Here is a 56531-nt window from a genome sequence, read left to right on the forward strand (position 1 = left end):
ACGATGCGGAATTTTCCGGCGAAGGGGACCGCCGGCTTGGCCCGGTAATCGGTCAGCTGCTTGAGCCGGCTGCCCCGTCCCCCGGCCATCACGATGGCAAAGGTTTGGCGCAGGGCGGTGTTCATGTCGAGGCCGAGGTCGGGCTTGGATCCAGGCATGACGCACTCTTTGCCGGGGAGAGCTTGCAATCGACTCTAGGATATTATGCCATGTCTTTAACGCGCGGGGAACAATCGGCGGCGGACGGCGGCGCGGCGGGAATACCCGAGCCATTCGGGGGGGGACGCAACGATCCCCCTGTCTTTTTTGCCCCGCCTGGGCGATAGTGCGGCGGTCATTTCCGGCATGAATGCCATCATGAAGATTTTATTCGTCGTCTCGGAAATCTACCCGGTCGTCAAGACCGGCGGGCTGGGCGACGTCGCCGGCGCCTTGCCGGTCGCCCTCGCCGAGCTGGGCGTGGACGTGCGCGTCATGCTGCCGGCCTATCCGGCGGTGCTCGACGCCGTCGAGGGGTTGGGAGAGCCGGTTTCCCTGGGCGATCCGCTGGGGGCCGGCGAGACCCGCCTGCTTCGCGGCCGGCTTCCGCAAAGCGGGGTCGCCGTCTGGCTGGTCCACTGCCCGGCCCTTTACGACCGGCCGGCCGGCCCTTATCTCGACGCCATCGGTCGGGACTGGCCCGACAACCATCTGCGTTTCGCGCTCCTGGCCCGCGCCGCGGCGACGGCGGCCGAGGCCGGTTCGCTGCTGGGATGGCGCCCCGACGTGGTGCACGCCCACGACTGGCACGCCGGCCTCGCCCCGGCCTACCTCCACCTGCGGGCCGGCCGCCGGCCGGCCACCGTGATGACCGTCCACAACCTGGCCTTTCAGGGGAATTTCCCGGCCGCGGCGTTGGGGCCGGTCGGCCTGCCGCCGGAATGCTTTTCCATCGACGGCGTCGAATTCCACAACCAGGTTTCGTTCCTCAAGGCCGGCATCCGCTACAGCGATCGGGTGACCACGGTGAGCCCCACCTACGCGCGGGAAATCCTCACCCCCACCCTGGGATGCGGCTTCGACGGCATTCTCCGCCAGCGGGGCGCCGATCTCCGCGGCATTCTCAACGGTATCGACTATCGGGCCTGGGACCCGGCCAGCGACCCCCTGATCGAGCGCACCTACGACGCCGGCCACCTGGCCCGCAAGGACGCCAACAAGCGGGCCGTCGCCGACCGGCTGGGATTGGCGGACGCGCCGGCGGCGCCGCTGATCGGCGTGGTCAGCCGCCTGACCGACCAGAAGGGCGTCGACCTCATCCTCGGCGCGATACCCAGCCTGCTGGCCATGGGCGCCAGGCTGGCGGTGGTGGGGTCGGGCGACGCCGTCTTCGAGGAAGGCTTCAGGGATGCCGCCACGGCATATCCCGGCCGGGTCGGCGTGTGGACGGGCTATGACGAGCCCCTGGCCCATCTGGTCCAGGCCGGTTCCGACCTGCTGCTGGTGCCGTCGCGTTTCGAGCCGTGCGGCCTCACCCAGCTTTGCGCGCTGCGCTATGGGACCATACCGGTGGTGCGGCGCACCGGCGGGCTGGCCGACACGGTGAGCGACGCCTCGCGGGGCAAGGAAGGCACCGGCTTCATGTTCGAGGCGGCCACCTCGCTGGCACTCTCCGGCGCCGTTTCCCGGGCCCTGGCGGTCTACCGCAAGCGCCCGGCCTGGCGGGTTCTGCAACGGCGCGCCATGGAACAGGATTTCAGTTGGACCCGCGCCGCCCGCGAGTATCTCGACCTTTACGCCGAAGTGACGAAGGGCCGCGCCCGGCGGCCCGCTTCCGCAAGCCGCAAAAGAAAGTAATCGCCGGCAGGCGTGTCCGGCGAGGCGGGGCGAATCGGGCTCCCGGCCTGCCGCCGGCCCTAAGCCGGCGGCGGCCGCAAATTCCGCAACATCTCCATGGATTGCCAAGGCAACGGGAAGCATTGGCGGCAACAGGCGTGTCTGTATTTAGGCTATGGACAGAAGTTATTTCATTTTTTTGCCGATAAATGTATATGTAATAGAATAAAGTTCCACAATCATAGGGTAGTTTTGTTTTTACTAAAATTTTATTAAAGTTCTATATTTTTGAATTACTGATTCGATGCTCAAAAAGAAAGGCTGTCGGCATCCCCGGCCGGTCTTAAAAAGCCTTCGGCAGTTCACCAGTTATCTTAGGGGGTAGGCGGATTGCGCCTTGTGGTTGCGAGGGAACATATGCCGAGGAAGCGAAAGTCGACACCCATTCTGCCGCAATGGATTTTTCGGGGCGCGCTCGACAATGCCAAGGACGTCATTCTCGTCACCGAGGCGGAGCCGCTGGACGAACCGGGGCCGAAAATCGTCTACGCCAACCAGGCGTTCTACGAGCTGACCGGGTTCACGCCCGAGGAAACCATCGGCAACGATCCCCGCATGCTGCAGGGCGAGGATACCGACCGCGCCACCTTGGATCGCGTCCGGGCCGCGCTGAAGGCGCATGAACCCGTCCGCGTCGAGGTGGTCAACTACACGAAATCCGGCCAATCCTACTGGCTGGACATGATCATCGTGCCCTTGCGCGATCCCCACGGCAAGGTCACGCATTTCGCCGCCATCGAGCGCGACATCACCGCCGTCAAGAGCCTCGAGCGGGATCTCATGCGCCGGCACGAGACGGCGACCGGCGAGGTTCAGCGCCTGGCCAAGGCCAACGACGTCATCGAGGCGTCGCGCCGGCAGCTTTGCGAACTCGACGCCGAAAACAACCGGCTGCTATCGATCATCGGCCACGATCTCAGGAATGCGTTCACCGCCATCATCGGATTCACCTCGCTGCTCGAGGGCCGGCTGCCGGACCTCTCCACGGCCCAGGTCGCCAACGAGGTGACGCGCATTCATCGGGTGGTGAAGGATTCCCACCGGATGTTGGAAAACCTGCTCGCCTATTCGCTGATGCAGCGGGAAACGCCGGAAGCCAAGCTGCAACCGGTTTCCCTCTCCCCCCTGGTCGAGAGGGTCTTGGGCGTCCTCGAAGAGCGGGCCGCGCGCAAGGGAATCATGCTGGAACCGCTGGCTTCCGAACATCTGGTCGTCGCCGACGAACGCATGTTGGAGGTGGTCATCCGCAACCTGGTCGAGAACGCCATCAAATTCTCCCACGCGGGCGGGCGGGTTCGCATCCTGGGCCGCGACGTCGACGGCCGCAGCCGGATCGGCGTCAGCGATTCCGGTATCGGCATGAGCGAGGCCCAGGTCCGCTCGATCCTCGATCACCAACGGGTCAAGCCGCAGCGCGGCACCGCCGAAGAGAAGGGAACCGGCTTCGGCCTGATCCTCTGCGGACAGTTGATTCGCAAGATGGGCGGCCAATTGTCCGTGCGGAGCGAATTGGGAAAAGGCTCCACCTTCGAACTGGTTCTCGATCGCGTCCCTTGAGGTGAATGGCCGAGCCGCCGCCCGTCACGCCGCGCGCAGGTTGGCGAGGAACTTGTCGACCTCGGCGCGCAGCGTTTCCGATTGCTCCGACAGTTCGCCGGCCGCCCGGTTGATCTGCTCGGCTGCCGTGCCGGTCTCGTTGGCCGCCTGGCTGACGCCGCCGATGTTGGAACTGACCTCCTGGGTACCGGCCGACGCCTGCTCGACGTTGCGCGCGATCTCCTGGGTGGCGGCGCCCTGTTCCTCGACCGCCGAGGCCACCCCCGAGTTGACTTCGTTGATCTTGGAGATGGTGCGCGTGATCGATTCGATGGCGCCCACCGCTTCCTGGGTCGCCGCCTGGATGCCGGCGATCTGCGCCCCGATCTCGTCGGTCGCCTTGGCCGTCTGGTTGGCCAGGTTCTTGACCTCGGAAGCGACCACGGCGAAGCCCTTGCCGGCGTCGCCCGCTCTGGCCGCCTCGATGGTGGCGTTCAAGGCCAGCAGGTTGGTCTGCTCGGCGATGTCGGTGATCAGGGCCACCACTTCGCCGATCTTGTTGGCAGCCTGGGCCAGCCCTTGCACCTTGACGTTGGTCTGCTCGGCCTCGCTCACCGCGGCCGAGGCGATCTGGGAAGCCTGCGTCACCTGGCGGCCGATCTCGGCGATCGAGGAGGACAGTTCCTCGGCGGCGGAAGCCACCGTCTCGACGTTGGCCGAGGCCTGCTCCGAGGCCGCGGCCACGGCAGAGGCCTGGCGCGTCGTCTCTTCGGCCGTCGCGCTCATCGCCTCGGAAGAGGACTGCATCTCGGTCGCCGCCGTCGCCACCGACTTCACGGCTTCCGTCGAGGTGGCGTCGAAAGCCTGGCACAATGCCTCGATGCGCTTGGTTCTGGCAGCCCTCTCTTCCTGCTCGCGCCGCTGCTCCTCGGCCAGGCGGTCGGCCTCGATCATGCCTTCCTTGAAGACCTGCACCGCGTTGGCCATCTCGCCCACCTCGTCCTTGCGGCCCACGGCCGGGATCTCCGCCGTCTTGTCGCCGCCGGCGAGCCGCAGCATGGAACGCGTCATGGCGGTGATCGGCTTGGCGATGCTGCGGCCCAGCACGACCTGAATGATCATGAGCACAGTGGTGACGATAAGGAACGCGATGCCCGATCCGACGCGCGACACGTCGGCGGTATGCCGCGCGTCCTCGCCGGCCTTCGCCGCTTCCTTTTGGAACAGCGTTTCCAGGTTGCCGAGGTCGCGCCGGAGCGCGGCGACCTTTTCCTTGATGAGGGCGTCCACCCGCTCCAGTTCCTTGCGGTCGCCCCCCATTTCCACGGCCAACGGCAGATCGACCTGAATGGCCAGCGCCAGGGCGTCGTTCTGTTCGCCGATGCTGGACGCCAACCGCCGCTGCTCCTCCGTGGTGGCTGCCGTCGCCAGCCTGGCCGAGGTCTTGTTCAGGTGCATGATGTCCAGGTTGATTTGGTCCAGGACCTTGGGATTGATCTTGGCCGACACGCTGTTGAACAGGATATCGCCGACGGCGATGTCGACGTTCAATTGCTTGATCAGCATGTCCTTGGCGACAAGGATGTCGGCGTGCCGCTCCTCGCTCTGCCCCGTGGCGTCGACGATCCAGGTGGTGGTCAGCAGGCTCGCCCCGCTGAGCGAAGCCAGAGCCAGCATCGAGAAGAACCCTACCGCATAGATCTTGCGCGTAAGGGTCCAGCGAAACGACAGGCGACGCGGTTTGGCGGATCGGGAGTGGGCGGCGGTCATGCCTGAAGGCTCCTTTGTTTCGTCGCGTGGCGGGAGGGCGAAGACGGCAAGTCCCGTATGAATCCCCCAGGGACTTCACCCCAGCAACGTAACGAATGGTTGTGTCAGGAGTTTTGCATATCCACGGGAAGTTTTTTCAACCGGTAACACCTGTGGCAAATCCGCGGGAGGCGGGACCCGCTTGAAAATCGCCGCCGCCGGACCCAGATTTTTTTCCGCGCCACGCCGGAGGGCGCAGCCCGTTCCCGCGCGGGGGCGGGGCGCCGGACGTCGGAAGCGCAGCGGTTTCCTGTGGATACCTTGGACTGCTTTGCCCGGCCGTGGAGCCGGGTTTCGTATGGATCGCCATCCTATGGAAGGAAGGAAGAATGGCTAAAGGCACCGTCAAGTGGTTCGATACCAAAAAGGGCTATGGGTTCATCGTGCCGGATGACGGCACGGAGGATGCCTTCGTGCACATTTCCGCGCTGGAACGCGCCGGCCTGCCCGGCCTTACCGAGGGCCAGCCGGTGGAATTCGAACTGGCGCGCGGCCGGAACGGCAAAATGGCGGCGCAGAACATCCGCGTCGCCGGCTGAAGGCGATGCCGGCGGCGCCCGCGCGGCGCGGCCCATCGCGATGCCCTCGAAGCTCCCGGCGGCCGGACGGTCCCGGGAGCTTTTGCGTTGCGCCGCTTGTGCCGGCTGCCGGCAAGCCGGTATGATCCCGACCAGCGGTTGATATGCGGAGCCCACGCGGAATGGCGGTTGCAATGGCCAGCGAGAAACGACAGACCCACTACGCGCCCCCGGAGCGGGCCTCCGAGGAGATGCTGCGCCGGCAGGAGCGGCTGGTCTGGGAGGCGCCGTTGCTGGCCGTCACCCTGGACAATCTTCAGGAAATCGTCCTCGTCCTCAATCCCGAACGGCAGATCGTCTTCGCCAACCGGCGGTTCCGGGAGTTCGCCGGGACGGGCGATTCCTCGCGCCTGTGCGGCCTGAGGCCGGGCGAGGCGCTGGGCTGCGTCTATGCCCTGGCCGAGGAAACGCCGGCAGGCTGCGGCACCTCGAAGTTCTGCCGGACCTGCGGTGCGGTGAACGCGATCCTGAACAGCCAATCCGACAGCATGGACGTCCAGGAATGCAGCATCATCCGCCGGGACCACGCGGATGCCCTCAACCTAAGGGTGAGGACCAGCCGCGTGCTGCTGGGCGACGACATCTTCACGCTGTTTGCCGTCGAGAACATCAGCCACGAAAAGCGGCGCGAGGAACTGGAGCGGATCTTCTTCCACGACATCCTCAATACCGCCGGAGCGGTGCGCGGGCTGGCCGACGTTCTTGAACTGGCGCCGCCCGAGAAGCAAAGCGAATTCCGCCACCGCATCTCGCTCGGCGCCACCCGGCTGGTCGACGAAATCAACAGCCACCGGCTGATCGCGGCGGCCGAACGGGACGAACTGGCCTGCATGCCGGTCGCGGTGGCGGCGGCCGATTTCCTGCGCGAGATCCTTTTCCTGTTCGAGGAGCATCCGAGCGCCCGCGGGCGCAACCTCGTGCTGGCCGAGGGCGGCGAGGATTGCGTATTGGAAACCGATCGCGGCCTGCTGTCGCGGGTCATCGTCAACATGGTCCGCAACGCGCTCGAGGCGACGGCGGCCGGCGGTACGGTGAGGGTCGGCTGCGACCGCGAAGCCGGCGGTGTCCGCTTCGCGGTCCATAACGCCGGAGCGATGTCCCGCGACGTCGCACTCCAGGTCTTCCGCCGGTCCTTCTCCACCAAGGGCAAGGGACGCGGCCTCGGCACCTACAGCATGCGCCTGATTGGTGAGCGCTACCTCAAGGGCCGCGTCTTCTTCACGTCCGACGCGGCCGAAGGGACGGCCTTCTTCGCGGTGTTCCCGGCTCGCCTGGACGGCGGGAAGAACCACTAGAGGGGGGCGCGCCATGACACCGGCGGTCACCTTGGCCGAAAAGGCCGGCATCCGCTTCGCCTTGCATCGGTACGAGCACGATCCCGACGCCCCTTCCTACGGCGCCGAGGCGGCGGAGAAACTGAACCTGCCGCCGGAGCGCGTGTTCAAGACCCTGGTCGCCTCCACCATGGTGGCGGGGCGCGACACCCTGGCGGTCGCCGTGGTGCCGGTCGGCGGCCAGCTCGACCTCAAGCGGTTGGCCGCCGCGCTGGGCGGCAAGAAGGCGGCAATGGCCGACGTCGCCGAGGCCCAACGAATCACCGGCTATCTGGTCGGCGGCATCAGTCCGCTCGGCCAGAAGCGGCGGCTGCCCACCGTGCTCGACCACTCGGTCAGCCGCTTTCCGACGGTGTTCGTCAGCGCCGGCCGGCGCGGCCTCGAAATCGAGCTGGCACCGGCCGATTTGCAGCGGCTGACCGGCGCCACCCTGGCGGCCATCGCCGCCGAATAGCGGAACCGCAAGCCGGGAAAGTCAGTCGAGGGGCCGCGCCACCCGGAAGCCGAACAGGTCGAACCGCGAGCCCGTGCCCTCGCCGTCGCGGCTGGCGCTTCGCACATGGTTGGCGTCGAAATACCAGGCGCCGCCGCGCAGCACGCGGTGCCACCAGGCCTTGCTCATCCACACCGATCCATCCGTCGGCGCCCCCTCGTAATTGTCGTGCCAAGCGTCCTCGGTCCATTCCCAGGCGTTGCCGATCATGTCGTGCAGGCCGAACGCGTTGGCCGGATAGCTGCCCACGGGGACGGTGCCGTCCGGACTGTCGTATTTCGCGTTCGCGGGGTCGATCTCGTCTCCCCACGGGTAGCGCGTCAGGCTTCGCCCCCGCGCCGCGTATTCCCATTCCGCTTCGCTCAGCAGCCGATAGGGCCGCCCCGTCCGTTGGCCAAGCCATAGCAAATAGGCCTTGGCGTCATCCCAGCTCACGTTGATCACCGGGCGGCGGTCGCGCCCCCAGCCGGCGTCATCCGGGCTGTATCCATTGCAGCCCTCCGCCGCCACGCACGCATTCCACTCGGCGAACGTCACCTCGAACTTTCCCACCGCGAAGGGCCTGGCGATCACCACCCGATGGACCGGCGCTTCCAGCGGGGGGCCGCTGCCGTCGATGTCGCCCATGATGAACGAGCCCGCCGGGACCACCACCATCTCGGGGCATTCGGGGCAATCCTTGAAAACGGTCCCGGGCCGGCGAGGCCCCTGTGGATCGGTCGTCTCTGCCGGCGCCGCGCCGGCCGAGAGGGCGGCGAGGACGGCGATGGCGGCGAGGGTCGGAAAGCGCTTCATGTCACTCGACCGGCACCGGCACCGTTTCCATCAGGTCGGCGAGCACGTCCGCGGCGGTGCGGCCGCCCAGGCGGCTGCGCGCGCCGGCGACCAGGCGATGAGCCAGCACCGGAACGGCCAGCGCCTTGACGTCATCGGGCAACACGAAGGCGCGGCCGCGCATGGCGGCCAGGGCCTGGACGGCGCGATACAGGCTCTGGGTGGCCCGCGGGCTGGCCCCCAGGCGAATGTCGGGATGCCCGCGGGTGGCGCGCACGAGGGCGACCAGATAGGCGCGCACCGCATCGCCGACCCGGATGTACCGGCAGAGGCCGATGGTCGTGGTCAGCTCCGCGGCCGACATTATCGAGGACAGACTGTCGGCCGGATTGGTCCGCTCGAAGCGCAGGAGAATGCGCTCCTCGTCCTCGGCCGAGGGATAGCCCGGCGTGACGGTCAAAAGAAAGCGGTCGCGCTGGGCTTCGGGCAGGGGAAAGGTTCCCTCCTGTTCGATCGGGTTCTGGGTGGCCAGCACCAGGAACGGGCGGGGCAGCGGCCGGGTTTCCCCGTCGGTGGTGACCTGGCGTTCCTCCATCGCCTCCAGCAGCGAGGCCTGGGTGCGCGGCGTCGCCCGGTTGATCTCGTCGGCGAGCACGATGTTGGCCATGATCGGCCCGGCCAGGAACTGGAAGGCTTCCGTCTGGCGGTTGTAGGTGTTGATCCCGGTGACGTCCGAGGGCAGCAGGTCGGGCGTGAACTGGATGCGCCGGAAGCTGCCGTCGAGCGAACGGGCGATCGCCTTGGCCAACAGGGTTTTGCCGACCCCGGGAACGTCCTCGATCAGCACGTGCCCCTCGGTGAAGAGGGCGACGGCCACCAGCTCGATGGTTTCGCGCTTGCCGACGATCACCTTCTCGACGTTCTCGATCAGGATGTCGGCCGCCTGCCGGATGGATTCGGCGCAAGCGTCGGCGGAGATCTCTCCGCTTCGATCTATGGCGGCCATTCCGATGGCGGCGGACGGTGGGCACATGGGGTCTTCCTTTCTTTTGTTTTTGTCAGCTTTTGGCCCGAGAGGGCTTGGTCCGGCGGACGCGGCGCCAACCGTCGCGAACGGCGGCGAGCTGATCCGACGGGGGAATTGCGGCGCCGTATCGTACCTCAACATAGGCCTCGGTGATCAAGGCAAGATCGGCCCGCAGATGGGGGGCGGCGCTCCCCAGGGTTTCCAGGTATTCGTGGGGCGTCTGCGCCTCTGCCCGGGGCCATCCCTGGTTGGCCATCCGGGCCAGCACCTTGGCATAGATATGGCGCACGGCCCACACCTCCGGAGCTTCGGCCGTTCCGGTCCGGCGCCAGCGGGCAAGCCAGCGGCCCAGGCGGCGGGCGATCTCTTTGAGCATCGCCAGGATGTCCTTGAGATCGTCCCACAAATTGAACGGCGACGGCTCGCGGGCGATGCCGCGGGCCAAGCGGGGCCGGCGGCTCAGCCAACGCAGCAGATCGCTCAGGTTGCGCACGATCAGCAGCACGCCGAGGAGGCTGAGCGAAAGGGCCAGCATGATCTGGCCGATCAGGCGGGTCACCTCGCCGAACTTGTAGGGTTTGTCGACCACCAGCATTTCCGGCCGCACGGCGGCGGGTCGGGATTCCAGGCCAAGCGGCTGGTAAACCGGCATGAGCCGGCCGAGCCACAGGAGCAGCCGGTTGAGCATGTCGCCCAGCCAGAACACCGGCGTCAACAGCCAGTCGATCAGGCCTCGGTCGACCTCGCTTCCCCACAGGGTGCCAAGCAGGAGAACGCCTCCGACGACCGCCGCCGCCAGGATGGGCCAGCCGACGTTGCCCGGCACGCGTTCGGCGAATTTGGAATCGAGCCAGCGGCAGAGCCACAATCCATAGAGCCCCAATCCCAGAAAGGCGAGGGTGCCGGCGATGACGGTGGCGGCGGGCAGTCCGGTCAGCGGATGCAGGAAGGCGACGGCAAGCAGGATCACCGCACCCATCTGCAGGCCGGCCAGGAAGCCGTCGCCGTCAATCTGCCGGGGGGCGAGCAGCCAGCCGCGGGCCATGACGAAGGCCGAGGCGACGACCACCAGAACCACCGGCGCCGATCCCGCGCCGACCAGATGCGCCACCGCGGCGGGCCAGGTCTGGCTGGTGCCCAGGCCGATCGCGCCGAAGGCGCTCGGCCAGACGATGGCCGCCAGGGTGGCGAGCCCGGCGGCGGCGCCCGCGAGGATGCGCAGGGCGAGGCGCCGCAAGGGAGTCGTCGTTATTCGCTCGTCGATGCGGGCGTAGGCGTAGGCAGCCGGATAGAGCCAAAGGCACCAGGCCGCGGCCGGCCGTCCCACGGCGCCGACCACCGCATCGAGGAAGGACAACAGGGTGGCGATCCATGCCGCCTCCATGGCCATGAAGAAGGCGTGGCGAACATCCTGGCGGCGGGTGGATGCGACCAACATCGCCGGCTGTCCCTTCACACCCACGCCAGGTCGGCCGGGCGCCGCACGCGCCGGCAGGTCAGCGCGGTCTCGCCGGTCGGCCGGTCGCCGACCACAAAGACGGTGACCGAAAAGCCGCGCGCATGCAGATCGGCGAGGATGGCCTCGACGCCGGCGCTCAAGGCGCCGGTGATGACGGCGAGCGTGGTCCCCGATGCGATCGTCGGGCGGACGGCATCGATGAGTGTGGCGAATGGGATGGTCTGGGGCCGCACCTTGGCGAGGGTTTCAAGGATGTCGGCCAGGTGATCCAGGCCCGACGCCGGCTGCACCAGGGCCGATGGCCCGTTGCCGGCCAGCCGGGTGTTGGCGCACAGACCGGTGGGGCAGTGCAGCTCGACGGCATGCCAGGCCAGCGAGGCGGCGACGCTGACGGCCAGTTCGAATCCGGGCTCGTCGTGCGTGCCGTCGTCGCCGGTGAATGCCGCCCCGTCCAGCAGGATCAGCATCTGCGTGCTCGAGGTGGGCTCGAAGACCTTGGCTTGCAGTTCGCCGGTCCGGGCGCTGGCCTTCCAGTGGATGTGGCGGAACGGCACCTCGGGCGTGTAGTCGCGCAAGCCGCGGATGCGCACCGGGTCGTGGAACAAGGGGTTGCGGGCGCGCATGTCGCCCAACGGCGACATCGGCGGCAGCCCCAGGTCGGCCAGCGGATAGATCCGCGGGAAGACGGCCAGGTGCTCGACGCCCGGCGTCCGGCGCGAGCGCGCGAACAGGCCGAAAATGTCGGCCGAGGTGACGGTTGCCGGACCGATGGCATAATAGCCGCGCCGCCGGCAACGCAGGGAATAGCGCCACGACGCCCGCTGGTACCACAACAGCGAGGTGTCGACCGAAAGATGCCCGTTCTCCCACGACAGCCCGGGCGCCAGATCCTCGGGGTCCGGGGCGAGGGCGGCCGGCAGCCGTTCCGACGCGTGGACCCACACCAGCGGCAGAAGCTTGCGGTTGTCGAGATGGACGGTGCAATCGACCGTTTCGTCGGGAAAGGCCCGGCGGGCCGTCAGGCGCCGGCCGTAGACAAGCCGGGCGAGCGCCACCCGGCTCCAGGCGCGGGCCAGGAGGCTCAGCGTCAGAACGGTTCCGGCAAGGAAGACGGCGACGTCGAAGCCATACCAGGCGGCCAGCCCGGCAAGGCCCAGCATCGTCAGCATGCCTCCCCTGCCGAAAAGGATGCCGCCCCATTCCCTGGGCGGCGGTTCGGTGGTCGTTGCGTCCATGGCCTGTCCGGGATGCGGGGGCCGGTCGGGGCCCCCTTTGCCGGCGCCATAATTTCACGGGGCGGCCGGCGATGCCAGGGGCTTGCGGCACCATAAGCCGGCCGTCGATGCCCGACAGAAAACAGGAGTTGCCCGCCGCCGGCGATTTTCCGTTGGAAAGTTGAAAGTTTCGGGCGAGTGGACTAGCCTGCAAAAAAAAGGGGAACGGACGTGCGTCAGGCGGGCGGGACGCCAAGTTGAAGAAGAACAAGCCGAGCATCGCCACCCTTCCGACCTCGCGGACCAGTCTGGCCGCCGTGGCTGCGGTCTTTCTCATCGGCGTGATCTGGGGATGGCGGGATTACTCCCTGCTGGATCGCCAGCTCGGCAACGACCTCATCCTGTACGAAACGCAGCGGCGGGCGGCCCTCGAGCGGACCGTCCGCGATACCGTGCGCAACATTCAGTTCCTGCGCACCGCCATGGAAGACGGCCTGCGCACCAAGTTGCATGTGCGGATGACGCAGGCCCGCGCCGTCGCCCGCGGCATTTGTGCGGGCCTGCCGCCGGGCGACTGCCGCGCGAAGGCCGCGGACGTCCGCGAGGCTTTGCGCCAGATCCGCTTCAACGCCGGCCGCAGCTACTTTTTTGCCTTCGACCTGGACGGGATCGGCCAGCTATTCCCCCCGGCCCCGGACCTGGAGGGCGCCCCCATCCCCGGGATCGGCGGCCTGCTGAGGATCGCCCGCACCCAGGGCGAAGGGTTCCTTCGCCATGAGCGGCTGGCCCCGGACGGCGGCGACGAGCGCTTGAGGCTGTCGTTCGTCGAAGTCTTCGATTCCCTGGATTGGGCGATCGGCGTCAGCGCCGACATCGGCGAGATCGAGGCGGGCGTCCAGGCCGAGGCGCTGGCGACCCTTGAGGCCACCGACCTGGGCGACGCCAGCTATCTCTTCGCTGGGACCTGGGACGGCCTTTCGCTGGTCGGTCCGGCCAAGGGCCGCAACATGTGGGAGGTCGAGGACCGGGACGGTTTCATGGTCGTTCAGGGACTGGTCAGGGCCGCCCGCATCGGGGGCGGCTTCGTCGAATACACCATGCCCCCCATCAACGGCGAGAAGGCCTATCCGAAGATCAGCTTCGTCGCCGGCATCCCCGAGTGGCGCTGGTACGTCGGGGCCGGCGACTCGATGGAAGCCATAACCAAGGCGGCGGCCGGCCGACGGGAGGCGGGGCAGCGGCGCATGATCCTGGAGGTGGCAATCGTCGGTCTGATCGCACTGGCCCTGGCGGGGCTCATCCTGCTGCGCGGAGGGATGGCCGGCCGGCGGGCCCGGCAGGATTTCCGGCGATTCCTCGACTTCCTCGACCGCGCCGCGCGCGCCGACGTGGCCCTCGATCCGGACGGCATGGCGTTCGTCGAGTTCGCCGAGGCGGCGCAGGCCACCAATCGCCTGCTCGAGGACAAGAACGCGGCGATGCGCGAGCTGGAGCGCCAGCGGGCCGCCCTCGACAAGGCGAACGAGGAGTTGGAACTGCGCGTTCAGGCGCGCACGCGCGAGCTGGAGGGCGAGGTCATCGAGCGGAAGTACGCCGAGACGGAGCTTCTGCGGACCAACGATTCGCTGGAACAGCGCATCGCGGAGAGCACGCGGCACCTGCGCGAGCAGATCGCGGCGCGCGAACGCATCGAAAGCCAATTCATCCAGGCCCAGAAGATGGAGGCCGTCGGCCAGTTGGCCGGCGGTTTCGCCCACGACTTCAACAACATCCTGACCGTCATCACCAGCACACTGGGGATCTTGAACGCCCTGGTTCCGTCGGGTGACGAGCGCGTCGCCAAGGCGATCGCGCTCGCTGAGGGGGCGACCAAGCGGGCCGGCGACCTCACCCGGCGGATGCTCGTCTTCTCGCGGGAGATGGATACCCGGCCCGAGGCGGTCGATCCGGCCGAGTTGGTGCTGGCCCTCCAACCCCTGATCGAACGGGCATTGCGCGAATCGATCGTCTTTAAGGTGGAATGCGCACCCGACGTCTGGCCGGTCGTCATCGATCCGGTCCTGCTCGAAAACGCGGTGGTGAACATTGCGCTGAACGCCCAGGACGCGATGACCGACGGCGGCCGCTTTTTCCTGTCCATCCGCAATCTGAGCCTCGGCGCCGAGGAAGCCGCGTCCCACCCCGATGCCCATGCCGGGGATTACGTGGAGTTCGCGATGAAAGACACCGGCACGGGGATTCCTCCCGACATCCTCGGGCGGATCTTCGAGCCGTTCTTCTCGACCAAGCCGAAGGGCGCGGGGACCGGCCTTGGGCTGAGCATGGTGCTGGCCTTCGCCCGGCGCTCCGGCGGCTTCGTCAAGGTGATGAGCGAAGAAGGGCGGGGCACCACCTTCCGCATCCTGCTGCCGCGCGGGGACCGGCCGGCCGCCGCCAAGGCGCTGGCGGTATCGGGCAAGCCGGGCCGGCCCTTGGCCGGCCTGCGGATCGTGGTGGCCGAGGACGACCCCCTGGTTCGCGACGTGACGGTGGCCGCGCTGATGACCCAGGGGGTGGACGTGACGGCGGTCTCCGACGGCCCGCGCGCGGTCGCCGCCCTCGAACTGCGCGGCCCTTACGACGTCGTGGTTTCCGACCTGATCATGCCGGGCGGCATGAGCGGGCTGGATCTGCGCGACCTGGTGGCGGTTCGCTGGCCGGCCTGCCGGGTGTTGCTGATGACGGGATACTCCTACAGCGAATTCGCCCGCCGCGGCGTCGACCCCACGACGCTCGCCCTGCTGCGCAAGCCGTTCTCCCGCGACGAACTGGTGGCGGCGATTGTCGCCCTGGAGCCGACCGCCGCAGCCTAGTCCCGCCGGTCCGTGCGGCCTCGCCCGGTTGCCCTGGGCGAGGCCTTTCCTTGTGCGCCGCAAGCGTTCCTGTATATTTCTCTCCACTGGTCCTTCGATTTTAGAAGGTAATTAGAAAAGGGACGCCCATGAGCGAACAGAAGTTCTTCTGCGAGGAAGCGGCCTACCCGTCCGACCTGATGGCGGCCTGGTTGGCCAGCGGCGGTGCTCTCGATGACGCGCACGCGGCCCACAGCCGGCAGCGCGGAGCGGGCCGCGATGACGGGCTGGCAGCCGGGACTCCGACGACGGGCGGGCCGGAGTGTCCTGGCGTCTGGATCAACGACGGGCTGCAGGCGCACCGTTACACCACCTACGGCGACTGCGTCGGCGACGAACTGCAGGGCCGGGGCGGCCTCTAATCGCTTGCGACGACCGTTGAATTCGGCCGCGAAACACGCGGTCCTTGAATCGCCAAGCCCCGCCCGGTCCGCCGGGCGGGGCTTCGTTCGAGCGGGGCGCAACCGCCGTCAGAAGCTGGGCGGCGAGCAGGCGCTGATCAGCTCGCACTCGACATCGCCGATGTTACGGAAACGGTGCGGCAGCGTGCTGTCGAAGTAGTAGGCGTCGCCGGTTTCCAGCACCCGCACCTGGTCGCCCACCGTCAGTTCGATGCGCCCCTTGATGACGACGCCGCCTTCTTCCGATTTGTGGCGCAGCGGGATCTTGCCGGTGTCGGCGCCGGGGGCGAAGCGTTCGTGCAGAATCTGCAACGCCTTGTCGGCCAGGTGGGCGGCAACCTGGCGATAGGAGATATCGTCGCGTCCGATCTCGATCAATTCGGCGGCCCGGAAGAATGCCTGGGGCCGCTCGGTCGCCAGTTCCATGGCGAAGAATTCGGCGACGCTGATCGGGATGCCGTCGAGGATGCGCTTCAAGTTGCCGATCGAGGGGTTGAGCCGCCCGGATTCGACCAGCGAGATGGTGGCGTTGCTGACCTGGGCGCGCTTGGCCAACTCGCGCTGCGAGAGTTGATGGCGCTCGCGAAGCTGGCGCAGGCGGCCGGCGACGTCGATATCCATGGCGGTCCCGACTGTTTATCTGTTTAGGATACTAAACGGAACGGAAACGGAAGCCAAGGAATACAGGGGTTTAGCAATCCGCAAGATAATGGCTTGTTCAATCTCCCGAACAGCTTAATGTGCCGTCGACTCGCCCTTCCAGGAGATTTCCGATGTCCGCCGCCAAGACCGTCGCCATCCCCAACGACATGAGCGCCTTTTGGATGCCGTTCACCGCGAACCGGCAGTTCAAGGCGGCGCCGCGCCTGCTGGTGGCTGCCGAGGGCATGTACTATCGCAGCCACGACGGCCGCCAGGTGCTGGATGGCATGTCGGGCCTGTGGTGCGTCAACGCCGGCCACGGCAGGCCCCGCATCGTCAAGGCGGTGCAGGAGCAGGTGGCCGAGATGGATTTCGCGCCGCCCTTCCAGATGGGTCATCCCAAGGCCTTCCGGTTCGCCTCCCGCCTGATCGAACTGATGCCCGACGGGATCGGCCACGTGTTCTTCTCCAATTCCGGCTCCGAGGCGGTGGAAACCGCGCTCAAGATCGCGCTGGCCTATCACCGCCAACGGGGCGAGGGAGCGCGCACCCGCCTGATCGGCCGCGAGCGCGGCTATCACGGCGTCAATTTCGGCGGCACCTCGGTCGGCGGCATGGGGCTCAACCGCGCCGCTTTCGGCAACCTGGTGGCCGGCGTCGATCATCTGCGCCACACCCACGACCTGGCCCGCAACGCGTTCTCCTGCGGCCTGCCCGAACACGGCGCCGAGCTGGCCGACGACCTCGAACGGCTGGTCCAACTGCATGGCGCCTCGACCATCGCCGCCGTCATCGTCGAGCCGATGGCCGGCTCGACCGGCGTTCTGCTGCCGCCCAAGGGGTATCTCAAGCGCCTGCGCGACATCTGCACCCGCCACGGCATCCTCTTGATCTTCGACGAGGTGATCACCGGTTTCGGCCGCCTGGGCGCGCCCACCGCCTCGGAAGTGTTCGGCGTCACCCCCGACATCCTGACCATGGCCAAGGGCCTCACCAACGGCACCGTGCCGATGGCCGCCACCTTCGTCAGCGACACCATCTACGACGCCTTCATGACCGGCCCCGAAAGTGCCGTCGATCTGTTCCACGGTTATACCTACTCGGCCCACCCGCTGGCGGTGGCGGCCGGGCTGGCGACGCTGGACACCTATGCCGAGGAGGGCCTGCTGACGCGGGCCGCCGAACTGGCGTCCTATTGGCAGGACGCCATCCACACCCTGAAGGGTTTGCCGCACGTCATCGACATCCGCAATTTCGGCCTGGTCGGCGCCATCGAACTGGAAAGCCGCGCCGACGGTCCCGGCAAGCGGGCCTATGCCGCCTTCGTCGCGGCCTACGAAAAGGGCCTGCTGGCCCGCATGGCCGGCGATGTGCTGGTCTTCGCGCCGCCGTTGATCATCTCGAAGGCCGAAATCGACCGCCTGTTCGCCATTGTCGGCGAGGTTCTCGGGACCCTGGATTAAACCCGTCCTGGAGATTTCGGGGACACCATACTTAATTCGCGAAAAGACATTGCCACTCGTGCGCAGCGAGTGGTGAGATGGTGTCCTCGAAATCCGGTTGCGCTTCTTCCGCTTTCAACTTCTGCAACTTATGGTACCATCCATCCGGCTTGTCGCGGTGGTGTGGGGGAGGTGTCTTCGCCGCCGCGGGAAGGAAAACCGGGAGCGCCGAAAGAATCGCGGCACCCGGCAAGGAATAACAAACGGGTGATGGGGGCGTTTTGGTTTTCCTTCCTTGCGGGCGGACGATCGGGGCCGCCATGGTGTTGGCGCTGGGCGCCGCAAGCCAAGCCGAAGCGGCCGGGTTCTACATCAAGGAGATGAGCGTTACCGGTCTCGGCCGGGCTTTCGCCGGGGCGCCGGCGGCGGCCGACGACGCCTCGACCGTGTGGTTCAATCCGGCCGGCATGAACAGCCTGGAGCAGAACGAGGCGGCGGCCAACCTCCACATCATCTCGCCGAAGGCCGAATTGACCGATACCGGCAGCCGGAAATCCAACGGCGCGGTCTTCGTGCCGCTGAACGACCCCAACACCTATCAGCCCTATGAGCCGACGCCGGTTCCCAACCTGTTCGGCGTCCTGCGCGACGTCGATCGCGGGCTCAGCCTGGGCGTGGGGGTCACAGCCCCCTTCGGCCTGGCCAACGACTATCCGGAAACCTGGTTCGGACGCTTCGATTCCATCAAGACCGAACTGACGACCGTCAATTACAGCTTGGTTGCCGCCTTCGATATCAACAAGCACATCACCATCGGCGCCGGCATCGACTACCAGACTGTCGACGTCGTCCTGACCAGCATGAAGAACCAAATCGGCGTGGGCGAACTGCATTCCAAGCTGGAGGGCGACGACGGCACCTTCGGGTTCAACGTCGGTCTGTTGGCGAAGATCACGCCCGATACCCAGGTCGGGCTGACCTATCGTACCGGCTTCACCCACGATGTCGAAGGGACCGCCACCGTCCGCTCCGCGTCGTCGTCGGGCGCGATCCTAAGCCAGTACGCGGCGCAGGCCGACCTTGGCCTGCCGGCGCTGGCCTCTTTCGGGGTCAAGCACCGCCTCAACGACCAGATCACGATTCTGGGTGACGTCAGCTACTACAAGTGGTCGGCCTTCGACGCCATCAAGGTCTATCGGGTCTCCGACGGGGTGCTTCGGGAAGACATCATCCAAAACTACCAGGACACGGTTTCCCTGGGCCTGGGCATGGACTACGCGCTCAGCGACGCCGTGACCCTGCGGGCCGGCATCCAGTACGACCCGACGCCGACCCGCGATGGTTACCGCACCTCGCGCACGCCCGACGGCGACCGCACCTGGATCAGCGGCGGCCTGACCTATCGCTTCTCGGACAGTATTCTGGTGGACGTGGCGCTGACCTATATCCACATCGTCGAATCCACCATCAACGTCGACCGGTCGGCTTCGGCAGGCACCGCGACGACGGCCATCGTCAATGCCGATATCGAGGGCTCCGTCGCCATCGGCGCCATCGGCCTGCGCTATCAGTTCTAACGGTTGGCCTGCTTGAGCGTGATGGCGCCCAGCGTTGTCAGCGTCGTCAGCGACCCGGTGGCCGGACCCTTGATCAACGACCACACCGCGGCCTTCTCGGTGAACAGGTCCTCGGCCGACAGGCAATCGACCGGCAGCACGATCTTGAATTTGCGCTGGGCCGCCCCGGCCGCCGTGTGCAGGACGGCGCCCTGCGCCGCCGTGCCGCAGGCGATGACGGTGTCGATGCCGCGATCCTTCAGGATCTTCTCCAACTCGGTGCCGAGGAACTTGTCGACGCTGGCCTTCACCACCGGCTCGCCCGAATTGATGGGCTTGACCGGCGGCAGGATGGTGTCGACCGAGCCGGCGCCGGTGGTGCTGTAGACGACCGGCATGCCGGCGTCGCGCGCCTTGAGCAGAAAGGCGGCGATGGGGGCCACGGTATCCAGGCAGCGCGGCCGGCGTTCGGCGTTGCAGGTGCGCTGCTCGATGTCGAGAATCAAGAGCGCGGTCGTGTGCGCGGCAAGGGTGGGGGCCGCCAGTTTGGGCGTTTCGGGCGACGGCACGGCGTTCCATTCCTCGATGACGGTGCCGGCCGCCGCCGGAGAGGCGGCCAGCGCCAGAACGGCGCCGGCGGCCAAAGCGCGGGCCCGAATGTTCCGCACGACCATATCGGTTTCTCCTTTCCTGTCTTGAGCGGTCCGGCGGTTCGTTCGCCGAACGTGGCGCGATTACGGAACGGCCGCATATCGCGCTTTGATTGTGAGGTGAACAAGCGCCACCCGCCAAACGAAACGGACGCACCGCCGCCGGTCAACCCAGGCGCACCGCCACGCACAGCCTGATCATACCATGGCCGAACAGTTTTTTCTTGCAACCGTCGAAGGGAAGACCCATGTCGGCTTTTGCTCTTTTCGCGAGTTGGTCGATGGACTCGACGACCCGCGAGTTGTTGCCAAGCCTATCAGGCGCGAAGGGCAATGGCCGCCACGGGCGGCCCCAAACCAAGAAGAAGTCCATAACAGGGGGGGCGGACCTCGCAGAGGTCACGGCTCTCGAAGGCAGGAGGAGCGTCGACAAGCCGAACGACGCAACGTGACCACGTGGAGGTTTCGCATGTTGAAGAAAAGTCTGATTTCGGTCGTCGCTGTTAGCGCTATCTTCATGGCCGGCGCCGCCAGCGCCGACACCGCCGGCAAGCGTATCGCCCTGTCCAACAACTACGCCGGCAACTCCTGGCGACAGGCCATGCTCAAAAGCTGGGACAAGGTGACCGGCAAGGCCGTGGCCGACGGCATCGTCAAGGAGGCGCCGGCCTTCACCACCGCCGAGAACCAGGCCACCGAGCAGGCCGCCCAGATCCAGAACCTGATTCTCCAGGGCTACGACGCCATCGTGCTCAACGCCGCGTCGCCGACGGCGCTCAACGGCGCCGTCAAGGAGGCCTGCAGCGCCGGCGTCACCGTGGTTTCCTTCGACGGCGTGGTGACCGAGCCGTGCGCCTGGCGGATCGCCGTCGACTTCGCGAAGATGGGCGAGGTCCAGCTCGACTATCTGGCCAAACGCATGGCCGGCGGCGGCAACCTGCTGGAGATCCGCGGCCTGGCCGGCGTCTTCGTCGACGACGAGATCCACAAGGGCATCGCGGCCGGGGTCAAGAAGTACCCGCAGTTCAAGATCGTCGGTTCCGTGCACGGCGATTGGGCCCAGACCGTCGCCCAGAAGAACGTCGCCGGCGTGCTGCCCAGCCTGCCCAAGGTGGATGCGGTGGTGACCCAGGGTGGCGACGGCTACGGCGCCGCCCAGGCCTTCAAGGCCGCGAGCCGGCCGACGCCTTTGATCGTCATGGGCAACCGCCACGACGAACTGACGTGGTGGAAGCAGCAGAAGGACGCCAGCAAGTATGAAACCATGTCGGTTTCCATCGCTCCCGGGGTGTCGACCCTGGCCTTCTGGGTCGCCCAGCAGATCCTCGACGGCAAGCAGGTGCCCAAGGACATGATCGTGCCGTTCCTGCGCATCGACCAGGAGAACCTGGAGCAGAACCTGGCCAATACCGAACCGGGCGGCGTCGCCAACGTCGAATATTCGCAGGCCGACGCCCTCAAGGTCATCGCCTCCGCCAAATAGTCGGCCCGTCAACCCGTGCCATCCGGCCGCGCCCGTCGCGGCCGGATGCGGAGGCAAAGTCCCCTTCATGCAAGCGACCAGCCAACGGCTCATCCGTCTTAAGGACGTGGCGAAGAGCTTCGGCCCCGTCCATGCCCTGGCCGGCGTCGACCTTGCCGTCGATGCCGGCGAATGCCTGGGGCTGGTCGGGCACAACGGCGCCGGCAAGTCGACGCTGATGAACGTGCTGGCCGGCACGCTCGCGGCCGACGCCGGAGAGATCGTCGTCCACGGCGAAAGGCGAACGCCCTACGACGTCGGGCTGGCGCACCGGCTGGGCATCCGCTGCGTCTTCCAGGAACTGTCGCTGTGTCCCAACCTGACGGTCGCCGAGAACGCCAGGATCATCCATCCCGGGCTCAGCGGCTGGGGCTGGCGCAGGCGCGCGGCCGGCCTGATCGTCGCCAAGCTGGACGAGATCTTCCCCGGGCACGGCGTTCGCGCCGACGACATCGTCGGCGACCTGTCCATCGGGCGCCGCCAGATGGTCGAGATCGCCCGCGCCTTCACCGTCTCCGAGGTGCCGGTCCATCTCGTCATCCTGGACGAACCGACCTCCTCGCTCGATTCCGTCTCGGCCGAGCAGCTTCTCTCCTTCGTGCGCAAGGCGGTGGCGGCAGGGCAGGGCTGCATCCTGATTTCCCATCTGCTGGGCGAGGTGCTGGACTGCGCCGACCGCATTGTCGTCATGCGCGACGCCAGGGTGGTGGCCTCGCGCCCGGCCCGCGAGATGACGCGCGACAGCCTGGTCGCCGCCATGGGCGAGGTCGGAGGCGCGCGCGCGATGGCCGACCGCCCAAGCACGGTGCACAGGCGCGATGCCGCGCCCATCCGCGTGCGGGCCCGGCCCCGGCGGGGCGGCCGCCACGAACTGGTGGCGCACGAGGGCGAGGTCATCGGCCTGGCCGGGCTGGCCGGGCACGGCCAGACGGACGCCCTGATCCAGATCTACCGGGGCAGCCGGCGGCGCGTGGCCGACACCGTCGTCGTCGGCCCCGTCGCCCTGGTTCCCGGCGACCGCCAGACCGACGGCATCTTCCATCTGTGGTCGATCGGCCAGAATATCGGCATCCGTTCGCTCGCTCGCATGAGCCGTCGCGGCCTGATCGATCCGGCCCAGGAAAGGCGGCTCGCCGAGGAATGGCGGCGGCGCATCAACATCCGCACGCCGGACATGGCCAACAACATCCTGTCGCTCTCCGGCGGCAACCAGCAGAAGGCGCTTTTCGCCCGGGCGCTGGGTTCGGATGCCGAGATCGTGCTGATGGACGATCCGACGCGCGGCGTCGACGTCGGCACCAAGCTGGAAATCTACGACATGATCCGCGACGAGGCGGCCAAGGGCCGCACCTTCCTCTGGTACACCACCGAGATGGAGGAACTGGCCAACTGCGACCACGTCTACGTCTTCCGCAACGGCCGCATCGTCGCCGACCTCGCCAAGGACCAGTTGAGCGAGGAGAAGGTCCTGCAGTCGTCGTTCGAGGAGACCGCCTGAGCATGCTCGCCACGCTGACCAGCCGCCGCTTCCTGCGCAGCGCGCTCCCGGCCGTTTCGCTGGTCATGATCCTGCTGCCGATCTTCTACATGCAGCCCCGGACCATGAGCTATTTCGGCCTCAACCTGCTGCTCAACCTGGCCATCCCCATCGCGCTCGCCACCATGGCCCAGATGTTCGTGCTCACCGTCAACGACCTCGATCTTTCGATCGGCAGCTACGTCAGCCTGGTCGCCTGCATCGGCGCCACCTGGCTGCAGCAGACGCCATTGCTTGGTGTCGCCGCGCTGTTGGCCTGCATCGTCGTCTATGGGCTGCTCGGTGCTCTCGTGCATGTGCGCAACCTGCCCTCCATCGTGGTGACGCTCGGCATGTCGTTCGTCTGGCTGGGGCTGGCCGTGTTGCTGCTGCCGACGCCGGGCGGACAGGCGCCGGGCTGGATTCGCGCCATCATGACCTTGAAGACGCCGATGGTGCCGTTTCCCTTCCTGGCCGCAATCCTCATCGGCGTCCTCGTCCATTTCGGGCTGATGCGCTCATCCTACGGTGCCGTGCTGCGCGGCGCCGGGGGCAATCCGCGAGCCGTGGAGCGCGCCGGTTGGTCGGTGCTGCGCACCAAGGTGACCATGTACGTGCTGGCCGGCGTTTTCGGCATGCTGTCGGGGCTCTCGCTGGTCGGGCTGACCACCTCGGCCGACGCCAACATCGCGCTGCGCTATACCCTGCTGTCGATCGCCGGGGTTATCCTGGGCGGCGGCGAGTTCGTCGGCGGCCGGGTATCGCCGATCGGCGCCGTGCTGGGCACCGTGACCCTGGTGCTGGCCGGCTCGTTCCTGTCCTTCATGCGCATTTCGCCCGACTGGCAGATCGGCGCCCAGGGCGCCATCCTGATCGTCGTGCTGGCCTTGCGCGCGCTGATCAACCGGCGGGAGGGGGCGGCATGAACGGGCTCGCCAAGGGGGTGCCGCGGGCGCTGCTCGAAAAGGCCTGGCTGGGATCGTTCCTGGCGGCGGCGGCGGTGTGGGCGGCGGCGATGATCTATTCCGGCGGCCAGGGCGGCGGCCAGATGCTGGGGGCGGCGCTTTCCTTCTCCACCTTCTTCGTCATCGTCGGCATCGGCCAGATGCTCATCATCGCCACCGGGCCGGGCAACGTCGACCTGTCGATTCCCGGCACCATCGCGCTGACCGGCGCCATCGCCATGAAGGTGATGGCCGGCGAGGATTCCCTGATCGCCGTCGGCCTGGCGGCCTCGCTCGCCGCCGGCGCGGCGGTCGGCGCCGCCAACTACGGTCTGATCCGCGTGCTGCGCATCCCGCCGATCATCGCCACGCTGTCCTCCAACCTGCTGGTGCAGTCGATGGCCATCGCCTACGGCCGGGGCCTGCGCGTCAAACCGCCGCCGGCCTTCGCCGACTTCACCACCGCCACCGTCATGGGCGTGCCGGTGCTGGCCCTCTGCGCCGTCGCATTTGCCGCCGTCATGGCGGTGGTGCTGGCCCGCACGGTGTTCGGCCGCTCGGTGCTGGCCATCGGCCAGAACATGCGGGCGGCCTGGTTGGCCGGCGTCGCCGTCGATCGCACCCGCTTGCTGACCTATACGCTCAGCGGCCTGTTCGCCGGCCTGTGCGGGGCTCTGCTGGCCGGCTTTTCCGGGGGCTCCTCGCTCGACATGGGGATGGAGTACCTGCTGGCCTCCATCGCCGTGGTGGTCATCGGCGGCACCTCGGTCGCCGGCGGCAAGGCCAACGTCCCCGGAATCTGGGGTGCGTCGCTGTTTCTGTTCCTGCTGCTCACCATGCTCAACACCTTCGGCGCCGGCGCCGGGGTGCGCCTCGTCATGACGGGGCTTATCATCATCGCCGTCATCACCATGGCGGGCGGCGACAAGCCGGCCCGCTGACGGACGGAGGAAAGGAGGCCCCATCATGCCGCTCGGCCAGGAATTCGAATTCATCGACCCGCGCTTCCGCGACCTGACGGTCCCCATCGCCTGGGTCGAGCGGCTGTTCGACGGCTGCCGCTGGGCCGAAGGTCCGGTATGGTTTGCCGACGGCGGCTACGTGGTGTGGAGCGACGCCCCCAACAACCGCATGCTGCGCTGGATTCCCGAGCGCGGCGTCGACGTTTTCCGCGCCGCCTCCAACTTCGCCAACGGCAACACGCGCGATCGCGAGGGCCGGCTGGTCAGCTGCGAGCACGGCACCCGCCGGGTCACCCGCACCGAATCCGACGGCACCATCACCGTCATCGCCGAGCGCTACAAGGGCCGCCGCCTCAATTCGCCCAACGACGTCGTGGTCAAGTCCGACGGCACCGTGTGGTTCAGCGATCCCAACTACGGGATCATGAGCAACTACGAGGGCTTCAAGGCGGACATGGAGCAGGACGGTTGCTACGTCTTCAGGGCCGATCCGGCGCGCGGCACGCTCGACGTGGTGGCCGACGATTTCGTCAAACCCAACGGGCTGGCCTTCTCGCCCGACGAAAGCCTGCTCTACATCGCCGATTCCGGCGCCTCGCACGATCCCGACGGGCCGCACCACATCCGCGTCTTCAGGGTCGGCAAGACGGGCAAGCTCAGCGGCGGGCGCGTCTTCGCCGAGGTCAGCCCCGGCCTGCCCGACGGTTTCAGGCTCGATACCGACGGCAACCTGTGGACCAGCGCCGGCGACGGCGTCCACTGTTACGCGCCGGACGGCGCCCTGCTGGGCAAGATCCACATTCCCGAAACGACCGCCAACGTCGCCTTCGGCGGCCCCCGGCGCAATCGCCTGTTCATCGCCGCCACCACCTCGCTCTATGCCGTCTTCGTCGGCGTCACCGGCGCCCAGCGGCCGTAGGCGAGGCGGTCAGGGCGTGTGGAAGAGGGTGCTGGTCTCGGCCAGGCCCATCAGCACGAACTGCACGGCCAAGGCGGCGATCAGGATGCCGACGATGCGCGAGACCACGTGCACGCCGGTGATGCCCAGCACCCGCTGCACCTGTCCGGCCACCATCAGCAACCCGAAGGTAATGCCCAGGTTGGCGGTCAGCGCGCCGACCACTACGGCCATGTGAACGACGTCGCCGTGCGCCTCGGCCATCAAGAGGATGACCGCGCTGATGGCGCCGGGCCCGACGATAAGGGGCGTGGCCAGCGGAAACACCGAGATGTCGGGCCGCCCGGCCGCCTCGTGGTCTTCCTCGCGGGTGGTCGAGGTGCCGCCCGACGGGCGGGCGAACACCATGTCGACGGCGATCATGAACAGCAACAGGCCGCCGGCGATGCGCAGCGCCGGCAGCGAGATGCCGAACAGCGCCAGCACCGTCTTGCCGAACAGCACGAAGATGAGAAGCAGGACGCTGGCCACCAGGATGCCCTTGATGACGGTGGCCCGCCGCTCGGCGGCGCCATAGCCGGCGGTCAGCGCTGCGAAAGCGATGGCCACGTCGAGCGGACCGATGGTGGCGAAGAAGGTGGTGAAGGCGATCAGCGCGGTTTCGAACATGGAACACCCCGGCGGCCGGCGGCCGGCCGGTCCGAGCGGATCTTACCGGCCGGGGGCGGCGAAGGAAACCCTTCCGTCCCCGCGTGCGCGCCCGCCTACCCGCCCGGGGGGCGGGCCGGCCTGGCTGGATCGCGCGCGGTCAGCGACCGGCGGAGGGGCAACTCCACATGGAAGGTGGTGCCCTTTTCAGGGACGCTTTCGAAATGGATGGCGCCGTCAAGGGCGTCGACGATGGCCTTGGTGATGGCGAGGCCCAGCCCGGTTCCCTTCGGGCGGCTGGTGCCCTGGGCCTGGGTGAATTTCTGAAAAACGTGGGGACGGAAGTCGTCGGGGATGCCCGCGCCGCTGTCGCTGATGCTGTAGCGGACGGTATCTTGGGTGCGGCCGAGATGCGCCCGCACGGTGGCGCCGGGGGGCGAAAACTTGACGGCGTTGGACATCAGGTTGCCGAGGGCCTGGCGGAGCCGCCGGGGATCGCAGGTGATGACGGGAGACGCCTCGATGGCGGTTTCGATGGTCACCTGGCGATCGGCGGCGAAAGTCCGCAGATCCTTGCAGGTCTCGGTCAGCAGGGGGCCGGTTTCGACCGGTTCGAAGGAAAAGGCCAGCTTGCCGGCCTCAAGCTTCTGCATGTCGAGGATGTCGTCGATAAGCTGGCTCAGGACGATGGCGTTGCGATGGCCGATGGTCACCGCCTGGGTGGCCTTTTCGGGCAGGGCGCCCAGGACGCCGGCGTGCAGCATGCCGAGCGCGCCGCGGATGGAGGTCAGCGGCGTGCGCAGCTCATGCGTGACGACGGAGACGAATTCGTCCTTCACCATCATGAGCTTGGCTTGTTCCGCCGCCTCCTTCATGGCCGCTTGCAGCGCGATGCGCAGCTCCATCTCGTCGATGGTAAGGCGGGCCATGTCCTCCAGCAGCTGGTGGTGGCTCGGGGAAAGCGCGCGGGGCCGGCGGTCGATGACGCACAGCGTGCCCAGGTTGAAGCCGTCGGGCGTGCGCAGCGGGGCGCCGGCGTAGAAGCGAAACGCGGAGCTGCCGCTCACCAGGGGATTGGCCGAGAAGCGGACATCCTGGGTGGCGTCTTCGACGACCAGGACCTGGTCGGAGAGGATGGCATGGGCGCAGAAGGCGAGATCGCGGGGGACCTCGGCGAGGTCGATGCCTCGCCGCGCTTTCATCCACTGGCGGTCGCGGTCGATCAGGGAAACCGCGGCGATGGGCGCGCCCATCGTTTCGGCGACGATGCGCGTGATGCGTTCGAACGGCTCTTCGGGCGGGGTGTCCAGGATGTTGTAGGCGTGAAGCTTTTGAAGCCGGGACTCTTCGTTCCCGGGGCGTGGTGCGGTGCGCATGGCTCTACGGACGGTGCGAAACCGTCTTCCCAGTCTGCACCTCCCCCAGCGCGAGGTAATGCCATGTCGCGATTCGGGTCAATCGAAATCTGTCGGCGGCCCCGGCGGTCAGTCGTTCAGCCCAGCGAGCCGAGACGGGCCGGTTTCGTGCCGGAGGCGTGGGCGGCCTGGGCGAGAAACAGCTCGGCGGCGGCGAGCGCATCGGCCAGCGCGTTGTGGGCGCGGTAGCGCGGCAGGCCATAGCGGGCGCGCGTAGGCCCCAGGCGCAGATCGCCGTCCCCCGTCTCGCGGCCCTCGATGATGAGCGCGCGCCGCTCCAGCGCCAGGGTGCAGATGAAGGGGGCGGTCAGCGGCCGGCCGTACAGGCGCCGGCAGGCGGCGCTCAGGAACTGGCGCTCGATACGGGCGTGGTGGGCGATCGCCACCCGCCCGGCCAGGGCGGCGAGCAGGCGGGGCAGCATCTCGGCCAGGGGCGGCGCCGCCGCCAGGGCGCCGTCGAGGAGGCCGTGGATGACCGCCGTTTTGTCCGGTACCCGGCCCAGCGGGCGGACCAGGTGGTAGGCGGCCCCGGCCAGCCGGACCCGGCCTCCGGCAATCGGCACATAGCCGATGCTGAGGATTTCGTCGGTTTCGGGGTCAAGCCCGGTGGTTTCCAGGTCGATGGCCAGCAGGTCCGCCCGATCGTAGGGGGTGGCGGGGGCGGGGACGTCGTGGCCGTAGTAGTCGCGCAACGGCCCCGGCGGAGCGCGCCAGGCCAGCCAGCGGCGGCCGAGGGAAAAGGCGGAGAGGGGACGCATGCTCAAATCGCCCGGCCGGATCAGAACCGGGCCGTCTGATAGGTGTCGGCCAGCACCGCCTGGGTCGATTTGACGACCGCGAAGGCGTCCTTCAAATGGGTCCGCTCGAAGCTGGAAAGGTCGCCGGGTTCGAGGAAGTTGTTGGCCTCCTGGCCCTGGCGGATCATGCGCGCCTGATGGCGGATGCGCATCAGGCTGATGAATTCGAAGGCGTCGCGCAGGTCGGCGGCGCTGTCGGCGCTCAGCGCCCCGGCCTGATGCGCCGCCTCGAGCCGTTCGCGGGTGTTGACCGCGGGCACGCCGGCGGCCAGCGCGAAGACGCGGGCGATATCGACGATGGGGCCGATGCCGGTGTGCTTGAGGTCGAGCATGCGGTCGTGCTGGCCGCCGCGGATGAGCACGAGGTTGCGGAAGAATCCGAGCGGCGGGTGATGTTGCACGGCGTTGCTGGCCATGTAGCCCTGGAAGATGCGGTTCCGGCGCGTGTGTTCCAGGATCGTCGGCTGCAGGGCTTCCATAAGCGATGCCTCGCCGTGGACCTGCCGCAGATCGAAGAAGACGCTGGAAAACAGCAGGGCCTTCGGTTCCGGCTGCTCGATCCATTGCAGGAAGTAGCGCGTCCAGCGGGCCAGCGGCTGGCGCCATTCGTCGGTCATCGCCATCATGCCGCCCGGGCAGTAGACATAGCCGCAGGCGGCCAGCCCGTCGCAGACGAAGTGGCTGAGATCGTGGAAATAGGCGCCGTGCTTCGTGGCGTCGTAGGCATCGTCGAGCACCAGGACGTTGTCCTGGTCGGAGCGCGCGGTCTGCTCGTGGCGCCCCTGCGAGCCGGCCGCCAGCCAGGCGTATGGCACCGGCGGCGGGCCCAGCCGGCGCTCGGCCAGTTGGATGAGGCGCACGGTCGCCGCATCGGTCAGGGTCGAGACGACGTGGCCGATGTGGTGCGCCGTGGCGCCCGATTCGGCCAGGTGGAGGACCAGTTCCGGCAGGTGGGCCAGAACCCGGGCGAGGCCCTCCGGCGAGGTCTGCTTGTGGACGTCGCCGGCCAGGAAGATGGTCGAGGTGGTCTGCGTCTCGACGAGGTTGGTGGTGGTGATGCAGCCGGCGATGGCGCCGTCGCGCACCACCGGCAGATGGTGGACGTTGTTGCGGGCCATGGTCAGCAGGGCGTCGAAGCCGTAGTCGTCGGCCCCGATGCAGATGGGATCGCGCGTCATCACGCGCCTCAGCGGGGTGTCGGCGTCGAGGCCCTCGGCGGCCACCCGGATGCGCAGGTCGCGATCGGTGAAGATGCCGTCGAGCCGGCCCTCCTCGGTGACCAACAGGCAGGAAACCCGCTCGTCGCGCATCCGGATCGCCGCTTCGCGGACCGAGGCCGTGGGGCCGATGGTGACCGGCGGGCGGGACAGCATGTCGCCGACCCTGACGCCGAGCAGGTTGATTTCCCGCCGGCTGTCGGAAAGGTCCAGCGAAGCCTTCAGGCGGCCGCCGCCCATCGGCGCGAAATAGTAGTCGACTTGGCGGTGGGTCTGGCGCAGGCGCTCGAAGGCCGCGGCCGGCAGCAGATAGAGCAGGCTGTCCTCGATGGCGACGCTGCGGTTGATGGCGGTGCCGCCACGCAGCAGGCTGCGCACGCCGCAGAAATCGCCCTCGCCGAGGCGGGCCAGAAGCTGGCCGTCGGCGTCGTGGGTTTCGATGGCGCCCGAGCGGACGATGTGGAGGAACTCTACCTTGTCGCCAGGTTCGATCAGGCGGTTGCCCTTGCGGGCGTAGCGGATATCGATGGTCCGCACGACGTCGTGCAGCTTGGCGGCGGGCAGCAGGTCGAACGGGTGGTGGGCGGCGAGGAAGTCGCGGATCTCGGCGAGTTCGGCGTCCATGGCGTCGTCCCCTGCGTTACCGATCGGCGGTCATGCCGGCTGCACGGCGCCCAGCGCACGCAACTCGGCGACCACCGCCGGGCCGTCGATCTGCTGTTCGAACTCATGGGCCAGTCCGACCATCAGGAATTGAACGCCGGCCACCGCCGCCGGCTTGTCCGGCTTGCGCAGGCGTTCGTGAATCGGCAGGGCGTCGAAAATCCGCCCGCCCGCCGTTTCGGCGATCTCGCGGATCGCCTTCGCCGGCGCCGCCTGGTGCTCCTGCAGGCGAACGCGCAGGGCCTCGGTGTCGGCCGCCCAGCCGTGCGGCCGGTTGGCGGGCGCCGGCTGAGCGGCCAGGATGTCGCCGTGCAGGCGGAGGAGGCCGCGGGCCAGTTCCTCCGGGTGGTTTTCGGCGAGCGGCCGCAGATGGGCCTCTGCTACCAACACGAGATCGGCAAGCACGGCGGCATAGCCTTCCCAGATGGCGGCATCGTAGGCGTCGGCGAACATCTTTTCCCTGATCAGCTCGTAGATCGGCAGGCTCGTCTTGACCAGACAATAACCGACGATTGTTTTCTGGCTGACCAGGGAAGCGTTACGGTCGAGGAAGGCCGCCAGCGAAGCTGCGGACGCCACCTTTTTTACACGTTTCTGCCGAAGCAACCCCTTGAACATGCTTTTCTTTACCTCATGTACAACCGGCACACCCGTGGCGGTTGACGGATATTGCATGTGAAATATGATAATGATAGTCTCTAATGCAAATAACTATAATTACCGACAATGGGGCAACTTCACGAGGCGGGGCAACCGCTAACTTCCGCTTCAGTCGACGGCACGGCCACGAATGATTATGCCGCCGTCGACGGGGGATCTGTAGCTGGAATTTCCAGGAAAGCTATACAACCACAGATACATGGAGCAGGCGGTATGACAGACGCAAGTCAGATCAGTCCAGAGAAGCGTGCGGAGCACTGGAGGCGAACGTCGCGGCTGATGTGGAACCTGATGTTTTGGTGGTTCGTTTTCAGTTTCGGCGTTCACATTTTTGCCGTTCAGCTGAACGGGATCACCTTTTTGGGCTTTCCCCTGGGCTTCTACATGGCCGCGCAGGGTTCGTTGATCGCGTTCGTCGTCCTCTGTTTCTGGAACGCCAAGTCCCAGAACCGGTTGGACGAGGAATACGGCGTGGCCGAGGATTGAGGGGGGCAGCACCGTGGCTATCAGCTCTACGATTGACAGTAAGAAGGGCGGGTTTCTCGGGAACCTGGGGAAAATCTACGGCGGCTACGCGGGGGCCTTCATCGGCTTTACCCTCGTTCTGGCCGTCCTCGAACAGATGGGACTGGGTAGCAAGATCATCGGCTACGCCTTCATGTTCCTGACCATCGCGGTGTACGCCTACATCGGCTTCCTGTCGCGGACGATGGAACTGTCGGAGTACTACGTGGCAGGGCGCGCCGTTCCCGCCCTTTACAACGGCATGGCGACCGGCGCCGACTGGATGAGCGCGGCATCATTCATCTCGATGGCCGGCGGCCTTTACCTCGGCGGGTACAGCGGTCTCGGCTACGTCCTCGGGTGGACGGGCGGCTACGTTCTGGTGGCCGTTCTGCTCGCCCCCTATCTGCGCAAGTTCGGACAGTTCACCGTGCCGGACTTCCTGGGCGTGCGTTACGAAGGCAACACGGCCCGCTTCATCGGCGTCGTCGTGCTGTTCTCGGCGTCGTTCACCTACATCGTCGCCCAAACCTACGGCATCGGCATCATCACCTCGCGGTTCCTGGGCATTCCCTTCGAGATCGCCATCTTCGCCGGCCTCCTCGGCATCCTGGTGTGCTCGATGCTGGGCGGCATGCGGGCGGTGACCTGGACCCAGGTGGCCCAGTACATCATTCTCATCATTGCCTATCTGGTGCCGGTGGTCTGGCTGTCGACCAAGCTCTACGGCATTCCGATACCGGAACTGACCTATGGCCAGGCACTGACCCAGATTGCCGAGCTCGAGAAGCAACTGGGCATCGTCAAGCCGCACGCCGCCGCCTTTGTCGACGCGGCGGGGCAGTTCAGCTGGAGCGAGTTCAACAACTTCTGGTCGCTGGTCCTCTGCCTGATGGTCGGCACCGCCTCGCTGCCGCACATCCTGATGCGCTACTTCACCACGCCCAACGTGCGCGAAGCGCGCCTGTCGGTGGCCTGGAGCATCTTCTTCATCTTCCTGCTGTACTTCACGGCGCCGGCCTATGCGGCGTTCGCCAAGCTGGAAGTCTACTCCAACGTCATCGGGCAGCCCATCGCCAGCCTGCCGGCCTGGGTGCAGAACTGGTCGCAGGTCGGTGGCCTGTTGACGTTGAAGGACGCCAACGCCGACGGCATCCTCCAGCTTCAGGAATTGGTCATCAACCAGGACATCATCGTCCTCTCGATGCCCGAAATCGCCGGTCTGCCCTACGTGATCTCGGGGCTGGTGGCGGCGGGCGGCCTCGCCGCCGCGTTGTCCACCGCCGACGGTCTGCTGCTGGCCATCGCCAACGCGCTCAGCCATGACATCTATTACAAGATGCTCAATCCGAAGGCGAGCACGGCCCGCCGTCTGATCGTCGCCCGCGTGCTGCTTGTCGGCGTCGCCCTCCTGGCGGCGGCCGTGGCCGGCACCCGGCCGTCCGGCATCATCCAGATGGTGGCCTGGGCGTTCTCGCTGGCGGCGGCGGGGCTGTTCGCTCCGCTGGTGCTGGGGATCTGGTGGAAACGGACGTCCTCGACCGGCGCCATCCTCGGCATGCTGTCCGGCTTCGGCGTCTGCCTCTACTACCTCATCGCCACGCGGTACTTCGACATGCCCCTGTGGTTCGGCATCCGCAACATCTCGAGCGCGTTGTTCGGTTTGCCGGTGGCGTTCATCGTGACCTGGCTGGTCAGCCTGGTCACCCCGGCGCCGTCCCGCCAGATGCAGGAGTTCGTCGATTCGATCCGCACCCCACGCGGCGACGTCGCATGGGCTGGCAAAGTGCACGAATGATTGTGCTAAACTGGTAATCCCTGGGGGCGGAGCCTTCGCGGGCTCCGCCCCTTCCTTCGCAAGCAGGAATGGGCGTTTCATGTCGGGTCAGGACATCTGGTGGACGTACTGGTACTTCCACCTGCCGAACTACGTTTTTTCGGTTCTCTTTTACACGCTTTTCGGGCGCTTTCTCCTCGGCCTCTTCCTGCCGGCCAATTCGCCCAACTACATCTACCGCTGGTTTTGCCGACTGACCGGCTGGTTCATGCGGCCGGTCGACTTCATCACCCCGCGCGCCATACCCCGTGGGTTGCTGGCGCCGGTGGCGGCATTCTGGGTGGTGGCGTTGCGCATCGTCTTCTTCATGCTGATGTTCGCGGCCGGGCTGACGCCGCGAATGGCCGGCGCCTTCTGATCGCGGCCGCCCCATGATCAGCCGTCAATTCCTGTTCGTCCTCGTCATCGGCCTGTGCATCGTGAACGGCCTGTTCTCGCCTTACCTGCAGGTTGCGGTGCCGGTCACCACGGTGCTGCTGCCGGAATTGTTCCCGAAGACCGTCCACTGGGTTTTGATGTTCTCCTCGATCCTGGTGTCGACGGCGACGCTGCTGGGTTCCGGGGTGCCGGCCGCCCTCTGGGAAAGGCTCGCCGAGGGCGATGTCCAAAGCCGGGTTTCGATGTGGATCTGGCTGGCCGGCGCGGCGCTGCTGACCTTTCCCGCGGCGCAGGTTTTCCTGCGCCCCTAGCGGCGCTTCCCGGCCGATTTTTCCAGGGGCCGGGGCCGATCCCCGTTTGACGTGGCCGGCCGGAGCGCTAATATCCGCCCGTCTCCAAGCCGGTGGCGCCCGCTGCCGCCGGCCGCCGCCCATCCCCACGAGGACCGCTCCGCATGACCCGCCTCCAGGCCAACATGGTGCTGCTTGTCACCGCCGTCGTCTGGGGGACGACGTTCGCCGTCCAGCAACTGGCGATGGCGCACATCGGGCCGATGATCTACACCGGCGCCCGTTTCCTGCTGGGCGCGCTGATGGTCCTGCCGTTGGCCCTGGTCCAGGGCCGGCGGCTGAAACGCGCCGCGGATTGGCGGCTGGCGCCGTCCGACCGCCTCGGGCTCCTCGTCCTCGGGGTCTGCCTTTTCGTGGGCGCCCTGCTTCAGCAGATCGGCATCACCTATACCACGGTTTCGAACGCCGGCTTCCTGACGGCCCTCTACGTTCCGCTGACGCCGTTGATGGCGCTCGTCTTCCTGCGCCAGGTGCCGCATTGGGTGGTCTGGCCCGCCGCCGCTGGCTGCACGATGGGCGCCTACATCCTGGCGGGCGGCGACATCACGGCGATAGGAACAGGCGACCTGTGGGTGATCGCCGGGGCCTTCTTCTGGGCCATCCACGTGCTGCTGGTCGGCGCCCTGGCCCGGCGCACCGGCGCGCCCTTCGTCGTCGCCTGCGCCCAGTTTTTCGTCTGCGCCGCCCTCGGCCTCGTCTGGGGCGCGGCCAGCGAGCCGGCAAGCCTGACAGCCCTGATCGCCGCCGCCCCCTACATCGCCTATGGCGGGGTGATGTCGGTCGGCATCGGCTTCACCCTTCAGGTGGTCGGCCAGGCGCACACGCCGGCGCCGGACGCCGCCATCATCCTGTCGTCGGAGACGGTGTTCGCGGCGCTGACCGGCATGGCCTTCCTGGGCGAGCGGCTGGGCGCCCTCGAACTGTTCGGTTGCGCATTGATTCTGGCCGGCGTCCTGATGGTGGAACTGCTGCCGGCCCGCCTTCCTTCCCGTCGCCCCGGGCAGGCTTCCGTCGGGCATTGACATGCTCTTTTCGAAGGAGGATGGTCGGCCCCCACGGCCTCGCAGAAAAGCCGACGGAGAGAACGTGATGACAGTGAATTCCGCCCCCATTTCCAGTGTGCTCGTCATCGGTTTCGGGGTGTTGGGGCGAGGGATCGCCCGCCTGTTCGCCGGGGCCGGCATGTCCGTTTCGGCCTTCGACCCGCACGTCAAGGACGACGGCGCCCTTCCGGCCGGCATCCGCCTGGTGCGCGCGCTTCCCAAGGAGGCTCCGGATCTGGTGGTGGAGGCCATCGTCGAGGTGCTCGACGCCAAGATCGCCGTCTTCAGGGACCTCGAGGCGGCCTACGGCGCGGGGCCGATCATCGCCAGCAACACGTCGGGCCTGCCGCTCCAGGAGATGGCCGACGCGCTCAAGCATCCCGAGCGCTTCATCGGCATGCACTTCTTCACGCCGGCCGACGTCACGCCGCTGGTCGAGGTGGTGCGCGTGGCCGAGACCGGGGACGAGGTGATCGAGCGGGCGGTCGGCGCCCTGGAAGCCGCCGGGCGCGAGGCCATCGTGCTTTCGAAGCCGGTCATCGGCTATCTGTGGAATCGCCTGCAGCACGCCATGCTGCACGAGGCCTATCACCTGGTCGAGAACGGCATCGTCAAGCCCGAGGACATCGACAAGGTGGCCAAGAAGCTGCTGGGGCCGCGCTTCTGCGTGACCGGCCTGCTGGAGGGCAAGGACATCTTCAATCTGGAGCCGCACATCCTGGCCCAGAAGTCCATCGTGCCGCACCTCAACCTCGCCAAGTCGCCCTGCGCCATTCTGGAACGCAAGTTGGAGCGCAAGGAATTCGGCATCCGCACCGGCAAGGGCTTCTACGACTGGCAGGGCCGGGACGCCGCCGAGGTGGCCGCCGCCGCCGGGCGCAAGCTTAGGCGCCTGGGCGAGTTCCTGGAGAACGACCTGGAAAAGGGCGAACCCGACCTCTCGCCGATGGCCTCGCTGCCGTTGGATTGACCGGCCGGCGGCTTTCCGCCGGAATCGAATGGGATCACAGCCATGAATCATGTTTTCCACCGCTATCCCAAGCACGACCTTCCGTTCGCCGTCGGCGGCGAAGGGCCGTACCTGATCGACGCCCAGGGCAGGCGCTACATCGACGCCAGCGGCGGCGCCGCGGTGTCGTGCCTGGGCCACGGCCATCCCAAGGTGATCGCCGCCATCAAGGACCAGGTCGACCGTCTGGCCTACGCCCACACCTCGTTCTTCACCACCGAGGCGACGGAGCGGCTGGCCGACATGTTGATCGAGGCGGCGCCCAAGGGCATCGAGCGGGTCTATTACGTCTCGGGCGGCTCCGAGGCGGTGGAAACGGCGCTGAAGCTGGCCCGCCAGTATTTCCTGGAAATCGGCCAGCCGCAGCGGCGCTATTTCGTCGGCCGGCTGCAGAGCTACCACGGCAACACCCTGGGCGCCCTGGCGGTGGGCGGCAACATGTGGCGGCGCAAGCAGTTCGAACCGATCCTCATCGAAGGCCACCATATTTCGCCGTGCTATGCCTATCGCGGCCGGCGGGACGACGAGAGCGAGGCGGAATACGGTCTCAGGGTGGCCAACGAGCTGGAGGCCAAGATCCTCGAACTCGGCAAGGATGCCGTGATCGGTTTCATCGCCGAGCCGGTGGTCGGCGCCACCATGGGCAGCGTCCCGTCCGTTCCCGGCTATTTCAAGCGCATCCGCGAGATCTGCGACAAGTACGGGGTCCTGCTGATCCTCGACGAGGTGATGTGCGGCATGGGCCGCACCGGCACGCTGTTCGCCTGCGAGCAGGACGGCATCGCCCCCGACATCGTCGCCATCGCCAAGGGCCTGGGCGCCGGCTACCAGCCGATCGGCGCCACCCTGGCCTCACGGCAGGTCTTCGAGGCCATCGTCAACGGCTCGGGCTTCTTCCAGCACGGCTTCACCTACGTCGGCCACGCCACCGCCTGCGCGGCGGCGCTGGCGGTGCAGACGGCGATCCGCGAGGACAACCTGCTGGCCAACGTCAAGGCCCGCGGCGCCGAGCTCGACCAGGGCCTCAACGAGCGTTTCGGCAACCATCCGTACGTCGGCGACATCCGCGGACGCGGGCTCTTCCAGTCGATCGAGATGGTCGCCGACCGCGCGAGCAAGAAGCCCTTCGATCCGGCGCTCAAGATCAACGCCAGGATCAAGAAGGCGGCGATGGCCAACGGCCTGTGCTGCTATCCGATGGGGGGCTGCATCGACGGCCAGTACGGCGACCACGTGCTGCTGGCGCCGCCCTACATCATCGACAGCGAGGTGGTTGGGCAGATCGTCGAGCGGCTGGCCCGCGCCGTCGATTCCGCGCTCAAGGAAGCCGGCGTCGCCTGACCGTCAGCCGCCGGGCCCCAGCGCCCGGTCCAGGTTGAAGGCGGCGCTGATGAGGGCCAGGTGGGTGAAGGCCTGCGGGAAATTGCCCAGGGCCTCGCCGCGATGGCCGGTCTCCTCGGCGTAGAGCCCGACGTGGTTGGTGAAACCCAGCATGCGTTCGAACATCAGGCGGGCGTCGTCCAACCGCTCGCGCCGGAAGCGGCCGGCCCGGGTCAACGCTTCGACCAGCCAGAAGGTGCAGATGTTGAAGGTGCCCTCGTCGCCGGGCAGGCCGTCGATGCCCCCCGTGACGTTGTAGCGATAGACCAGGCTGTTTGACAGCAGCCCGCCCTTCTCGGGCGGCTCAAGGACGGCGTCCAGCGTCTTCAGCATCCGGGGGTCGGTGGGCGACAGGAAGAACACCAGGGGCATCATCAGGTTGGCGGCATCGAGCGCCGTGCTGCCGTAGTGCTGGACGAAGGCCTGGCGGTCGCGGTTCCAGCCCTTGCTCATGATGTCCTGGTAGATCTCGTCGCGCACCTTGAGCCAGCGCTCGCGCGGGGCCGGGAACGAGCGCTTGTCGGCCAGGCGCAGGCCGCGGTCCAGGGCCACCCAGCACATCAGCTTGGAATAGACGAAATCCCGTGCGCCGCCGCGCACTTCCCAGATGCCGTCGTCCTGGCGGCGCCAGTTCTCGCACACCCAGTCGATCAGGGGGCCGAGGACCTTCCAGAAATCGTAGGAGATGGGCGTTCCGTACTTGTTGAACAGATAGACCGCGTCCATCAGTTCGCCGTAGATGTCGAGCTGAAGCTGGTTATAGGCATCGTTTCCGACGCGGACGGGTTTCGAGCCGCAGTAGCCGTCGAGGTGGGCCAGCGTTTCCTCGTTCAGGGCGGCGCGCCCGTCGATCCCGTACATGATCTGCAGCGGCCCGTTTTCGGTGGCCATCTTGTTCAGGCAGTAGCGTTGCAGGAAGTTCATGAACTGCTCGGCCTCGCCGGTGAACCCGAGGCGCAGAAACGCGTAGATGGTGAAGGCCGAGTCGCGGATCCAGGTGAACCGATAATCCCAGTTGCGCTGTCCCAGGATGCCTTCCGGCAGGCTGCTGGTCGGCGCGGCGACGATGGCGCCCGTCGGCTCGTAGGTCAGCAGTTTCAGCGCCAGGGCGGACCGGTAAACCATCTCGCGCCAGCGGCCCCGGTACTGGCACTTGGAAATCCACGACCGCCAGTAGTTGACGGTGTGACGAAACAGCTCCTCGGCCTCTTCGTTGGACAGCGACATGTCGGAAACGTTGTCGGGACGCAGGTCGGAAAGCGCGAAGGCGGCGGTTTCGCCTTCGGCCAGGTCGATGTCGGCAACGACCGCGCTTCCCTCCGCTTTCAGCGCCACTTCGGTATCGAGACCGAGCGTGAGGTTCTTCGACCGGAAGACGGCGCCGTCTTCATTGAAATCGATGACGTGATCGTCGCGGGCGAAGTTGAAGGCGGGCCGGCATTCCATCCTCAGCCGGATGCGGCCGCGCACGGCCGTGACGCGGCGAATCAGCCGTTGGTGCCGGTACTTGTCGCCCAGCCCGGGGGCACCGGAGATCGGCATGAAATCCACCATTTCGGCGGCGCCTTCGGCAAACAGGAATCGCGTCACCAGGACATTGGTGTCCGGCCAATAGAACTGCTTGCAGGTGACGCCATGGTTGATGGGCGAGATGCGGAAGTAGCCGCCTTTCTCGTCGTCGAGCAGACTGCCGAATACCGCAGGCGAATCGAATCGCGGGATGCACATCCAGTCGATGGTGCCATCGATGGCGACCAGCGCGACGCTGTGCATGTTGCCGATCATCGCGTGGTTCTCTATGGGCGTGTATGCCATGGGCGGGGTCCTTTCTTCAGCGGCCGGAACGCTCAGCCGTTGTCGATGAAGCCGGGATAGAGGGTCATTCCGCCGTCGACATAGAGGGTGGCTCCGGTGACGTAGTCGGACTCGTCGGACGCCAGCCACACCGCGGCCTTGCCGATGTCGTCCGGCTCGCCGAGGCGGCCGTAGGGGGCGAGGGCAAGCAGCCGCGCCATGGCCTCGGGGGTTTCCCAGGCCGCGCGGTTGATGGCGGTCTTGATGGCGCCGGGCGAGATGGCATTGACCCGGACCCGATGGAACGCCAGTTCCTGGGCGACGCTTTTCATCATCATGTTGAGGCCGCCCTTGGACGCGGCATAGTTGACGTGGCCGGCCCACGGGATGACGTCGTGAACCGACGAGATGCAGATGATCTTGCCGGCCGCCGTCGACACCTCGGGGCGGGCGCCCTGCTTGAGGAAAAGGCGGGCCGCCTCGCGGGCGCACAGAAATTGGCCGGTAAGGTTGACGCCGATGACGGTGTCCCAGTCCGCGAGCGTCATGTCGACCAGGGCGGCGTCGCGCTGCACGCCGGCATTGCCGACCAGGATGTCGAGGCCGCCCCAGGCGTCGACGGCGGCGGCGAACAGCGATCGCACCTGGTCCTCGCGGCTGACGTCGGCCCGTACGGCCAGCGCCTTGCCGCCCGCCGCGGCGATGTCTCCGACGACTTGGCCGGCCCGCTCCTCGCCGCCGATGAAATTGACGATCACCCTGGCGCCGGCCGCGGCCAGGGCGCGGGCGACGGCGGCACCGATTCCGGAACTGGCGCCGGTGACGATGGCCCGCTGTCCGTCGAGGAGCCGTTCCGCTGAAGCCGTCATGCCAGACCCTTCCCGCTGTTGGTGTGGCGCTCCCCATGGTTGATTTAGGGTCGGAAAGGCCCCGTGCCAGGGCAAAAATGGCTAAAACGGGCCGAAAAGGCCGCCGATCGGTCTATCGGGCGGCACCGGATGCCGGCCCGTCCGGGTTGTCGACGAACGACGACCAGGCGAACCAGAAGGCCACGTGGCCGGCCATACGGGCCAGTCCGACGCCGCCGGGGCCGACAAGGGCGTCTTCCGTCACCCGCCATTCGGCGCCGTCGGCGGCCAGGCGGTCGGGCGCCGGGCCGGGCGCGAAGGTCCGGCCGTCGCGGCGATAGGCGCGCACGGTGCCGGTGATCGCGTTGCCGATCAGCACGACGTCGGTGAAGCCGACGCGGTCGTTGATTACCGGCCGGCTCCGGAATTCCTCCAGCGGCCAGGCCTTGGCGCCGCCGGCCGTGCGGATGCCGAAGACCCTGTCTTTCGGCGCGTGCGTCGCATCCGGCGCCAGGGCGGGGAACATCAGGTCGGGGCTGTTGAAATAGTGGCCGTAAGGGGCGTCGGGGGTGTAGTCGCGCACGTGGCCGGTGTCCAGCGACAGTACCCGGGTGCCCGGATGGCCGGCCAGCCAGTCGCGCCAACTGGTGATGACGACGGGCAGCATCTTGAGGGCGATACCCGAACCGGCCAGCGGCCCCGACACCGGGCGGCCGGTGAACTGGTTCCACAGGCTGTCGGTGGCGAGGTCGTACATCAGTTTGTTGGAGCGGTAGAGCAGGCCCGAGGAGCCGAACGTCAGCGGCTTGTCCCGGCCGTTGACCCGGCCATCGAACAGGATGCCGGAACCGCACAGCGTACAATAGGCCAGCGACACCGGCACGCCGCCGACGACGTCGTTCAGCATCTCGTGCCAGTCGAGGATGCGCAGCGGATAGGCCCGGGCGTCGCCGTCGATCTCGACGCCGAATACCGCCTCGCCGGGGGTCAAGTATGCCGCCTCGCCGGGGCCGACGAGCTTGGGGTTTGTCAGGGCGGGGATGCCGTCGGCCGCCGCGACGCCGCCCCAGACCACCTCCTCCAGGCGGATCTCGGCCGTCGGCGTCAACGGCAGGAAGCGGGAGAAGTCGGGATCGATGGTCAGAAGAAGGTCGAGTTTGAGGCGCCGGAAACTGGGGTGGGGAACGATTTCGGGATGCATTTCCTGCCACAGCATCCAGTCGAACCAGCTTCGCGCGCCCGTCTCGCCGGTGATCGCCGCCAGGGCGTCAGCGATGGGCTGGGCCGCCGGGCGGTTGTAGCGGAGGGCCAGGATAAGGGCGGCGGCAACGCCGGCGTCGTCCTGCCGGCGCAGGTCGGCCAGGGCGGGCATCAGGGTATCGGCAGGAAGGCCGAGCAGGTGGCCCAGCACCACCGTCCGGCTCTGCTCATAGATGGCGTCATCGGAGGCCGCACGGGCCGGGCCCGTCGTCGCCATCGCCAGCAGCGTCATCACGGCTCCGATCCTCCACCGTCGCCCGATCATGGCTTTCGTCCTCTCGGTCGCTGGAGGACAGGTGGGCATCGTCGAGGGGTTGGGAAGGACGCCTCGCGGCCTTGTGAGCAGGCGTGAAGATCAGGCGTCAGCCCCAGGGGCCGGTCCGCCGGCCGAGCCGCTCCCAGGGACCGCGCCGTCTCCGGACCACAGGCTCGACGTTCACCCCCAGGCCGCCGGCCATCTCGCGCAGCCGCCGGACGCGATTGGCGGTGCTGGGATGGGTGGAAAACAGGCTGTCGCCATGGCCGCCCGACAGCGGGTTGACGATGAACATGTGGGCCGTCGCCGGATTGCGCTCGGCGGTGTGGTTGGGGCTGCCCCGGACAGTCTCCTCCAGGTGCTGGAGGGCCGAGGCCAGCCACAACGGCTGGCCGCTGATCTCGGCGCCGGCGCGGTCGGCCTCGTACTCGCGGGAGCGCGAGATGGCCATCTGCACCAGCATGGCGGCCAGCGGCGCGACGATGACCACCAGCAGCACGCCGACGATGCCCAGCGGATTGTTGCGGCTGTCGCGGCTGCCGCCGAAGAAGAAGGCGAACTGCGCCAGCATGCCGATGGCGCCGGCCAGCGTGGCGGTGACCGTCATGATCAGGGTGTCGCGGTTGCGCACGTGGGCCAGTTCGTGGGCCATGACGCCGGCCACTTCCTCGCGGCTCATGCGGGCCAGCAGGCCGGTGGTCGCCGCCACCGCCGCGTTGGCCGGATTGCGGCCGGTGGCGAAGGCGTTCGGCTGGTCGTTGTCGATGACATAGACCTTGGGCATCGGCAATCCGGCGCGGCGCGACAGGTCGGCCACCGTATCGTAAAACGCCGGCGCCTCGTTGCGGCTGACCTGGCGGGCGCCGTACATGCGGAGCACCATCTTGTCGGAATTCCAGTAGGCGAAGGCGTTCATGCCCAACGCCAGCAGGAAGGCGAACGCCATGCCGGTCTCGCCGCCGATCAGATAGCCGGCGCCCACGAACAGGCCGGTCATCCCGGCCAGCAGGATGGCGGTCTTCGCGTAGTTCATCGTCGCCTCATACCCGTGTGGTCTGTCCGCTATAGAGATATCCCGACGGGCCGGCCGCGCAATCCCCCCGGGCCGCGACGCCGGTCGCGGCCGGTCGATGCAGGAAAGGAAGACGGGGGCCGTCGCCTCAGTTGAGGGTTGCCGTGCGGCGGAGATAGCTCTTGAGAGCGGTCAACTGCTGGCCGTCGAGGCGCACCGCGAAGACGGCCGGCGGATCGAGCGGGTTGACGTGTTTGCCGTCGACCAGCATCTCGTAATAGAGATGGTGCCCGGTGGCCACGCCGGTGCGTCCGACATAGCCGATGACCTGGCCCTGCTTGACCTTCTTGCCGGCGTACAGGCCGCGGGCGAAGCCCGACAGGTGGGAGTAGGTGGTTTCGACGTTGGCCCGGTGACGGACGCGGATGATCTTGCCGTAGTTTCCCCGCCAGCCGACATCGACGACGACGCCCTCGGCGCTTGCCGCGACGGGCGTTCCCTTGGGCGCCCGGAAGTCGACGCCGTTGTGGAATCGCCGGTCCTTGAACACCGGATGAACGCGCCATCCGAAAGGCGAGGTCACTTCCGCCCGCTTCAACGGCAGCACGAAGTCGATGACCGCCTCGCCGGGGGCCGGCTGAACGAAGGCGGTGGCCGTGTCGTCGTCGAGCCGGTAGCGATAGATCCGATGCACCTTCTGGCCGTCGTCGACTTCGATGTAGCGGAGTTCGTCGACCTCGCCGGAAGTGTCGGCCGACTGGGCCTGGTAAACCACCCGGAAACGCGCCGATGACGAGGGCGGGGCGGGCATATCGGGATCGTTCGTCAAGGCGAGCAGCGTCTCGTCGACGAGCGGAAGCGGCAGGTTGGCGGCGAGCAGCGAACTGTGGAGGCTCGCCCCGACCATGCCCGAAACCTGGCGGATGGACGTCTGACCCGTCGTCGAGGTGCCGGCTCGGCGTTCGGGCGCCGGCCCGGGGACATAGACGGTGAGATCCTCGGCGGCACCCGTTTCGATATGCAAGGAGCTGATGACGGCCTGCCGGCCCTGGGTTTGCAGGACCACCCGGACGGCGGCCCCCGGTTGCAGGTCCATGGGGTCGAACAGATCGCCGAGCGCGGTCAGGGCCGCCGCCTTGCTGGCCGCGCCGACACCGGCCTGCTCGAGCATGGAGGCAAGGCTGTCGCCCTCGCCGACGGTCAGGTTTACCGCACGTACGTCGTCGGTGGCCGACGGCGCATGGGCCAACAGCTGCTTTGCGGAGGGTTGCGACAGGGGGGCGGTGGACGGAAGCGGAGGGGAAAAATCGGGTTCACCGGCCTGGACGGCACCGATCGCCGCGATCGACGCGAGCCCCACGAGGAGGAGGCCTTTCACGCTTCGCCAGCGCGGGGCGTCGATGCCTGTGAATTTCACGCGGTTCCCCCGCCTCGCTTCTTGATGCACCTGATGCTTGATACCCGATGCCGGCGGCCGGCACAACCGTCAATCCTGCCGTTGCGAATCGCTCGCGGCCGGACCCAAAACGCGCCAGACGGGTAAAAGGTTCCCGAAGAAAAGGGCGGCGGCTAGGACCCCACCTTAAGGGTCGCAACCAGGCCGCGCAGGGCGGCGATGACGCTCAGGGGCGTGATGCGCCCGGTACGCGGGTTTTCGGCGGACGGCACGTTCTCGATGGTCATGGTGAAGCGTGCGCTGTCGGCGTCGACCTCGATGGTGTGGGTGTTGCGGCTGACCCCGGGATCGGCCCAGATTTCAAGGCGGGTGCGGTCCGCGCCGATGCCGGCCAGGCCCAGGGCGGCGGCGACGTTGACGTTGGCGGGAAATCCCTTCGCCCCCTCGCGGGCCGTGCCCGCGAACACCCGCAGCGGCGCCGTCAGTCCGTCGAGCGAGATGCCGTGCTCCGCCAGGTAGGGGGCGCCGGCGAGCCCGGCCGGCGGCTTGCGGGTGACCATGGTGATCGCGTGGATGGTGCCTTCCGCCGCCGCCCGCACGGCGTCGAGGCCCAGCAGCGCCCCGGTCGGCACGACGATGCGGGCGCCGCTTTCCGTTGCCGCCTCGATGAGGTCGGGGCGCGACAGCAGGGCGCCGACGCTGGCCGGCACCAGGATGCAACCGGCCCGGATGGCCGCCTCGGCGATCTCGGCGAAGACGGCCGCCGGCGCGCATTCGACGATCACATCGGCGCGCTCCGCCAGATCGGCCGGCGCCACCACCGGAACGGTGCGGCGGAAACCGGTCATGCGGATGGCGGCCCGGGCGGCGTCCCGTGCCGATACGGCGGCCAGCGACAGCCCCGGGATGCCCTCGTCAAGCCGCCGGGCCACCGCCAGGCCGATGGCGCCAAGCCCGCCGATGGCGACGGTCAGGGGAGGGCGGGGTGTTCGCGCCATGAGGCTTCTCCGTGGGGTCTCGGTTGGGAAGGGGCGCTCATCCTAGCGCAAAACTCTCCCCGCGCCATACCCGGGGTCCGGTGGCGGTTCCCGCGCGCAAAGGGTGGTTCCCCCACTGGTCAAGGCGATTGCTTTGGGATAGGGTCCCGGCCGTGTCACGCTATGCCACCCTTGCTGCGCCGTTCCTGCGCCTGCTCGATGCCGAAACCGGGCATCGGCTGGCCATCCGCGCGCTGAGTTGCGGGCTGGTGCCGGCGGCGCCGGCCTTCGACGATGCCGTGTTGCGCCAATCGCTGTGGGGCCTCGACTTCGCCAACCCGCTGGGCTCGGCGGCCGGCTTCGACAAGAACGCCGAGGCGGTGGCGGCGACCCTGGCGTTGGGCTTCGGCTTCGCCGAGGTGGGCACGGTGACGCCGCGCCCGCAGCCCGGTAACCCCAAGCCCCGCCTGTTCCGCCTGGTCGAGGACGAGGCGGTGATCAACCGCATGGGCTTCAACAACCAGGGGCTGGAGGCGGTGCTGGGCCGCCTCAAGGCCGGCCGGCCGGCCGGCATCGTGGCGGTCAACCTGGGCCGCAACAAGGACAGCACCGACGCTGTCGCCGATTATGTCGAGGGGGTGCGCCGGGCCGCGCCGCTGGCCTCCTTCCTGGTCATCAACGTGTCCTCGCCCAACACCCCCGGCCTGCGCAGCCTGCAACGCCGCCAGGATCTTGCCGATCTGCTGGGTGCCGCGCGGGCGGCGCGCGACGAGGGGGTGGGCCGCCGGCCGCCGCTCCTGGTCAAGATCGCGCCCGACCTGACCGAGGACGAACTGGCCGACATCGCCGCCGTCGCGCTCGATACGGGTATCGACGGCATCGTCGCCACCAACACGACCATCGGCCGCCCGGCCTCGCTCAAAGGCTCCTACGCCGGCGAGACGGGCGGGCTCAGCGGCCGGCCGCTGTTTTCGCTTTCCACGCAGGTCCTGGGGACCGTCTATCGGCTGACCGGCGGCCGGCTGCCCCTCATCGGCGTCGGCGGCGTCGCCACCGGGGCCGACGCCTACGCCAAGATCCGTGCCGGCGCCTCGCTGGTGCAGTTCTATACCGCGATGGTCTATGGCGGCCCCGGCATCGTCGATACCATCCGCCGCGACCTGGCCGCCCTCATCCGGCGGGACGGCTTCGGCGGCGTCGCCGAGGCCATCGGCGCCGACCACCGCTGACGCCTTCCCTCAGTCGTCCTCGCCGCTGCCGGCCTTGCCGCCGGATGCCGCCGAACCGCCGCCCGTCCAGCGGCGGCTGCCGAACAGCTTGAGCGCCAGCGGGGCCAGCACCAGAAGGAAACCTAGCCGCACCAGGTGATGGGTGGCGACAAAGGCCGGGTCGATGTGCAATGCCACCGTGATGACGTTCATTTCGGCGACCCCGCCGGGCGCGAAGGCCAGGATCAACGCCTCGAAGGACAGCCCGGTGAGGCCGTGCAGGACTGCGGCCATCAAGACGGCCACGGCGATCATCAAAAGCGCCATGATCGTCGCCGTGCGCATCACCGAGGCGATCTCGCGCAGCCGCGTGCCGAGAAAGCGGCAGCCGACATTGGCCCCGATGACCACCTGGGCCAGGGCCACCATTTCGCCGGACGGCCGGGCGTCCGACAGGCCGACGGCATGCATCAGCGCGCTGACGGCCATCGGCCCGATCAGGGCCGGCAGCGGCAGGCGGGCCAACCGGGCCAGGAAATAGCCGACCACGGCCGAGGCGGCGAGCATGACGGCGCCGCCCGCCGACAGGTCGGTGATCCGTCCGAAGGCGGCGGTGCCGGCGGGGACGTAGTCGTGAAAGAAGCGGAACCAGAAGGGGATGGTTACCACCGTGATGACGATGCGCACGCTGTGCATCAGCGAGATGACCCGCTCGTCGCCGCCCATGGAACCGCCCAGCAGCACCATCTCGGTGAAGCCGCCCGGGGCCGCCGAGCAGAAGGCGGTGGCGGGGTCGTAGCGGCCGAACCGGCGCAGCAGCCAGCCGAGGCCGATGATCATCACCGTGCTGTAGACCAGAATCGCCGTGATGCTGGGCAACCATTGGCTCGCCTGGGCCAGGATCTCCGGCGTGAAGGCGCTGCCGACCATCAGGCCGATCACCGCGATCAGGACGTCGCGCAGCCGGCCGGGCGCGCGCAGCGGGGCCCCGGCCAGGGCCGCCGTGATGGTGACGCACATGGCCCCCATCATCCACGGCAGCGGCATTTCCAGCAGAAGGAACGCGTAGCCGCCGGCTCCTCCCAGCGCCAGGGTAAGGGCGATCGCCAGGGCCCGGCGCGGCCATCCCTGGGCTGGCGGTTTGGCGGCGGGAGTGGGGGCGCCGCTCACGGGACGAATTGTTCCTTGATGATGCGTTCCTCGAGGTTGTGTTCGGGATCGAACAGCAGGGTGGGTGAAACGGTTCCGTTGACCGCGACGCTGACCCGGGCGACGTCGCGCACCTCGTTGAAGTCGGCGCCGGCCCGCACCCGCCGCCGGTCGGCGTCGAGCACGTCGAAGGTGACGCGGGCATTCTGCGGCAGCAGGGCGCCGCGCCAATGGCGCGGCCTGAAGGCGCTGATCGGGGTCAAGGCCAGCAGTTCGGCGCCGAGCGGCAGGATGGGGCCATGCACGGCGTTGTTGTAGGCGGTGCTGCCGGCCGGCGTCGCCACCAGGACGCCGTCGCAGATCATTTCCTCCATCCGCATCACGCCGTCCACGTGGATCGAGATCTTGGCGGCGAAGCCGGTATCGCGCAGCAGCGACACCTCGTTGATGGCCAGGGCCTCATGATGCCGGCCGTGGATGTCCTCGACCGTCATGTGAAGCGGCCGCAGGTTGATCGGCTCCGCCCGGGCGAGGCGTTCCATCAGGCCGTCGTCGGTGTAGCCGTTCATGAGGAACCCGACCGAGCCGCGGTTCATGCCGAAGATGGGCGTGCCCTTTTCCATGAAGGCATGGAGCGTCTGCAGCATGAAGCCGTCGCCGCCCAGCGCCACGATGACACTGGCCTCTTCGGGCGGAACGTGGGCATAACGGGCTTTGAGCCGGGCCTCGGCGGCCTGGGCTTCATCGTGCATTGCCGCCGTGATCGCGATGGTGTTGAATTTCATGACCGATGCCCGGTTTCCTCTTGCTTGGCGGCGTCGGCGGCCAGTATAGCCGAGGAATTGGAGGAAACCATGGGCGGAAAGCGGATTTTCGCGGGATGAGAGCGGCTGCCGTCACCACCGAATCGCAGGCCCTGCCGCCGGCGTTCCTGGCTGTCGATTTCGAGACGGCGACCCACGCGCCGGAAAGCGCCTGCGCCATCGGCCTGGCCTACGTCGAAAACGGCCGGGTCGTGCACGCCGAAAGCCACCTGATCCGCCCCGCCTCGCAGGAGTTTCGCTTCACCTGGGTGCACGGCATCACCTGGGCGGACGTCGCCGACGCCCCCGACTTCGCGGCGCTGTGGCCCGATCTGCGCCCGTGGTTCGACCGGGTCGACTTTGTGGCCGCCCACAACGCCCGCTTCGACCGCTGGGTGCTCGACGTCTGCTGCATGGCCTATGGCTTCGCGACGCCGCGGCTGCCCTGGGTGTGCACGGTCGAATTGGCGCGATCGCTATGGCGTCTCAAGCCGGCCAAGCTGCCCGACGTCTGCCGCCATCTGGCCATCCCGCTGGACCACCACCAGGCGGGATCGGACGCGCGGGCCTGCGCCGAGATCGTCATCGCCGCCGAACAGGACGGCTGGACCTTCTAAAGCCCGGCGGCGGCGCTGCCATAATAGAAAGACCGGCGGGGGTGGGCCCCGCCGGCTTCGATACGGCCATGCTCCAAACTCTGCAACGAGGGAGGCATGGTCACCCTCCGTACAGAAATGAAACGGCCTCCGTTTCATCCTACGGACCCAGTATGCCCGCCGAGGTCCGGCCGATCAGTGACCGGCGTCACACGCACAGAAATCAGCCGCCGGTGACGCTCATGTGGCGCTCGACGGCCGGGCGCTTGGTGGCGGGATCGATGATGAAGTCGTGGCCTTTGGGCTTGCGGGCGATGGCGGCGTCGATGGCGGTAAGCAGGGCCTCGTCGCCCTCGCTGGCGCGCAGGGGGGTGCGCAGGTCGGCGGCGTCGTCCTGGCCCAGGCACATGTAAAGGGTGCCGGTGCAGGTCAGGCGCACGCGGTTGCACCCTTCGCAGAAATTGTGGGTCATCGGCGTGATGAAGCCCAGCCGCCGGCCGGTTTCGGCGATGGCGACGTAGCGGGCCGGGCCGCCGGTGGTCATCGGCAGGTCGGTCAGCGTCCAGCGCCGTTCCAGCCGGGCGCGCAGCTCGGACAGCGGCAGATAATGGTCGGTGCGGTCGCCCTCGATCTCGCCCAGCGGCATGGTTTCGATGAGGGTCAGATCGAGGCCGCGCTCCCCGCACCAGATGATGAGGTCGTCGATCTCGCCCTCGTTGACGCCCTTGAGCGCCACCGCGTTGATCTTGACGGCAAGCCCGGCGGCCTTGGCGGCGGCGACGCCCTCCAGCACCTCTTGCAAGCGGCCGCCGCGGGTCAGCGCGGCGAAGCGCCCGGCGTTGAGCGTGTCCAAGGACACGTTGACCCGCTCGACGCCGCAGGCCGCCAAATCGCCCGCGTATTTGGCAAGCTGGGTGCCGTTGGTGGTCAGCGTCAGTTCGTCGAGCGTCCCTTTTTCCAAGTGGCGGCCGAGGGATCGGAACAGCGTCATGACGCCGCGCCGCACCAGCGGCTCGCCGCCGGTGATGCGCAGCTTGCGCACGCCGCGCGCCACGAAGGCCGAACACACGCGGTCCAACTCTTCCAGCGATAGCAATTCCTGTCGGGGCAGGAACTCCATGTGCTCGGCCATGCAATAGCTGCAGCGCAGGTTGCACCGGTCGGTGACGGAAACCCGCAGATAAGTGATCTTGCGCCCGAAGGGGTCGATCATGGGTATTCCCAACTTTGCGGCCCCGCTGCCTTGGCGGAAGCTGCCTTGCTGAAAGATAGTCAGCCGCGGGCGCCGCGTCTCCCTCAATTTTCCTGGGGTTTTGTCCGGGAACGCACGCAGTATAATGCAGGAATAAACAGGTTGCGGGGCGCCATGGCCGAATTGATGAACACGCACGAGGTCGCCGAGTATCTCCGCCTCAAGGAGCGCAAGATCTACGACCTGGTCCGCGAGAAGCGGATTCCCTGCACGCGGGTCACCGGCAAGTGGCTGTTCCCCAAGCGGCTGATCGACGCCTGGCTGGCCGAGGGGACCGAGGTTCCCAAGGAGATCGGGCGCCACGCCCGGCCGGCTCCGCCGGTGATCGCCGGCAGCCACGATCCGCTGCTGGAGTGGTGCGTGCGCGAATCCGGCTGCGATCTGGCACTCCTGGCCGGCGGCAGCCTCGACGGCCTGCGCCGCTTCGCCGAAGGCGAGGCGATGGTGTGCGCGCTGCATGTGTTCGACCCTGCCAGCGGCGAATACAACCTGCCGGTGGTCGAGGCGCTGGGCGCCGACGGCGTGCTCATCGAATGGGCCAGGCGCGAGCAGGGGCTGGTGGTGGCGCCGGGAAACCCGCTTTCCATCCGCGCCATCGCCGACCTGGCGCGCCCCGGCGTGCGCGTCGTCCTGCGCCAGCAGGGGGCGGGCAGCCGCATCCTCCTCGAACACCTGCTGGAACGGGCCGGGGTCGCGCTGGAGGCACTGAACGTCCTCGACCAGCCGGCCCGCAGCGAAACCGACCTCGGCCAGGTGATTTCGGAAGGCCGGGCCGACGCCGGCCTGGCGGTGGCCGCCGCCGCCCATGCCTTCCGCCTGGATTTCGTGCCCCTGTGGCAGGAACGCTGCGATCTTCTGATCCGCCGGCGCGACTATTTCGAGGCGCCGGTCCAGGCGCTGCTGGCCTTCGCCCGCACGCCGGCTTTCACCCGCCGCGCCGCCGAAATGAGCGGCTACGACGTCGCCGCCACCGGCCGCATCGTTTGGAACGCTCCCTGAGGCCGATTGGCCTGCCGGGGAGATTCGGCCTCCCATCGGCTTGTCCACCGCATTCCCTGCGGGATGATCCGTTATTCCTGCTTTCCATCTTGATGCGGAAACCCTCGACGAATCATGATACGTCGTCCGCAGGGGGATTCCTGAAAGCCCCCCTTTTGGCTTGAGCGTCCGGTGAATACCGCTTGAATTGGGACGTTCGGCGCGTATGCCCCTCCGACCCGAAAGGTCCGCAGATCCTTCATGTCCAAAGGCAAAGACAGCGGGAGTTCAAAGACGGAAGGCGGCCGGCCGGCCTCGCGGGTCAGCATGCATCAGATCGAGGTGTTTCGGGCGCTGATGGTGGCCAAGACCGTGACGGCTGCGGCCGAGATCGTGCACATCTCCCAGCCGGCCCTCAGCCGGATCATCAAGCGCATGGAGGACCGCGTCGGTTTCCGTCTGTTCGACCGGGTGAAGGGCCGTTTGGTGCCCACGCCGGAAGCGATGGAACTGTACGCCGACGTCGAGATCATTCACAAAAAAATCGACGACCTCAATTTCTCGATCCACCGCCTCGCCACCGGCGAAGACGTCGCCTTTCGCTTCGGGGCATCGCCGAGCCTCGGGAACTCCGTCGTCCCGCGTGCCTTGCGCCAACTGCGCGAGCGCTATCCCCGCCTCGTGGTTCATGTCGACATCGTCGCCCTGAACGAACTCGTCGACTACCTCATGTTGCGGAAGGGTGAATTTGTCCTGACCGTGTTCCCCATCAAGCATCCGATGGTCCGCAATCAGAAGATCGGAGTGGGCCGCATGATCTGCGCCTTTGCGAGGGACCATCGCCTCGCCCGTCAGGAAACGATCTCCGCCCGGGACCTGGCCGATGAGGAAATCATCGGATTCGACGTCGATTCGGCACATGGACGCATGGTCCACGCCATCGCGCAAGCCGCCGGCGTGTCGTTTCGCTTCACCACGTTCGTACGGTTCGCCGAAACGGCGCTCATTCTGGCCGAACAGGGATTGGGCGTGGCGTTGATCGACGAGTTCACGGCGATGGGTGCGCACCGATCGATCGGCGCCACCCGCCTTTTGGCCGACCCCTTCACGCTGACCCTGTACGCCAATACCAGCCTACACCACCCCCTGTCGGCGCACGGAACGGAGTTCCTGCGCATCCTGAAAAGAGAGATTCCCCAGTCGCTATAGTGCGTCGACACGGAATCCCGCCCCCCTTGCGGGCGCGGGTCGGGTTCGCTCGATACCATTACATCATGGCATAGATTTCCGAGGAAACGGACTTGGACATCATGTTCATTTGGGGGGAATCGTACGGCCTGCGGTTGGCGGCGGACTCGATGTCCTGCCCGGCGACTCTCTGAGAAAGTCCGTTTTGTCCAGTCCTGCCGGAGGATATTCATGAAGGCCTTGGTCAAGCCCTCGATGCTGAACGGCATTGCCACGATCCGGGGCAACAAGTCGAACACCATTCGCGCAGTGTTCCTAGCCACCCTGGCGAAGGGACGGTCGGTTGTCCACAATCCTTCGACCGGCAACGACAGTCTCGCCGCCGTCGACGTCTGTCGGAACTTTGGCGCGGAAATCACCTGTGTGGGCGACGCGTGGACCATCGATGGCGTGGGGAGCGCGCCGCGGGTTCCCGACGATATCCTCGATACGCGGAATTCCGGAACGACCTTGGGGTTCACCCTGGCCACCGCCAGCCTCGTCAACGGGTTCTCCTTTATCACCGGCGATCATCAGATTCGCCGCCGGCCTTACGGTGCTCTGTTCGGTTCTCTTGCCGACCTGGGGGCGCTTGTCGTTTCGTCCCGTGGCCACGGTTTGGCGCCGGTTGCCGTGCGCGGCCGTCTGCGGGGCGGCAAGTGTCAGACCTCTGGTTTCAACTCCCAGTGGATCAGCCCGTTGCTGGTGGCCGGACCGGTCACCGACATGGGCGTCGAGATCACAGTCACCGACGAGCCCCTCGAACGCGGATATGTCGACATCACCATCGGCTGGCTCCAGCGCCAGGGGGTGGAGGTCAAGAACGACGGGTATCGTCGCTACCGGATCGAGGGCGGCCAAAGCTATCGGCCCTTCGACGAGGCCATTCCCGGATGTTGGACGTCGGCTGGCTACCCGCTCGTGGCGGCGGCGATCACGGACTCCGACGCCGTTCTTCACGGACTCGACATCGATGATTTCCAGAGGGACAAGAGCATTCTCGATGCCCTGCGCATGGCCGGGGCGGATATCGATACGGCGAATGCCGACGGCGGCATCCGGGTCCGGGGCGGCAGGGAGCTTACCGGGTTCGAGATCGACTGCACCGATTGTCCCGACAATCTGCCCGCCCTCGTGGTCCTGGGAACGCAGGCCAGCGGGAAGACGGTCTTGCGCAACATTCATCATGCGCGTGTCAAGGAAACCGATCGACCGGCCGTCATGGTCGAGGAACTGTCGAAAATGGGCGCGCGGTTCGAGATGACGGAAGACGCCTTGACGATCTATCGGAGCGACCTGACCGGAGCGGCGGTCGACGGCCACAACGATCATCGCATCGTCATGGCTTGTGCCGCGGCCGCACTCGCCGCCAAGGGGGAAACGGAAATCTCCGATGCCGAGTGGACTGCCATCAGCTTCCCGGACTTTTTCCCCCTGATGACGTCCCTGGGGGCGGACATGACGCTCCCCCCGGCAGCCGACTAAGGACGCTTGGCCTGCGGCGAGGCACAGCCTTCAATGCATTACACGACGTAATGATATCGGTAGAAAAAATCATTGGACGTCATGGATTTTGGAACCGTACCTATGGGAAAGCTCGAAATCTCCAAGAGTGACGGAATGGGAGGCAAACGATGAATTTCGGAACGACCGCGGTAAAGGGACGGAGTCTTGTCGTCGGGACTCTGATGGCTTTTGGCCTGGCGACGACGGGCTTTGCCGCCGACTCCTACCCAAAGAGCGACATCAAGGCCGTGATTCCCTTCGGGGCCGGAGGGGGGACCGACACCCTCGCCAGGGCCATCGTGAACCTAGCCGAAAAGGAACTGGGCCAGGCGGTCATCGTCCAGAACAAGCCGGGGGCCACGGGGGCCGTTGCCACCGAATTTGTCCGCCAGCAACCGGCCGATGGCTACACCATCCTGATCGCCGCCGAAAACCAGAACCTCTATCGCACGACCGGACTCTCGAAACTGAGTTTTGACGATTTCGAGCCCGTCATCCTGCTTGGCGAGGCTTATCCCGTCGTGGTCACCCTGCCTGGCGCCAAATGGAAGTCGATTTCCGAAATGCTGGACGAAGTCGGCAAAAATCCCAAGTCGATCAAAGTGATGAATACCGGCCCGGTCGGCATTTCCGGGGTCGTCACCGCAATGTTGGGCAAGGATTTCACCCTCGTCCCCTACAGGGGCGAGGGACCCGGCCTCGCCGGCCTTCTGGGCGGACACGTCGACATCGGGATCGTCAGCATCGGTGCCGTGATCCAGCACGTGGAAATCGGAAATTTGAAGGTTCTCTCGGTCATCTCGGACAAGCGGCTCAAGGCTTATCCCGACTGGCCGGCGCTGGGCGAGGAGCGGCCAGAGTACAAGAAGTATCTTCCCTGGGGCCCTTATTATGGCGTCTATGCCAAGAAGGGAACGCCCCAGCCTGTCCTCGCGAAGTTGCAGGACTCTTTCAAGAAGGCGTGGAGTTCCGACACGTACCAGAAGTTCCTCGATGAGCGCCGCATCGTCCCGTTGGGCTTGATGGGCGAGGCCGCCGTGGCCTACCAGAAGAAGTGGGAATCCGTCACCACGTGGCTGTTGTTCGAGGCCAACGCGGCGAGCGACCCGGCCGCGTTCGGCATTCCCCGGTTGTAGACGGTCTGCGGAATGGGGAGGGGCGCCCAGGTGGCGCCTCTGCCCATTTCTCGGGGGCGAGGATCAAGAAAAAGGTGGGCTCCAGGGAACGAGGGGGCGCACAAGAAGGAGGATGGTCATGTTTGTTCTGGGAAAGCTGAGAAAAATTTCCTTGAGCGCCCTGTTCCTCGTGACCGGGGCCTTCCTCCTCTACTCTTCGCTGTCGATCGACATGAAGGGGGCCGATTTTGTCGTCTCTCCGCGCGTCGTTCCCTTCGGGCTTTCGCTGGTCATGACGATGATTGCGGCGTGGAGCCTGGTTCTCGATATCGTGAAGACGCGGGTGTCGCAGAGCCCTATCGATATCCAAGTCATCAAGACGCTTCTTGGATTTCTGATGATCGTCTTTGCCTACGTTTTCCTGATCAGATCCATCAATTTCCACGTCTTGACGTTCTTTTTCCTGATTGCGGCGTTCTGTTACCTTGGTGCCCGTTCACCCGTCGGGGTGGTCGGCGGGGCCGCTTCCCTGGTCGCCGCCGAGTTCCTGATATTCCAGTACGGCTTCAAGGTTTCGTTTCCATAGGCGCATCACGCTTCGAAAGAATGAAGTCGTAACGAAGAGGCTGTTGGGAACACGGATATCGATATGGATATGTTGGCGAATTTCGCTCTGCCGCTCATGGACCTCGATCTGTTTTTCCTCGTCGGCGTCGGGACGTTCGCCGGCATCTACGTCGGGGCCATTCCGGGCCTGTCGGTGACGATGGCGACCGCCCTTCTCTTGTCCGTTACCTATTCGTGGGACATGCTCGACGCCCTGGCACTGATCATGGGCGTATATGTCGGGGGGGTCTATGGTGGCTCCCGATCGGCGATGCTGCTGAACATTCCGGGCGCGCCGGCATCCGTCGCCACCACCTTCGATGGCTATCCAATGTCGAAGCTTGGCGAGGCCGGATTGGGAATCGGCCTGGCGACGACCATGTCTTTCGTCGGGGGATTGGTCGGCGTTTTCTTTCTGGTGTTTTTCACGCCGCTCATTGCCGGCTTTGCCCTGAAGTTCGATCATCGGGACTACTTGCTGCTGGCGCTCATGGGATTGCTTTTGATCGGGACGCTCAGCCGGGGGGGCTTCCGGCAGTCCATTTTCATTGCCTTTCTGGGGGTGATTATCGGTTTGGTGGGGTTGGATCCCATCACGGCGTCGCCGCGCTTTACCTTTGGGACGCTGGCCCTGTCCCAGGGTATCAACATCGTCGTCGCGATCCTCGGGCTGTTCGGTTTCTCCGAGGTTCTGCTTCAGCTTTCGGAATTGCGCCTGGCGACCCCGGTTGCCCAGGTCGGAAGGACGGTTCCCGAGAGAAAACTGATCTTAAGGCTGCTGCCCTTGTGCCTGCGGACATCTGTGATTGGCGTGTTCATCGGGGCCCTGCCCGGGGTCGGCGGAGAGATCGCCGCCCTTCTGGGATACGATCACGCCAAGCGGACGGTGAAAAATCCGTCCCGGCCGTTCGGGGAGGGCGCCTATGAAGGGGTGGCCGCGCCGGAATCGGCCAACAATGCGGCCATCGGCGGAGCCTTGATTCCGATGCTGACCCTAGGGATCCCGGGAGATGCCGTGACTGCCGTCATCATCGGGGCCCTGGTGATCCACGGATTGAATCCGGGACCGACTCTGATGATCAACACGCCCGAGTTGTTCTATGTCGTGGCGGGGTCGGTTTTCC

At 67.0% G+C, this 56531-nt stretch carries 51 protein-coding genes (1 of these 51 running past the window's edge); 29 read left to right on the forward strand and 22 right to left on the reverse strand.

From position 1 onward, the window contains the following. Window positions 1-158, reverse strand: a 158-nt coding sequence (locus ODR01_RS09850) for a sugar phosphate nucleotidyltransferase (RefSeq protein ID WP_316977776.1), incomplete at its 3' end; no start/stop codon positions are given. Window positions 159-357: 199 nt separating this feature from the next. On the opposite strand from ODR01_RS09850, the gene glgA reads away from it, so the two are divergent. Continuing rightward, a complete protein-coding gene (glgA, locus tag ODR01_RS09855; protein WP_316977473.1) occupies window positions 358-1836 on the forward strand; it encodes a glycogen synthase GlgA in 1479 nt (492 codons plus the stop codon). Between the two features lie 396 nt (window positions 1837-2232). Beyond that, window positions 2233-3432, forward strand: coding sequence for an ATP-binding protein (locus ODR01_RS09860; protein ID WP_316977474.1), 1200 nt, complete (start codon window positions 2233-2235; stop codon window positions 3430-3432). A gap of 24 nt (window positions 3433-3456) precedes the next feature. On the opposite strand, the gene ODR01_RS09865 is transcribed toward ODR01_RS09860, so the two are convergent. Then, the gene (locus ODR01_RS09865) at window positions 3457-5181 is read right to left on the reverse strand and encodes a methyl-accepting chemotaxis protein (protein WP_316977475.1); all 1725 of its coding nucleotides are present in this window, start codon (window positions 5179-5181) and stop codon (window positions 3457-3459) included. Between the two features lie 368 nt (window positions 5182-5549). Here ODR01_RS09865 and ODR01_RS09870 point away from each other — a divergent pair, with 368 nt between their 5' ends. The 3 genes from ODR01_RS09870 to ybaK all read left to right on the forward strand — a co-directional run bounded on the left by ODR01_RS09870 (window position 5550) and on the right by ybaK (window position 7586). After that, the gene (locus tag ODR01_RS09870) at window positions 5550-5759 is read left to right on the forward strand and encodes a cold-shock protein (protein WP_316977476.1); all 210 of its coding nucleotides are present in this window, start codon (window positions 5550-5552) and stop codon (window positions 5757-5759) included. A 161-nt stretch (window positions 5760-5920) separates the two neighbouring features. After that, on the forward strand, window positions 5921-7093 hold the full coding sequence (locus tag ODR01_RS09875; RefSeq protein ID WP_316977477.1) for a sensor histidine kinase: 1173 nt from the start codon (window positions 5921-5923) through the stop codon (window positions 7091-7093). Between the two features lie 13 nt (window positions 7094-7106). Beyond that, the gene (gene ybaK / locus ODR01_RS09880; protein WP_316977478.1) at window positions 7107-7586 is read left to right on the forward strand and encodes a Cys-tRNA(Pro) deacylase; all 480 of its coding nucleotides are present in this window, start codon (window positions 7107-7109) and stop codon (window positions 7584-7586) included. Window positions 7587-7607: 21 nt separating this feature from the next. Here ybaK and ODR01_RS09885 read toward each other — a convergent pair whose 3' ends face one another. The 4 genes from ODR01_RS09885 to ODR01_RS09900 are packed head-to-tail and all read right to left on the reverse strand — an operon-like array spanning window position 7608 to window position 12120. Next, a complete protein-coding gene (locus tag ODR01_RS09885; RefSeq protein WP_316977479.1) occupies window positions 7608-8420 on the reverse strand; it encodes a formylglycine-generating enzyme family protein in 813 nt (270 codons plus the stop codon). A gap of 1 nt (window position 8421) precedes the next feature. Then, entirely contained in the window at window positions 8422-9432 is a 1011-nt protein-coding gene (locus ODR01_RS09890) for an AAA family ATPase (protein ID WP_316977480.1), read from the reverse strand. Window positions 9433-9457: 25 nt separating this feature from the next. Further along, window positions 9458-10864, reverse strand: a complete 1407-nt coding sequence (locus tag ODR01_RS09895) for a DUF4129 domain-containing protein (protein WP_316977481.1) — start codon at window positions 10862-10864, stop codon at window positions 9458-9460. A 14-nt stretch (window positions 10865-10878) separates the two neighbouring features. Further along, a complete protein-coding gene (locus ODR01_RS09900) occupies window positions 10879-12120 on the reverse strand; it encodes a DUF58 domain-containing protein (RefSeq protein WP_316977482.1) in 1242 nt (413 codons plus the stop codon). Window positions 12121-12356: 236 nt separating this feature from the next. Here ODR01_RS09900 and ODR01_RS09905 point away from each other — a divergent pair, with 236 nt between their 5' ends. After that, complete coding sequence (locus ODR01_RS09905) at window positions 12357-14951, forward strand: cache domain-containing protein (protein ID WP_316977483.1); 2595 nt, start codon at window positions 12357-12359, stop codon at window positions 14949-14951. Window positions 14952-15079: 128 nt separating this feature from the next. Continuing rightward, on the forward strand, window positions 15080-15352 hold the full coding sequence (locus ODR01_RS09910; RefSeq protein ID WP_316977484.1) for a hypothetical protein: 273 nt from the start codon (window positions 15080-15082) through the stop codon (window positions 15350-15352). 108 nt (window positions 15353-15460) lie between these two features. On the opposite strand, the gene ODR01_RS09915 is transcribed toward ODR01_RS09910, so the two are convergent. After that, window positions 15461-16012 (reverse strand): cupin domain-containing protein, encoded by a 552-nt coding sequence (locus ODR01_RS09915; RefSeq protein ID WP_316977485.1) that lies wholly within the window; start codon window positions 16010-16012, stop codon window positions 15461-15463. A gap of 152 nt (window positions 16013-16164) precedes the next feature. Here ODR01_RS09915 and ODR01_RS09920 point away from each other — a divergent pair, with 152 nt between their 5' ends. Further along, a complete protein-coding gene (locus ODR01_RS09920; RefSeq protein ID WP_316977486.1) occupies window positions 16165-17496 on the forward strand; it encodes an aspartate aminotransferase family protein in 1332 nt (443 codons plus the stop codon). Window positions 17497-17795: 299 nt separating this feature from the next. Then, a complete protein-coding gene (locus ODR01_RS09925; protein WP_316977487.1) occupies window positions 17796-19052 on the forward strand; it encodes an OmpP1/FadL family transporter in 1257 nt (418 codons plus the stop codon). Here ODR01_RS09925 and ODR01_RS09930 read toward each other — a convergent pair. Continuing rightward, on the reverse strand, window positions 19049-19705 hold the full coding sequence (locus ODR01_RS09930; protein WP_316977488.1) for a cysteine hydrolase family protein: 657 nt from the start codon (window positions 19703-19705) through the stop codon (window positions 19049-19051). The genes ODR01_RS09925 and ODR01_RS09930 overlap by 4 nt on opposite strands. Window positions 19706-20150: 445 nt before the next feature. On the opposite strand from ODR01_RS09930, the gene ODR01_RS09935 reads away from it, so the two are divergent. The 5 genes from ODR01_RS09935 (at window position 20151) to ODR01_RS09955 (ending at window position 25544) form a co-directional block, all read left to right on the forward strand. Then, window positions 20151-21164, forward strand: coding sequence for an ABC transporter substrate-binding protein (locus tag ODR01_RS09935; protein WP_316977489.1), 1014 nt, complete (start codon window positions 20151-20153; stop codon window positions 21162-21164). 67 nt (window positions 21165-21231) lie between these two features. Further along, window positions 21232-22701 carry a sugar ABC transporter ATP-binding protein gene (locus tag ODR01_RS09940; protein WP_316977490.1) on the forward strand — a complete coding sequence of 490 codons (1470 nt, stop codon included), beginning with the start codon at window positions 21232-21234 and terminating at the stop codon, window positions 22699-22701. Between the two features lie 2 nt (window positions 22702-22703). After that, window positions 22704-23645 (forward strand): ABC transporter permease, encoded by a 942-nt coding sequence (locus ODR01_RS09945; RefSeq protein WP_316977491.1) that lies wholly within the window; start codon window positions 22704-22706, stop codon window positions 23643-23645. Further along, window positions 23642-24604, forward strand: coding sequence for an ABC transporter permease (locus ODR01_RS09950; RefSeq protein WP_316977492.1), 963 nt, complete (start codon window positions 23642-23644; stop codon window positions 24602-24604). The genes ODR01_RS09945 and ODR01_RS09950 overlap by 4 nt, the downstream gene beginning before the upstream one ends. 25 nt (window positions 24605-24629) lie before the next feature. After that, window positions 24630-25544, forward strand: a complete 915-nt coding sequence (locus tag ODR01_RS09955; RefSeq protein WP_316977493.1) for an SMP-30/gluconolactonase/LRE family protein — start codon at window positions 24630-24632, stop codon at window positions 25542-25544. A 9-nt stretch (window positions 25545-25553) separates the two neighbouring features. Here the strand turns inward: ODR01_RS09955 and ODR01_RS09960 are convergent, their stop codons facing one another. The 5 genes from ODR01_RS09960 to ODR01_RS09980 all read right to left on the reverse strand — a co-directional run bounded on the left by ODR01_RS09960 (window position 25554) and on the right by ODR01_RS09980 (window position 30842). Next, window positions 25554-26192: a MarC family protein gene (locus tag ODR01_RS09960; protein ID WP_316977494.1), complete on the reverse strand. Its 639-nt coding sequence runs from the start codon at window positions 26190-26192 to the stop codon at window positions 25554-25556. Window positions 26193-26287: 95 nt separating this feature from the next. Next, entirely contained in the window at window positions 26288-27547 is a 1260-nt protein-coding gene (locus ODR01_RS09965) for a GAF domain-containing sensor histidine kinase (protein ID WP_316977495.1), read from the reverse strand. Between the two features lie 116 nt (window positions 27548-27663). Then, entirely contained in the window at window positions 27664-28344 is a 681-nt protein-coding gene (locus tag ODR01_RS09970) for an exonuclease domain-containing protein (RefSeq protein ID WP_316977496.1), read from the reverse strand. Between the two features lie 20 nt (window positions 28345-28364). Further along, window positions 28365-30224 (reverse strand): putative nucleotidyltransferase substrate binding domain-containing protein, encoded by a 1860-nt coding sequence (locus tag ODR01_RS09975; RefSeq protein WP_316977497.1) that lies wholly within the window; start codon window positions 30222-30224, stop codon window positions 28365-28367. A gap of 30 nt (window positions 30225-30254) precedes the next feature. After that, window positions 30255-30842 (reverse strand): hypothetical protein, encoded by a 588-nt coding sequence (locus ODR01_RS09980; protein WP_316977498.1) that lies wholly within the window; start codon window positions 30840-30842, stop codon window positions 30255-30257. Between the two features lie 294 nt (window positions 30843-31136). On the opposite strand from ODR01_RS09980, the gene ODR01_RS09985 reads away from it, so the two are divergent. The 7 genes from ODR01_RS09985 (at window position 31137) to ODR01_RS10015 (ending at window position 37385) form a co-directional block, all read left to right on the forward strand. Next, a complete protein-coding gene (locus ODR01_RS09985) occupies window positions 31137-31409 on the forward strand; it encodes a DUF4212 domain-containing protein (RefSeq protein WP_316977499.1) in 273 nt (90 codons plus the stop codon). A gap of 13 nt (window positions 31410-31422) precedes the next feature. After that, entirely contained in the window at window positions 31423-33225 is a 1803-nt protein-coding gene (locus ODR01_RS09990; RefSeq protein WP_316977500.1) for a sodium:solute symporter family protein, read from the forward strand. A gap of 79 nt (window positions 33226-33304) precedes the next feature. After that, window positions 33305-33622, forward strand: coding sequence for a YggT family protein (locus tag ODR01_RS09995; protein ID WP_316977501.1), 318 nt, complete (start codon window positions 33305-33307; stop codon window positions 33620-33622). Window positions 33623-33635: 13 nt separating this feature from the next. Beyond that, window positions 33636-33953 (forward strand): hypothetical protein, encoded by a 318-nt coding sequence (locus tag ODR01_RS10000; RefSeq protein WP_316977502.1) that lies wholly within the window; start codon window positions 33636-33638, stop codon window positions 33951-33953. Window positions 33954-34096: 143 nt separating this feature from the next. Next, on the forward strand, window positions 34097-35014 hold the full coding sequence (locus ODR01_RS10005; RefSeq protein ID WP_316977503.1) for a DMT family transporter: 918 nt from the start codon (window positions 34097-34099) through the stop codon (window positions 35012-35014). Window positions 35015-35081: 67 nt separating this feature from the next. Beyond that, window positions 35082-36005, forward strand: a complete 924-nt coding sequence (locus tag ODR01_RS10010) for a 3-hydroxyacyl-CoA dehydrogenase family protein (RefSeq protein ID WP_316977504.1) — start codon at window positions 35082-35084, stop codon at window positions 36003-36005. Between the two features lie 42 nt (window positions 36006-36047). Beyond that, window positions 36048-37385, forward strand: a complete 1338-nt coding sequence (locus ODR01_RS10015; RefSeq protein WP_316977505.1) for an aspartate aminotransferase family protein — start codon at window positions 36048-36050, stop codon at window positions 37383-37385. A gap of 3 nt (window positions 37386-37388) precedes the next feature. On the opposite strand, the gene ODR01_RS10020 is transcribed toward ODR01_RS10015, so the two are convergent. From ODR01_RS10020 to ODR01_RS10045, 6 genes are all read right to left on the reverse strand, one after another. Further along, complete coding sequence (locus tag ODR01_RS10020; protein ID WP_316977506.1) at window positions 37389-39239, reverse strand: glycoside hydrolase family 15 protein; 1851 nt, start codon at window positions 39237-39239, stop codon at window positions 37389-37391. 32 nt (window positions 39240-39271) lie between these two features. Next, entirely contained in the window at window positions 39272-40087 is an 816-nt protein-coding gene (locus ODR01_RS10025; protein WP_316977507.1) for a glucose 1-dehydrogenase, read from the reverse strand. Window positions 40088-40199: 112 nt separating this feature from the next. After that, complete coding sequence (locus ODR01_RS10030; protein ID WP_316977777.1) at window positions 40200-41558, reverse strand: DUF3179 domain-containing protein; 1359 nt, start codon at window positions 41556-41558, stop codon at window positions 40200-40202. A 130-nt stretch (window positions 41559-41688) separates the two neighbouring features. Then, window positions 41689-42615, reverse strand: coding sequence for a zinc metalloprotease HtpX (gene htpX / locus ODR01_RS10035; RefSeq protein ID WP_316977508.1), 927 nt, complete (start codon window positions 42613-42615; stop codon window positions 41689-41691). A 127-nt stretch (window positions 42616-42742) separates the two neighbouring features. Continuing rightward, window positions 42743-44011 carry a M23 family metallopeptidase gene (locus ODR01_RS10040; RefSeq protein WP_316977509.1) on the reverse strand — a complete coding sequence of 423 codons (1269 nt, stop codon included), beginning with the start codon at window positions 44009-44011 and terminating at the stop codon, window positions 42743-42745. 152 nt (window positions 44012-44163) lie between these two features. Continuing rightward, window positions 44164-44988 (reverse strand): aspartate dehydrogenase, encoded by an 825-nt coding sequence (locus ODR01_RS10045; protein ID WP_316977510.1) that lies wholly within the window; start codon window positions 44986-44988, stop codon window positions 44164-44166. 152 nt (window positions 44989-45140) lie between these two features. Between ODR01_RS10045 and ODR01_RS10050 the strand changes: the two genes are divergently transcribed. Continuing rightward, on the forward strand, window positions 45141-46196 hold the full coding sequence (locus ODR01_RS10050; protein WP_316977511.1) for a quinone-dependent dihydroorotate dehydrogenase: 1056 nt from the start codon (window positions 45141-45143) through the stop codon (window positions 46194-46196). Between the two features lie 9 nt (window positions 46197-46205). Here the strand turns inward: ODR01_RS10050 and ODR01_RS10055 are convergent, their stop codons facing one another. Continuing rightward, window positions 46206-47345 (reverse strand): AbrB family transcriptional regulator, encoded by a 1140-nt coding sequence (locus ODR01_RS10055; RefSeq protein WP_316977512.1) that lies wholly within the window; start codon window positions 47343-47345, stop codon window positions 46206-46208. After that, window positions 47342-48109 (reverse strand): NAD kinase, encoded by a 768-nt coding sequence (locus ODR01_RS10060; RefSeq protein ID WP_394356819.1) that lies wholly within the window; start codon window positions 48107-48109, stop codon window positions 47342-47344. The genes ODR01_RS10055 and ODR01_RS10060 overlap by 4 nt, the downstream gene beginning before the upstream one ends. A 95-nt stretch (window positions 48110-48204) precedes the next feature. Here ODR01_RS10060 and ODR01_RS10065 point away from each other — a divergent pair, with 95 nt between their 5' ends. Further along, window positions 48205-48744 carry a 3'-5' exonuclease gene (locus ODR01_RS10065; RefSeq protein ID WP_316977513.1) on the forward strand — a complete coding sequence of 180 codons (540 nt, stop codon included), beginning with the start codon at window positions 48205-48207 and terminating at the stop codon, window positions 48742-48744. A 202-nt stretch (window positions 48745-48946) separates the two neighbouring features. Here the strand turns inward: ODR01_RS10065 and moaA are convergent, their stop codons facing one another. Beyond that, window positions 48947-49936: a GTP 3',8-cyclase MoaA gene (gene moaA, locus ODR01_RS10070; protein WP_316977514.1), complete on the reverse strand. Its 990-nt coding sequence runs from the start codon at window positions 49934-49936 to the stop codon at window positions 48947-48949. Between the two features lie 153 nt (window positions 49937-50089). Between moaA and ODR01_RS10075 the strand changes: the two genes are divergently transcribed. From ODR01_RS10075 to ODR01_RS10100, 6 genes are all read left to right on the forward strand, one after another. After that, the gene (locus ODR01_RS10075; protein WP_316977515.1) at window positions 50090-50974 is read left to right on the forward strand and encodes a helix-turn-helix transcriptional regulator; all 885 of its coding nucleotides are present in this window, start codon (window positions 50090-50092) and stop codon (window positions 50972-50974) included. Between the two features lie 240 nt (window positions 50975-51214). After that, complete coding sequence (locus ODR01_RS10080; RefSeq protein WP_316977516.1) at window positions 51215-52162, forward strand: LysR family transcriptional regulator; 948 nt, start codon at window positions 51215-51217, stop codon at window positions 52160-52162. Window positions 52163-52372: 210 nt separating this feature from the next. Then, window positions 52373-53665: a 3-phosphoshikimate 1-carboxyvinyltransferase gene (aroA, locus tag ODR01_RS10085; RefSeq protein ID WP_316977517.1), complete on the forward strand. Its 1293-nt coding sequence runs from the start codon at window positions 52373-52375 to the stop codon at window positions 53663-53665. A gap of 149 nt (window positions 53666-53814) precedes the next feature. Then, a complete protein-coding gene (locus ODR01_RS10090) occupies window positions 53815-54822 on the forward strand; it encodes a Bug family tripartite tricarboxylate transporter substrate binding protein (protein ID WP_316977518.1) in 1008 nt (335 codons plus the stop codon). Window positions 54823-54940: 118 nt separating this feature from the next. Next, complete coding sequence (locus tag ODR01_RS10095; protein WP_316977519.1) at window positions 54941-55387, forward strand: tripartite tricarboxylate transporter TctB family protein; 447 nt, start codon at window positions 54941-54943, stop codon at window positions 55385-55387. Between the two features lie 63 nt (window positions 55388-55450). After that, window positions 55451-56531: the 5' portion of a tripartite tricarboxylate transporter permease gene (locus ODR01_RS10100; protein WP_316977520.1), read on the forward strand. 413 nt of this gene lie beyond the right edge of the window; only the first 1081 of its 1494 coding nucleotides appear in the window; the start codon lies at window positions 55451-55453; its stop codon lies beyond the right edge, outside the window.

This window comes from Shumkonia mesophila (genome assembly GCF_026163695.1).
Classification (GTDB): Bacteria; Pseudomonadota; Alphaproteobacteria; order Rhodospirillales; family Shumkoniaceae; genus Shumkonia; species Shumkonia mesophila.

Excerpts from the sequence above, each read along its gene's own strand:
- ODR01_RS10005 (WP_316977503.1), top strand. The coding sequence starts at position 34,097 with ATGACCCGCCTCCAGGCCAACATGGTGCTGCTTGTCACCGCCGTCGTC.
- ODR01_RS09945 (WP_316977491.1), top strand. The coding sequence starts at position 22,704 with ATGCTCGCCACGCTGACCAGCCGCCGCTTCCTGCGCAGCGCGCTCCCG.
- ODR01_RS10000 (WP_316977502.1), top strand. The coding sequence starts at position 33,636 with ATGATCAGCCGTCAATTCCTGTTCGTCCTCGTCATCGGCCTGTGCATC.
- ODR01_RS09995 (WP_316977501.1), top strand. The coding sequence starts at position 33,305 with ATGTCGGGTCAGGACATCTGGTGGACGTACTGGTACTTCCACCTGCCG.
- ODR01_RS09875 (WP_316977477.1), top strand. The coding sequence starts at position 5,921 with ATGGCGGTTGCAATGGCCAGCGAGAAACGACAGACCCACTACGCGCCC.
- aroA (WP_316977517.1), top strand. The coding sequence starts at position 52,373 with ATGAAGGCCTTGGTCAAGCCCTCGATGCTGAACGGCATTGCCACGATC.
- ODR01_RS10095 (WP_316977519.1), top strand. The coding sequence starts at position 54,941 with ATGTTTGTTCTGGGAAAGCTGAGAAAAATTTCCTTGAGCGCCCTGTTC.
- ODR01_RS09890 (WP_316977480.1), bottom strand. The coding sequence starts at position 9,432 with ATGTGCCCACCGTCCGCCGCCATCGGAATGGCCGCCATAGATCGAAGC.
- ODR01_RS09925 (WP_316977487.1), top strand. The coding sequence starts at position 17,796 with ATGGTGTTGGCGCTGGGCGCCGCAAGCCAAGCCGAAGCGGCCGGGTTC.
- ODR01_RS09885 (WP_316977479.1), bottom strand. The coding sequence starts at position 8,420 with ATGAAGCGCTTTCCGACCCTCGCCGCCATCGCCGTCCTCGCCGCCCTC.
- ODR01_RS10045 (WP_316977510.1), bottom strand. The coding sequence starts at position 44,988 with ATGGCGCGAACACCCCGCCCTCCCCTGACCGTCGCCATCGGCGGGCTT.
- ODR01_RS09910 (WP_316977484.1), top strand. The coding sequence starts at position 15,080 with ATGAGCGAACAGAAGTTCTTCTGCGAGGAAGCGGCCTACCCGTCCGAC.
- ODR01_RS09915 (WP_316977485.1), bottom strand. The coding sequence starts at position 16,012 with ATGGATATCGACGTCGCCGGCCGCCTGCGCCAGCTTCGCGAGCGCCAT.
- glgA (WP_316977473.1), top strand. The coding sequence starts at position 358 with ATGAAGATTTTATTCGTCGTCTCGGAAATCTACCCGGTCGTCAAGACC.
- ODR01_RS09960 (WP_316977494.1), bottom strand. The coding sequence starts at position 26,192 with ATGTTCGAAACCGCGCTGATCGCCTTCACCACCTTCTTCGCCACCATC.
- ODR01_RS10010 (WP_316977504.1), top strand. The coding sequence starts at position 35,082 with ATGACAGTGAATTCCGCCCCCATTTCCAGTGTGCTCGTCATCGGTTTC.
- ODR01_RS09940 (WP_316977490.1), top strand. The coding sequence starts at position 21,232 with ATGCAAGCGACCAGCCAACGGCTCATCCGTCTTAAGGACGTGGCGAAG.
- ODR01_RS10090 (WP_316977518.1), top strand. The coding sequence starts at position 53,815 with ATGAATTTCGGAACGACCGCGGTAAAGGGACGGAGTCTTGTCGTCGGG.
- ybaK (WP_316977478.1), top strand. The coding sequence starts at position 7,107 with ATGACACCGGCGGTCACCTTGGCCGAAAAGGCCGGCATCCGCTTCGCC.
- ODR01_RS09965 (WP_316977495.1), bottom strand. The coding sequence starts at position 27,547 with ATGCGCACCGCACCACGCCCCGGGAACGAAGAGTCCCGGCTTCAAAAG.
- ODR01_RS09920 (WP_316977486.1), top strand. The coding sequence starts at position 16,165 with ATGTCCGCCGCCAAGACCGTCGCCATCCCCAACGACATGAGCGCCTTT.
- ODR01_RS09935 (WP_316977489.1), top strand. The coding sequence starts at position 20,151 with ATGTTGAAGAAAAGTCTGATTTCGGTCGTCGCTGTTAGCGCTATCTTC.
- ODR01_RS09900 (WP_316977482.1), bottom strand. The coding sequence starts at position 12,120 with ATGGACGCAACGACCACCGAACCGCCGCCCAGGGAATGGGGCGGCATC.
- moaA (WP_316977514.1), bottom strand. The coding sequence starts at position 49,936 with ATGATCGACCCCTTCGGGCGCAAGATCACTTATCTGCGGGTTTCCGTC.
- ODR01_RS10025 (WP_316977507.1), bottom strand. The coding sequence starts at position 40,087 with ATGACGGCTTCAGCGGAACGGCTCCTCGACGGACAGCGGGCCATCGTC.
- ODR01_RS10030 (WP_316977777.1), bottom strand. The coding sequence starts at position 41,558 with ATGACGCTGCTGGCGATGGCGACGACGGGCCCGGCCCGTGCGGCCTCC.
- ODR01_RS10080 (WP_316977516.1), top strand. The coding sequence starts at position 51,215 with ATGTCCAAAGGCAAAGACAGCGGGAGTTCAAAGACGGAAGGCGGCCGG.
- ODR01_RS09975 (WP_316977497.1), bottom strand. The coding sequence starts at position 30,224 with ATGGACGCCGAACTCGCCGAGATCCGCGACTTCCTCGCCGCCCACCAC.
- ODR01_RS10020 (WP_316977506.1), bottom strand. The coding sequence starts at position 39,239 with ATGGCATACACGCCCATAGAGAACCACGCGATGATCGGCAACATGCAC.
- ODR01_RS09970 (WP_316977496.1), bottom strand. The coding sequence starts at position 28,344 with ATGCGTCCCCTCTCCGCCTTTTCCCTCGGCCGCCGCTGGCTGGCCTGG.
- ODR01_RS09895 (WP_316977481.1), bottom strand. The coding sequence starts at position 10,864 with ATGTTGGTCGCATCCACCCGCCGCCAGGATGTTCGCCACGCCTTCTTC.
- ODR01_RS09985 (WP_316977499.1), top strand. The coding sequence starts at position 31,137 with ATGACAGACGCAAGTCAGATCAGTCCAGAGAAGCGTGCGGAGCACTGG.
- ODR01_RS09860 (WP_316977474.1), top strand. The coding sequence starts at position 2,233 with ATGCCGAGGAAGCGAAAGTCGACACCCATTCTGCCGCAATGGATTTTT.
- ODR01_RS10075 (WP_316977515.1), top strand. The coding sequence starts at position 50,090 with ATGGCCGAATTGATGAACACGCACGAGGTCGCCGAGTATCTCCGCCTC.
- ODR01_RS09930 (WP_316977488.1), bottom strand. The coding sequence starts at position 19,705 with ATGGTCGTGCGGAACATTCGGGCCCGCGCTTTGGCCGCCGGCGCCGTT.
- ODR01_RS09955 (WP_316977493.1), top strand. The coding sequence starts at position 24,630 with ATGCCGCTCGGCCAGGAATTCGAATTCATCGACCCGCGCTTCCGCGAC.
- ODR01_RS09870 (WP_316977476.1), top strand. The coding sequence starts at position 5,550 with ATGGCTAAAGGCACCGTCAAGTGGTTCGATACCAAAAAGGGCTATGGG.
- ODR01_RS09865 (WP_316977475.1), bottom strand. The coding sequence starts at position 5,181 with ATGACCGCCGCCCACTCCCGATCCGCCAAACCGCGTCGCCTGTCGTTT.
- ODR01_RS10065 (WP_316977513.1), top strand. The coding sequence starts at position 48,205 with ATGAGAGCGGCTGCCGTCACCACCGAATCGCAGGCCCTGCCGCCGGCG.
- htpX (WP_316977508.1), bottom strand. The coding sequence starts at position 42,615 with ATGAACTACGCGAAGACCGCCATCCTGCTGGCCGGGATGACCGGCCTG.
- ODR01_RS10060 (WP_394356819.1), bottom strand. The coding sequence starts at position 48,109 with ATGAAATTCAACACCATCGCGATCACGGCGGCAATGCACGATGAAGCC.
- ODR01_RS10015 (WP_316977505.1), top strand. The coding sequence starts at position 36,048 with ATGAATCATGTTTTCCACCGCTATCCCAAGCACGACCTTCCGTTCGCC.
- ODR01_RS09950 (WP_316977492.1), top strand. The coding sequence starts at position 23,642 with ATGAACGGGCTCGCCAAGGGGGTGCCGCGGGCGCTGCTCGAAAAGGCC.